Origin of the sequence: Terrabacter sp. 2RAF25 (assembly GCF_052115265.1) — a bacterium.
GTDB lineage: Bacteria > Actinomycetota > Actinomycetes > Actinomycetales > Dermatophilaceae > Terrabacter.
On sequence record NZ_JBFRGJ010000003.1, the window covers coordinates 399,349 to 456,161 of the forward strand.

The 56,813-nt window shown below is 70.7% G+C and carries 52 protein-coding genes (2 of these 52 only partly in view); 19 read left to right on the forward strand and 33 right to left on the reverse strand.

What is annotated here, in order from left to right; translation table 11 throughout:
* The 7 genes from AB4091_RS10825 to ligA form a co-directional block, all read right to left on the reverse strand.
* A protein-coding gene (locus AB4091_RS10825; RefSeq protein WP_442291750.1) for a branched-chain amino acid ABC transporter permease crosses the window boundary here: on the reverse strand, positions 1–513 show its 5' portion. 507 nt of this gene lie to the left of the window's left edge; the window shows 513 of its 1,020 coding nt (coding positions 1–513); it begins with the start codon at positions 511–513; the stop codon falls past the left edge of the window.
* Positions 510–1,379: a branched-chain amino acid ABC transporter permease gene (locus tag AB4091_RS10830; RefSeq protein WP_442291751.1), complete on the reverse strand. Its 870-nt coding sequence runs from the start codon at positions 1,377–1,379 to the stop codon at positions 510–512. The genes AB4091_RS10825 and AB4091_RS10830 overlap by 4 nt, the downstream gene beginning before the upstream one ends.
* Before the next feature lie 117 nt (positions 1,380–1,496).
* A complete protein-coding gene (locus tag AB4091_RS10835) occupies positions 1,497–2,744 on the reverse strand; it encodes an ABC transporter substrate-binding protein (RefSeq protein ID WP_442291752.1) in 1,248 nt (415 codons plus the stop codon).
* A 145-nt stretch (positions 2,745–2,889) separates the two neighbouring features.
* The gene (locus tag AB4091_RS10840) at positions 2,890–3,687 is read right to left on the reverse strand and encodes an ABC transporter ATP-binding protein (RefSeq protein WP_442291753.1); all 798 of its coding nucleotides are present in this window, start codon (positions 3,685–3,687) and stop codon (positions 2,890–2,892) included.
* Positions 3,680–4,435, reverse strand: coding sequence for an ABC transporter ATP-binding protein (locus tag AB4091_RS10845; RefSeq protein WP_442291754.1), 756 nt, complete (start codon positions 4,433–4,435; stop codon positions 3,680–3,682). Before AB4091_RS10845 ends, AB4091_RS10840 begins: the two co-directional genes overlap by 8 nt.
* 329 nt (positions 4,436–4,764) lie before the next feature.
* Positions 4,765–5,319, reverse strand: a complete 555-nt coding sequence (locus AB4091_RS10850) for a hypothetical protein (RefSeq protein WP_442291755.1) — start codon at positions 5,317–5,319, stop codon at positions 4,765–4,767.
* Between the two features lie 255 nt (positions 5,320–5,574).
* Positions 5,575–7,722 (reverse strand): NAD-dependent DNA ligase LigA, encoded by a 2,148-nt coding sequence (gene ligA / locus AB4091_RS10855; protein WP_442291756.1) that lies wholly within the window; start codon positions 7,720–7,722, stop codon positions 5,575–5,577.
* 136 nt (positions 7,723–7,858) lie between these two features.
* Here ligA and AB4091_RS10860 point away from each other — a divergent pair, with 136 nt between their 5' ends.
* On the forward strand, positions 7,859–9,370 hold the full coding sequence (locus AB4091_RS10860) for a long-chain-fatty-acid--CoA ligase (protein ID WP_442291757.1): 1,512 nt from the start codon (positions 7,859–7,861) through the stop codon (positions 9,368–9,370).
* Between the two features lie 202 nt (positions 9,371–9,572).
* Positions 9,573–10,811 carry an Ig-like domain-containing protein gene (locus tag AB4091_RS10865; protein ID WP_442291758.1) on the forward strand — a complete coding sequence of 413 codons (1,239 nt, stop codon included), beginning with the start codon at positions 9,573–9,575 and terminating at the stop codon, positions 10,809–10,811.
* Positions 10,812–10,923: 112 nt separating this feature from the next.
* Here the strand turns inward: AB4091_RS10865 and AB4091_RS10870 are convergent, their stop codons facing one another.
* A complete protein-coding gene (locus AB4091_RS10870) occupies positions 10,924–11,904 on the reverse strand; it encodes a methionine synthase (RefSeq protein WP_442291759.1) in 981 nt (326 codons plus the stop codon).
* 75 nt (positions 11,905–11,979) lie between these two features.
* Between AB4091_RS10870 and AB4091_RS10875 the strand changes: the two genes are divergently transcribed.
* Positions 11,980–12,873, forward strand: a complete 894-nt coding sequence (locus AB4091_RS10875; RefSeq protein ID WP_442291760.1) for a GNAT family N-acetyltransferase — start codon at positions 11,980–11,982, stop codon at positions 12,871–12,873.
* 16 nt (positions 12,874–12,889) lie between these two features.
* On the opposite strand, the gene mnmA is transcribed toward AB4091_RS10875, so the two are convergent.
* Together mnmA and AB4091_RS10885 are read right to left on the reverse strand one after the other, a co-directional pair.
* Positions 12,890–13,996: a tRNA 2-thiouridine(34) synthase MnmA gene (gene mnmA / locus AB4091_RS10880; RefSeq protein WP_442291761.1), complete on the reverse strand. Its 1,107-nt coding sequence runs from the start codon at positions 13,994–13,996 to the stop codon at positions 12,890–12,892.
* Positions 13,993–15,183, reverse strand: a complete 1,191-nt coding sequence (locus AB4091_RS10885) for a cysteine desulfurase family protein (RefSeq protein ID WP_442291762.1) — start codon at positions 15,181–15,183, stop codon at positions 13,993–13,995. The genes mnmA and AB4091_RS10885 overlap by 4 nt, the downstream gene beginning before the upstream one ends.
* 144 nt (positions 15,184–15,327) lie before the next feature.
* On the opposite strand from AB4091_RS10885, the gene AB4091_RS10890 reads away from it, so the two are divergent.
* On the forward strand, positions 15,328–16,830 hold the full coding sequence (locus AB4091_RS10890) for a S8 family serine peptidase (RefSeq protein WP_442291763.1): 1,503 nt from the start codon (positions 15,328–15,330) through the stop codon (positions 16,828–16,830).
* 85 nt (positions 16,831–16,915) lie between these two features.
* The gene (locus AB4091_RS10895; RefSeq protein ID WP_442291764.1) at positions 16,916–17,422 is read left to right on the forward strand and encodes a hypothetical protein; all 507 of its coding nucleotides are present in this window, start codon (positions 16,916–16,918) and stop codon (positions 17,420–17,422) included.
* Between the two features lie 80 nt (positions 17,423–17,502).
* Here AB4091_RS10895 and AB4091_RS10900 read toward each other — a convergent pair whose 3' ends face one another.
* The 3 genes from AB4091_RS10900 to AB4091_RS10910 all read right to left on the reverse strand — a co-directional run bounded on the left by AB4091_RS10900 (position 17,503) and on the right by AB4091_RS10910 (position 19,659).
* On the reverse strand, positions 17,503–18,459 hold the full coding sequence (locus tag AB4091_RS10900) for an electron transfer flavoprotein subunit alpha/FixB family protein (RefSeq protein ID WP_442291765.1): 957 nt from the start codon (positions 18,457–18,459) through the stop codon (positions 17,503–17,505).
* A gap of 59 nt (positions 18,460–18,518) precedes the next feature.
* On the reverse strand, positions 18,519–19,301 hold the full coding sequence (locus AB4091_RS10905) for an electron transfer flavoprotein subunit beta/FixA family protein (protein ID WP_442291766.1): 783 nt from the start codon (positions 19,299–19,301) through the stop codon (positions 18,519–18,521).
* 196 nt (positions 19,302–19,497) lie between these two features.
* Entirely contained in the window at positions 19,498–19,659 is a 162-nt protein-coding gene (locus AB4091_RS10910; protein WP_442291949.1) for a hypothetical protein, read from the reverse strand.
* On the opposite strand from AB4091_RS10910, the gene AB4091_RS10915 reads away from it, so the two are divergent.
* Complete coding sequence (locus AB4091_RS10915; RefSeq protein WP_442291767.1) at positions 19,622–20,098, forward strand: SDR family oxidoreductase; 477 nt, start codon at positions 19,622–19,624, stop codon at positions 20,096–20,098. The genes AB4091_RS10910 and AB4091_RS10915 overlap by 38 nt on opposite strands.
* Positions 20,099–20,253: 155 nt before the next feature.
* Here AB4091_RS10915 and AB4091_RS10920 read toward each other — a convergent pair whose 3' ends face one another.
* Genes AB4091_RS10920 through AB4091_RS10930 form a run of 3 tightly spaced genes read right to left on the reverse strand, consistent with a single transcriptional unit; the run spans position 20,254 to position 21,877 of the window.
* Complete coding sequence (locus tag AB4091_RS10920) at positions 20,254–20,586, reverse strand: hypothetical protein (protein WP_442291768.1); 333 nt, start codon at positions 20,584–20,586, stop codon at positions 20,254–20,256.
* On the reverse strand, positions 20,583–21,362 hold the full coding sequence (locus AB4091_RS10925) for an enoyl-CoA hydratase/isomerase family protein (protein WP_442291769.1): 780 nt from the start codon (positions 21,360–21,362) through the stop codon (positions 20,583–20,585). Before AB4091_RS10925 ends, AB4091_RS10920 begins: the two co-directional genes overlap by 4 nt.
* Positions 21,362–21,877 carry a hypothetical protein gene (locus AB4091_RS10930; RefSeq protein ID WP_442291770.1) on the reverse strand — a complete coding sequence of 172 codons (516 nt, stop codon included), beginning with the start codon at positions 21,875–21,877 and terminating at the stop codon, positions 21,362–21,364. Before AB4091_RS10930 ends, AB4091_RS10925 begins: the two co-directional genes overlap by 1 nt.
* A 118-nt stretch (positions 21,878–21,995) precedes the next feature.
* On the opposite strand from AB4091_RS10930, the gene glgX reads away from it, so the two are divergent.
* Positions 21,996–24,146: a glycogen debranching protein GlgX gene (gene glgX, locus AB4091_RS10935; protein WP_442291771.1), complete on the forward strand. Its 2,151-nt coding sequence runs from the start codon at positions 21,996–21,998 to the stop codon at positions 24,144–24,146.
* Between the two features lie 100 nt (positions 24,147–24,246).
* Here the strand turns inward: glgX and glgP are convergent, their stop codons facing one another.
* Positions 24,247–26,835 carry an alpha-glucan family phosphorylase gene (glgP, locus tag AB4091_RS10940; RefSeq protein WP_442291772.1) on the reverse strand — a complete coding sequence of 863 codons (2,589 nt, stop codon included), beginning with the start codon at positions 26,833–26,835 and terminating at the stop codon, positions 24,247–24,249.
* A gap of 218 nt (positions 26,836–27,053) precedes the next feature.
* Here glgP and AB4091_RS10945 point away from each other — a divergent pair, with 218 nt between their 5' ends.
* Genes AB4091_RS10945 through AB4091_RS10970 form a run of 6 tightly spaced genes read left to right on the forward strand, consistent with a single transcriptional unit; the run spans position 27,054 to position 36,920 of the window.
* Positions 27,054–29,285 carry an alpha-1,4-glucan--maltose-1-phosphate maltosyltransferase gene (locus tag AB4091_RS10945; protein ID WP_442291773.1) on the forward strand — a complete coding sequence of 744 codons (2,232 nt, stop codon included), beginning with the start codon at positions 27,054–27,056 and terminating at the stop codon, positions 29,283–29,285.
* A 4-nt stretch (positions 29,286–29,289) separates the two neighbouring features.
* Positions 29,290–30,996 (forward strand): maltose alpha-D-glucosyltransferase, encoded by a 1,707-nt coding sequence (gene treS, locus AB4091_RS10950; protein ID WP_442291774.1) that lies wholly within the window; start codon positions 29,290–29,292, stop codon positions 30,994–30,996.
* Positions 30,996–32,423, forward strand: a complete 1,428-nt coding sequence (locus AB4091_RS10955; protein WP_442291775.1) for a maltokinase N-terminal cap-like domain-containing protein — start codon at positions 30,996–30,998, stop codon at positions 32,421–32,423. Before treS ends, AB4091_RS10955 begins: the two co-directional genes overlap by 1 nt.
* Positions 32,420–34,723 carry a 1,4-alpha-glucan branching protein GlgB gene (gene glgB, locus AB4091_RS10960; RefSeq protein WP_442291776.1) on the forward strand — a complete coding sequence of 768 codons (2,304 nt, stop codon included), beginning with the start codon at positions 32,420–32,422 and terminating at the stop codon, positions 34,721–34,723. Before AB4091_RS10955 ends, glgB begins: the two co-directional genes overlap by 4 nt.
* On the forward strand, positions 34,720–36,366 hold the full coding sequence (gene pgm / locus AB4091_RS10965; protein ID WP_442291777.1) for a phosphoglucomutase (alpha-D-glucose-1,6-bisphosphate-dependent): 1,647 nt from the start codon (positions 34,720–34,722) through the stop codon (positions 36,364–36,366). Before glgB ends, pgm begins: the two co-directional genes overlap by 4 nt.
* Positions 36,363–36,920, forward strand: coding sequence for a hypothetical protein (locus tag AB4091_RS10970; protein WP_442291778.1), 558 nt, complete (start codon positions 36,363–36,365; stop codon positions 36,918–36,920). The genes pgm and AB4091_RS10970 overlap by 4 nt, the downstream gene beginning before the upstream one ends.
* 133 nt (positions 36,921–37,053) lie before the next feature.
* Here the strand turns inward: AB4091_RS10970 and AB4091_RS10975 are convergent, their stop codons facing one another.
* From AB4091_RS10975 to AB4091_RS10995, 5 genes are all read right to left on the reverse strand, one after another.
* Positions 37,054–38,001 (reverse strand): co-chaperone YbbN, encoded by a 948-nt coding sequence (locus AB4091_RS10975; protein ID WP_442291779.1) that lies wholly within the window; start codon positions 37,999–38,001, stop codon positions 37,054–37,056.
* A gap of 14 nt (positions 38,002–38,015) precedes the next feature.
* On the reverse strand, positions 38,016–39,002 hold the full coding sequence (locus AB4091_RS10980; protein WP_442291780.1) for a hypothetical protein: 987 nt from the start codon (positions 39,000–39,002) through the stop codon (positions 38,016–38,018).
* A 167-nt stretch (positions 39,003–39,169) separates the two neighbouring features.
* Positions 39,170–39,427 (reverse strand): ATP-binding cassette domain-containing protein, encoded by a 258-nt coding sequence (locus tag AB4091_RS10985; protein WP_442291781.1) that lies wholly within the window; start codon positions 39,425–39,427, stop codon positions 39,170–39,172.
* Between the two features lie 56 nt (positions 39,428–39,483).
* Positions 39,484–39,798 carry a thiamine-binding protein gene (locus tag AB4091_RS10990; protein ID WP_442291782.1) on the reverse strand — a complete coding sequence of 105 codons (315 nt, stop codon included), beginning with the start codon at positions 39,796–39,798 and terminating at the stop codon, positions 39,484–39,486.
* 75 nt (positions 39,799–39,873) lie between these two features.
* Positions 39,874–40,881 (reverse strand): GNAT family N-acetyltransferase, encoded by a 1,008-nt coding sequence (locus AB4091_RS10995; protein ID WP_442291783.1) that lies wholly within the window; start codon positions 40,879–40,881, stop codon positions 39,874–39,876.
* Between the two features lie 591 nt (positions 40,882–41,472).
* On the opposite strand from AB4091_RS10995, the gene AB4091_RS11000 reads away from it, so the two are divergent.
* Entirely contained in the window at positions 41,473–41,850 is a 378-nt protein-coding gene (locus tag AB4091_RS11000) for a hypothetical protein (protein ID WP_442291784.1), read from the forward strand.
* Positions 41,851–41,925: 75 nt separating this feature from the next.
* On the opposite strand, the gene meaB is transcribed toward AB4091_RS11000, so the two are convergent.
* Both meaB and AB4091_RS11010 read right to left on the reverse strand, forming a co-directional pair.
* Positions 41,926–42,891: a methylmalonyl Co-A mutase-associated GTPase MeaB gene (gene meaB, locus AB4091_RS11005; RefSeq protein ID WP_442291785.1), complete on the reverse strand. Its 966-nt coding sequence runs from the start codon at positions 42,889–42,891 to the stop codon at positions 41,926–41,928.
* Positions 42,892–42,912: 21 nt separating this feature from the next.
* Positions 42,913–44,118, reverse strand: a complete 1,206-nt coding sequence (locus AB4091_RS11010) for an acetyl-CoA C-acetyltransferase (protein WP_442291786.1) — start codon at positions 44,116–44,118, stop codon at positions 42,913–42,915.
* A gap of 137 nt (positions 44,119–44,255) precedes the next feature.
* Here AB4091_RS11010 and mce point away from each other — a divergent pair, with 137 nt between their 5' ends.
* Positions 44,256–44,699 carry a methylmalonyl-CoA epimerase gene (gene mce, locus AB4091_RS11015; protein ID WP_442291787.1) on the forward strand — a complete coding sequence of 148 codons (444 nt, stop codon included), beginning with the start codon at positions 44,256–44,258 and terminating at the stop codon, positions 44,697–44,699.
* Between the two features lie 10 nt (positions 44,700–44,709).
* On the opposite strand, the gene AB4091_RS11020 is transcribed toward mce, so the two are convergent.
* Positions 44,710–45,513 carry a polysaccharide deacetylase family protein gene (locus AB4091_RS11020; RefSeq protein WP_442291788.1) on the reverse strand — a complete coding sequence of 268 codons (804 nt, stop codon included), beginning with the start codon at positions 45,511–45,513 and terminating at the stop codon, positions 44,710–44,712.
* Between the two features lie 45 nt (positions 45,514–45,558).
* The gene (locus tag AB4091_RS11025) at positions 45,559–46,218 is read right to left on the reverse strand and encodes a DUF998 domain-containing protein (protein ID WP_442291789.1); all 660 of its coding nucleotides are present in this window, start codon (positions 46,216–46,218) and stop codon (positions 45,559–45,561) included.
* Positions 46,219–46,368: 150 nt separating this feature from the next.
* On the opposite strand from AB4091_RS11025, the gene ccrA reads away from it, so the two are divergent.
* The 3 genes from ccrA to AB4091_RS11040 are packed head-to-tail and all read left to right on the forward strand — an operon-like array spanning position 46,369 to position 49,687.
* On the forward strand, positions 46,369–47,709 hold the full coding sequence (gene ccrA, locus AB4091_RS11030; protein WP_442291790.1) for a crotonyl-CoA carboxylase/reductase: 1,341 nt from the start codon (positions 46,369–46,371) through the stop codon (positions 47,707–47,709).
* 52 nt (positions 47,710–47,761) lie between these two features.
* Positions 47,762–49,168 (forward strand): AI-2E family transporter, encoded by a 1,407-nt coding sequence (locus AB4091_RS11035; protein WP_442291791.1) that lies wholly within the window; start codon positions 47,762–47,764, stop codon positions 49,166–49,168.
* Positions 49,169–49,186: 18 nt separating this feature from the next.
* Positions 49,187–49,687 carry a DinB family protein gene (locus AB4091_RS11040; RefSeq protein WP_442291792.1) on the forward strand — a complete coding sequence of 167 codons (501 nt, stop codon included), beginning with the start codon at positions 49,187–49,189 and terminating at the stop codon, positions 49,685–49,687.
* 58 nt (positions 49,688–49,745) lie between these two features.
* On the opposite strand, the gene AB4091_RS11045 is transcribed toward AB4091_RS11040, so the two are convergent.
* Complete coding sequence (locus AB4091_RS11045) at positions 49,746–50,054, reverse strand: hypothetical protein (protein WP_442291793.1); 309 nt, start codon at positions 50,052–50,054, stop codon at positions 49,746–49,748.
* A gap of 16 nt (positions 50,055–50,070) precedes the next feature.
* Positions 50,071–51,849 carry a 3-hydroxyacyl-CoA dehydrogenase family protein gene (locus AB4091_RS11050; protein WP_442291794.1) on the reverse strand — a complete coding sequence of 593 codons (1,779 nt, stop codon included), beginning with the start codon at positions 51,847–51,849 and terminating at the stop codon, positions 50,071–50,073.
* A 106-nt stretch (positions 51,850–51,955) separates the two neighbouring features.
* Here AB4091_RS11050 and nucS point away from each other — a divergent pair, with 106 nt between their 5' ends.
* Complete coding sequence (gene nucS / locus AB4091_RS11055) at positions 51,956–52,651, forward strand: endonuclease NucS (protein WP_442291795.1); 696 nt, start codon at positions 51,956–51,958, stop codon at positions 52,649–52,651.
* A gap of 37 nt (positions 52,652–52,688) precedes the next feature.
* On the opposite strand, the gene AB4091_RS11060 is transcribed toward nucS, so the two are convergent.
* From AB4091_RS11060 to murA, 5 genes are all read right to left on the reverse strand, one after another.
* The gene (locus AB4091_RS11060) at positions 52,689–53,408 is read right to left on the reverse strand and encodes a DNA alkylation repair protein (protein WP_442291796.1); all 720 of its coding nucleotides are present in this window, start codon (positions 53,406–53,408) and stop codon (positions 52,689–52,691) included.
* Positions 53,408–53,755: a hypothetical protein gene (locus AB4091_RS11065; protein ID WP_442291797.1), complete on the reverse strand. Its 348-nt coding sequence runs from the start codon at positions 53,753–53,755 to the stop codon at positions 53,408–53,410. Before AB4091_RS11065 ends, AB4091_RS11060 begins: the two co-directional genes overlap by 1 nt.
* A gap of 18 nt (positions 53,756–53,773) precedes the next feature.
* A complete protein-coding gene (locus AB4091_RS11070; protein ID WP_442291944.1) occupies positions 53,774–55,792 on the reverse strand; it encodes a protein meaA in 2,019 nt (672 codons plus the stop codon).
* Positions 55,793–55,895: 103 nt separating this feature from the next.
* Positions 55,896–56,252, reverse strand: a complete 357-nt coding sequence (locus AB4091_RS11075) for an STAS domain-containing protein (RefSeq protein WP_442291798.1) — start codon at positions 56,250–56,252, stop codon at positions 55,896–55,898.
* A 198-nt stretch (positions 56,253–56,450) separates the two neighbouring features.
* A protein-coding gene (murA, locus tag AB4091_RS11080; RefSeq protein ID WP_442291799.1) for a UDP-N-acetylglucosamine 1-carboxyvinyltransferase crosses the window boundary here: on the reverse strand, positions 56,451–56,813 show its 3' end. The gene runs 921 nt beyond the window's last position; 363 of the gene's 1,284 nt are visible here — the last part of the coding sequence; the start codon falls outside the window, past its right edge; it ends in the stop codon at positions 56,451–56,453.

Here is a 56,813-nt window from a genome sequence, read left to right on the forward strand (position 1 = left end):
GGTCTCGACGAGCTCGACGCCGAAGAAGCTGCGCGGGATGCCCTGCAGGCCGTTCTCGCCACCGGTGAGGTCGCGGGCCTGGTTGGCGATGAAGTAGAGCATCTGGGCGAAGGCCAGCGTGACCATGGCGAAGTAGATGCCGGTGCGGCGCACCGACAGGTAGCCGATCGGCCAGGCGATGAGCATCGCGAACACGGAGCCGCCGATGACCGCGACGGGGAACGGGACGCCCCAGTGCGTCGCGATGAGGCCGGTGCAGTAGGCCGAGCCGCCCCAGAACGCCGCATGACCGAAGCTCAGCAACCCGGTGAACCCGAGCAGCAAGTCGACGCTGATCGCGAAGAGACCCCAGCACAGGATGTCCATCGCGACGGGCGGGTAGATCCAGTAGGGCAGCAGCACGAGGACCGCGAGGCCCCCGAGCAGCATGAGGTAGCGCACTGGTCCCCGCCGCGACAGGATCGAGGGCTGGGCCAGGTCGACGTCGACCTTGGCGGTCATCTGCTCACTCATGCGACCTCCTCCCGTCCGAAGAGCCCGGAGGGCCGGACGAGGACCACGAGCGCCATCAGGACGAAGATGACGATCTGGGCGTACGTGGGGGCGTAGGCGATGCCGTAGGCCTCGACGAGTCCGACGAGGAACCCTGCGACCACCGCACCGAGGATGCTGCCGAGGCCGCCGATGACGACGACCGCGAACAGGATGATGATGAAGTTGCTGCCCATCTCGGCCGTGATCGCCCGGGTGGGTGCGGCCAGCACGCCGGCGAGGCCCGCGAGCGCGATACCGAAGCCGAACACCGGCGTGACCCAGCGGCCGACGTTGATGCCGAGGGCGCGGGTGCGCTCCGGCGCCTCGGTCGAGGCCCGCACGATCATGCCGATGCGGGTCTTCGTCAGCAGCAGCCCGACCCCGACGCAGACGACGAGGGAGAAGAGGCACGCGAAGATCGCGTAGACCGACAGGTTGACGCTGCCGACGCTCACCTGCCCGCCGAGCCCGGCCGGCACCTCGTAGGGCAGCCCGGAGACGCCGTACCTCTGCTTGACCGCCTCGACGAGGATCAGGGTCAGGCCGAAGGTGAGCAGGAAGTTGTAGAGCGGGTCGAGGGCGAGGAGCCACCGCACGAGCAGCCGCTCCATGAGCACCCCGAAGCCGAACATCAGGATCGGCACGACGAGGAGTGCGACCCAGAAGCCCACGTGCAGCTCGGCGAGCAGCACCGCGGAGATGACGGCGCCGAGCATGTAGCAGGCGCCGTGGGAGAAGTTGACGACCCCGAGGACGCCGAAGATGACGGCCAGGCCCAGGGCCGACAGCGCGTAGAAGCCGCCGGCGGCCAAACCTTGGAGGGTGTACTGGAGGAATGCGCTCATGTCTCTCGCTCGCTCGCGGTCGGTCGGGCGCGATGGCCCGGTCGGGAGCCGGACCCCGGCCGTATGCCGTCCGGCGCGGCCTCGTGGGCGCGGCCGGACGGCATACGTGCTCGGGGGTCAGCCCATCTTGCAGGCGGGGTTGGCCTCGCCGTACGCCTCGGCCGCCGGGATGGTCTTCTCGATGTCCTCGTAGTCCCACTCCTCGGGAGCGGAGCTCTTGACCTTGGCCAGGTAGACGTCGTGGATGACGGCGTGGTCGGCCTTGCGGACCTCGCCGTTGCGCAGGAACACGTCGTTGATCTTCTTGCCCTCGAGCTTGCCGACGATCGCATCGGCGTCGTCGGTGCCCGCCTCCTGGACGGCCTCGAGGTAGTTCATCGCGGCCGAGTAGTTGGCAGCGTGGGCGAAGGACGGACGCGTGTTCGTCTTCTCCTTGAACCGGTCGGCCCACTTCTTGTTCTGGTCGTCGAAGTTCCAGTACCACGCGTCGGTGAACTGCGTGCCGGCGAACTGGTCGACACCGAGCGAGTGGATGTCGGTGATGAACATGAGGCCGACCGCCAGCTGCGCCTTGCCCTTGAGCGAGCTCTGGTTGAACTGCTTGACGAAGTTGATGAGGTCGCCGCCGGCGTGCATGGAGCCGATGACCTTGGGGCTGCCCTCACCGGCCTTGGTGATGAAGGTGGCGAAGTTGTCGCTCGGGAACGGCGAGGCGATCGACTGGCCCACGGTGCCACCGGCCGCCGCGACCTCCTTCGAGAAGGACTTGTTCATGTCCTGGCCGAAGGCGTAGTCGGGGTAGACGATGTTCCAGCTCGTGCCGCCCTCCTTCGTGATGGTGCCGGCCGTGCCGCGCGCGAGAATCGCGGTGTTGTACGCCCAGTGGAAGGTGTACTTGTTGCAGCTCTCGCCCGTGAGCTTCGTCGTGCCGGCGCCGATGTTGATGTAGAGCTTCTTCTTGTTCTTCGCCTGCGTGGCGACGGCGAGGGCCGCAGCCGAGTTCGGCACGTCGAGGATGATGTCGGCCTTCTGCCGGTCGTACATCTCCTGGGCCTTGGAGTTGGCGACGTCGGCCTTGTTCTGGTGGTCGGCCGTGACGATCTCGATGTCCTTCGCGACCGCCTTGTCGCCGTACTTGGCCTTGTAGTCCGCGATGGCGAGCTCGATGGCCGCCTTCGAGTTCGGCCCGGAGAGGTCCTTGTAGACGCCCGACTGGTCGTTGAGCAGGCCGATGACGATCTTGTCGTCGGTGAGCTTGCCCGCGCCGCCCGACTGCGGGCCGCCGGAGCCGCTGCCGCACGCGGCGAGCGCGAGGGAGGCAGTCGCCGCGATGGCGACGGTGCCCTGAACTGTCCTGCTACGCATGTCCCCTCCTGGGGTGTGACGAGATGTGACGTGGTTCGGTGACGTGGTTCGGTGACGTGGTTCGGTGACGTTGAGCGGTGACGCGGACGTCGATGACGTGCTTGGTGGACATGCCCGTGCGACCCGGGCGCGGGCCGGCCGGCGGCTACATCCCGAGATAGGTGAGCAGATCGCTCTCGCGAGCCCGGAAGTCGTCGTTGCTCAGGTGCTCGACGACCTTTCCCTGCGCCAGCAGGTAGTGCCGGTCGGCGACCGTCGAGGCGAACTTGACGTTCTGCTCGACGAGAAGCACGCCCACTCCCTGGCCCTTGATCTCGCGGATGATCTCGCCGATGCGCTGGACGATCACGGGGGCCAGGCCCTCGCTGGGCTCGTCGAGCAGCAGCAGTCGCGAGCCCATCCGCAGGACCCTGGCCATGGCGAGCATCTGCTGCTCGCCTCCCGACAGCTTCGTGCCGGGGAAGTCGCGTCGTTCGTGGAGCACCGGGAAGAACTCGTAGACCCGCTCGATCGGCCAGGCGTCGGCGTGGACGACAGGCGGCAGCAGCAGGTTCTCGGCGACGGTGAGGCTCGCGTAGATGCCGCGGTCGTCGGGCACCCAGCCGATGCCGGCCCGGGCTCGGGCGTCGGCCGACTTCTTCGCGAGGTCGGTGCCGTCGAGGGCGATGACGCCCTCCATCTGGCGGTGCAGTCCCATGACCGACCGCAGGAGCGTCGTCTTGCCGGCGCCGTTGCGACCGACGAGGGTGACGACCTCGCCGGGCGCGACGTCGATCGCGACGTCGGTGAGCACCCGCGCCTCACCGTACCACGCGGAGAGTCCGGAGACCTCGAGCATGCGCGAAGGCTGTTGTGCTGCAGAGGATCTCGCAGCCGGGTCGGCTTGCTCGGCGTTGCTGTCGGCCGCCGTGGTCGGCTCGGTGGTCGTCGTGTCGTCACTCATGGGTGGCTCCGAGGTAGGCCGTGATGACGCGCTCGTCGGCGCGCACCTGGTCGTAGGGGCCCTCCGCGAGGACCTGCCCCGACTGGAGCACGGTCACCTGGTCGGCCAGCGAGCCGACGACGTGCATGTTGTGGTCGACGAACACGACGGTGCGTCCGACGGAGAGCTGCTTGACGAGGGCGATCGTGCGGTCGACGTCCTCGATGCCCATACCTGCGGTGGGCTCGTCGAGCAGGAGCAGCTTTGGGTCGAGTGCCATGGCGATGGCGAGCTCGAGTGCCCGCTTCTGGCCGTACGCGAGCGACGAGGCGGGCGCGCCCGCGCGGTCGGCGAGGCCGACCTGCTCGAGCAGCTCCATGGCGCGGTCCTTGAAGATCGCCATCCGGGTGACCGAGCGCCACCACTGCTTGCCCATGCCGGTGGGGCTCGCGAGGGCGAGCTCGAGGTGCTCGCGCAGCGTCATCGCCTCGAAGAGGCTCGTGATCTGGAACGAACGGGCGATGCCGAGCGGGGCGATCTGCTCGGGGGCGCGGCCGGTGATGTCCTGGCCGTCGAACGTGACGCTGCCCGAGGTCGGGGTGAGGAAGCCGGTCAGCAGGTTGAACAGCGTCGTCTTGCCGGCACCGTTGGGCCCGACGAGGGCGTGGACGGTGCCGTGCGCGACCGTGAGGTCGACGTCCGAGACGGCCCGGAAGCCCCGGAACTCCTTGGTCAGGGCCCTGGTCTCGAGCAACGGGATACCCGTCAAGACCTGCACCTCCTCGTGCGTCGCGCTGCGTCAGCGGTGTCGACCGGGCGGCCGACGGCGTGAGTCCCCTGCGGCTCCGGATGGCAGAACCGGGAGACTTCGGGAAAGCCTAGGAGGACCGACTTCCGAAATGACGGTGGGGACCCACACACCTGCCCCGGTTCTGTGGTGTGGGCACACATGAGAGCGTGGGCACCTTGCGGGGGTGTGGTGGCCCTTCCGGGTCGGGAGTTAGGCAGTCGCCAGCGCCCTCCGGAGCGAACTCCTTGCCGGGACGGGCCCGCCATCACCACGCTCCGGCGCCGGGCCCCTCGCATCGGAGCCCGAGCTCACCGGCGAACAGCGGCGCTCGTGTGGCCCCAGATAACCGGCGTGTCTGCGAAGACGACGCGGTAGTCGCGGATGCTCGACGTCGAGTAGGTGAAGCTGTACCGACCATTGGACCCCGGGTAGACGTACTTCAAGCCGGTCCACGTCTTTGCCGTCGGTGCCTTGTACTGGAGGGTGCCCCGCACATTGACCCACGGCACGAACTTGTCGAGTGAGTAGGCGTAGCGAGCGGCGGAAACCGTCAAGGTGAGGCGGGTCCCCAACCGTGTGGCTGTCAGGCCGGACCAGCCACCGAGGCGAACGTCCATCGTTCGGGTGTTCTGCGTGCAGTCCGTGAAATCTGGGAGGAAGCACGATGACGGTCGCCAGGTCCATCGGCCCAGGGTCGCGAAGTCGTACACGTCGAGATAGGCGGTCCGAGCGTTGTTGAAGATCAGGATGTCCTCGAAGCCCCTGCTCGAGTAGGCGTCCCAGCTGGCGTACACCCCGGGTGCACAGTCACCGGCGAGGCTGACGACGGCGCTCTTGAAGGGGCTGGAGATGGTCCAACGCACCGGGGTGTTCACTGAACAGGAGCCCAACGCCTGGGCGGGAGTAACCGCGGTCGAGAACAGGGCGGCGGCACAAGCTGCACTGGCGACTATCGCCACGAAACGGCGGAGGATGGATGCAGACATTGCGGCACTTCCCTGGTTGCACGAGGTTCTGGCCTCTCGAGCGTAGGCACCACGAGTTCGGCCCCGCTCGTCCTTGCCACTTCACGGGCTGTCTGCTGCATCACGTGGCAAGCACGTCCCGGGCGGCGAGGGTCAGTCCGGTGAACCGGTCTCGAGGAGCCGGCGGAAGCCGTCCTCGTCGAGGATGTTGAGGCCGAGCTCCTCGGCCTTCGCTGCCTTGGACCCTGCGTTGGCGCCGATGACGACGAAGTCGGTCTTCTTCGACACCGAGCCCGACGCCTTGCCACCCCGGCTGATGATCGCCTCCTTGGTCTCGTCGCGCGAGAAGCCCTCGAGCGACCCGGTGACCACCACCGTGCGCCCCTCGAGGGTGCGCTCGACGGATGCGTCGACCTCGTCGGCCATGCGCACGCCGGCGTCGGCCCACTTGCGCACGATCTGCTGGTGCCAGTCGACCTCGAACCACGCGGTGACGGCCTCGGCGATGACGCCGCCGACGCCCTCGGCCTGCGCGAGCTCCTCGGTCGACGCCGCGCGGATGGCGTCCAAGGACCGGAAGTGGGTCGCGAGCGCCCTTGCCGCAGTGGGCCCGACGTGCCGGATCGACAACGCCACGAGAACCCGCCAGAGCGGCTGGGTCTTCGCCTTCTCCAGCTCGGCCAGCAGCTTCTCGCCGCCGGCGGAGAGCACCCTCCCGTCGACGACGCGGTCGTCGGGGTCGGTCTTCTTGGCCGCACGTGTGTAGAGCGGGACCTGCGCCAGCGTCTCGCGGGTGATGCCGTGGTCGCCGGCGTGCGGGCCGTCGGCGGCCGGCGCGAAGAGGTCGCCCTCGTCGGTGATGATGCCGGAGTCGAGCAGGGCGTTCGAGCCCTCCCACCCGAGGGCCTCGATGTCGAGGCCACTGCGGGAGGCGAGGGCGAAGACGCGCTCGCGCAGCTGGCTCGGGCACGACCGCGTGTTGGGACAGCGGATGTCCTTGTCACCCTCCTTCTCGGGGGCGAGGGTCGTGCCGCACGCAGGGCACTCGGTCGGCATGACAAAGGCACGCTCGCTGCCGTCGCGCAGGTCGACGACGGGCCCGACGATCTCGGGGACGACGTCACCGGCCTTGCGCAGCACGACGGTGTCGCCGATGAGCACGCCCTTGCGCTCGACCTCGTACGCGTTGTGCAGGGTCGCCTGCTCGACCGTCGAACCAGCCACGACCACGGGCTGCATGACGCCGTAGGGCGTGACGCGGCCGGTGCGCCCGACGTTCACCCGGATGTCGAGCAGCTTCGTGTTGACCTCTTCGGGTGGGTACTTGAACGCGATGGCCCACCGGGGCGCGCGCGAGGTCGCGCCGAGCTGGCGCTGCAGAGGCACCTCGTCGACCTTGACGACGATGCCGTCGATCTCGTGTGCCCGGTCGTGCCGGTGCTCGCCGTGGTAGGTGACGAACTCCTGCACGGCCGCGATGTCGTCGAGGACCCGCACCTCGTCGGACGTCGGAAGCCCCCAGCCGCGGAGCCGGTCGTAGGCCTCGCTCTGGCGCTCGATGTCGAACCCGCGGCGGGCGCCGATGCCGTGCACGAGCATGCGCAGCCGCCGGGTGGCGGTGACCTTGGGGTCCTTCTGCCGCAGCGAGCCCGCGGCCGCGTTGCGCGGGTTGGCAAACGGCGCCTTGCCCGCCTCGACGAGGCCGGCGTTGAGGTCGGCGAACGCCGCGGTCGGGAAGAACACCTCGCCACGGATCTCGACGAGGTCGGGCACGTCGTCACCGGAGAGCCGCTCGGGGATGCCGTCGATGGTGCGGACGTTGTTGGTGACGTCCTCGCCGGTGCGCCCGTCTCCACGCGTGAGGGCCCGCACGAGGCGACCCTTCTCGTAGAGCAGGTTGATCGCCAGCCCGTCGATCTTCAGCTCGGTGAGGAAGTGCGCACCAGTGCCGACCTCGCGCTCGACCCGCTCGGCCCAGGTCTGCAGCTCCTCGAAGGAGAACGCGTTGTCGAGGCTCAGCATCCGCTCGACGTGGTCGACGGTCTCGAAGCCCGTCGCGAACGACGCACCTCCGACGTTCTGCGTCGGGCTCTCCGGGGTGCGCAGCGACGGGTGCTCGTCCTCGATCGCGTTGAGCCGCCGGATGAGCCCGTCGTACTCGCCGTCGCTGATCGTCGGCGAATCCTTGACGTGGTAGGCGAACTGGGCCGCCGCAGCCTGCTCGGCGAGCTCGGCCCACTCCTGGTGGACCTCGGTCGGGACGTCGTCGGTGACGGGCGTTGGGCCGCTGGTCTCGCTCACGCGCCCATCCTGCCAGCCACCCCCGACGCAGCCCGGACCGTGAGCCTCGGCACGTCGTGAGGAAGGTCTGTTCACGACGCGACCGAGCAGTAACAATGAACCCGAGCCCGCGCCCACCCCCTGCGAAGGAGAAGAGATGACCAACCTCGCCGCCAACCTCGTCGCGACAGCCGGGCGCGTCCCCGACAAGGTCGGGATCAAGCTCGACCAGGCCGAGGTCAGCTGGTCGGCCCTCCACCGGGCGGCCGCGGCGGTGGCAGGTCAGCTCCGCGCAGCGGGACTCGAGCCGGGCGACCGCGTGTCGCTCATCCTGCCCAACGTGCCGGCATACCCCGTCACCTTCTACGGCACCCTGCTGGCCGGCGGCGTCGTCGTGCCGATGAACCCGCTCCTCAAGTCCGGCGAGATCCAGTACTTCTACGAGGACAGCGGCGCCAGGTTCAGCTTCGTGTGGCCCGACTTCGCCGAGGAGGCCGGCAAGGCCGCTGCCGAGACCGGCACCCGCCTCGTCGTCTGCGGTCCGATGGGCCCGGCCGACGGCCAGTTCGACGCATCCGAGACGGCGGCCGAGCCGGTGACGGAGCCGGTCGACCGCGCCGGCGACGACACGGCCGTGATCCTCTACACGAGCGGCACGACGGGCAAGCCCAAGGGTGCCGAGCTCACGCACTTCAACCTGCACCGCAATGCGGAGCGGTCGGCGAGCGACATCATGCAGATCACCGAGGACGACGTGATCATGGGCTGCCTGCCCCTCTTCCACGTCTTCGGGCTCACCTGCGGGCTCAACACCTCGGTCCAGCGCGGCGCCACCCTGACGCTCATCCCCCGGTTCGACCCCGCGAAGGCCATCGAGGTGCTGGGCCGCGACCACGTGACGATCTTCCAGGGCGTGCCGACCATGTATGCCGCGATCCTCAACCACCCGAACGCCGACCAGGCCGACACGAGCAGCCTGCGCACCTGCGCGTCCGGCGGCTCGGCCATGCCCGAGGCGGTCATGAAGGCGTTCGAGGCGAAGTTCGGCTGCCAGATCCTCGAGGGCTACGGACTCTCCGAGACCTCGCCGGTGGCCTCCTTCAACATGCCCGACAAGCCGACCAAGCCCGGCACCATCGGCCGTGCCATCCCCGGCTGCGAGATGAAGCTCGTCGACATCGAGGGCAACGACACCCCCGCAGGCGAGATCGGCGAGATCGCGATCCGTGGCGAGAACATCATGAAGGGCTACTGGAACCGACCCGAGGCCACCCAGGAGGCGATCCCCGACGGCTGGTTCCGCTCCGGCGACCTCGCGACCGTCGACGACGAGGGCTACTTCACGATCGTCGACCGCAAGAAGGACATGATCATCCGCGGCGGCCTCAACGTGTACCCCCGCGAGGTCGAGGAGGTGCTCTACACCCACCCCGACGTGCTCGAGGCGGCGGTCGTCGGCGTGCCCGACGACCTCATGGGCGAGGAGGTCGGCGCGGCCGTCGTCTTCCGGCCGGGCTCGAGCGCGACGCTCGACGACGTCCAGGCGTACGTCAAGGAGCGGCTGGCGGCGTACAAGTACCCCCGCCGTCTGTGGACGCTCGACGAGCTGCCCAAGGGCCCGACCGGCAAGATCCTGCGTCGCGAGGTGCGCCCGGTCGACGCGTCCTGAACCCTCGCCCCCGGCCGAAGGCATACCTGCGGGTTGTGAGTCGGGCGCGCCCTGCGTGGCGCGACACGCGGGAGTTTGGACGCGCCGTTCGTTTTGGAGTATCGGGTCGCCATCGGTGACACTGGAGCAGGGTCTATCGACGCGACGCACCACGCTCCGCCCTGGAGCGCCCGGCGTCGCGTCCGTGAAGGGTTTACAAAGCGTGAAGTCGAGCATCCGTACCGCCGCAGTCTCGGGGATGGCCGTCTTGGCCATGCTGGGCGTGACCGCCTGCAACGCAACCGCCACGGCCGAGAACGGCAAGCCCGCGAGCTCGTCGTCGACCGCATCCGGAAGCTCCGAGACGACCACGTCCACGCCCACGCCCACCACGGACCCGGTGGTCTACACGACCACCCCCGCGGCCGACGCGGCAGACGTCCCGGTCGACACCCGCGTCACGGTGTCCGCGCAGCAGGGCACCCTCAAGAAGGCGACGCTGTCCTACATGAGCAAGAAGGGCAACCGCGTCACGGTCGACGGCGCGCTCAAGGACGGCACGTGGACCGCCGGCGACCTGCTCGAGCCCGGCGTCAAGTACACCCTGGCCCTCGAGGCCGAGAACTCCGACGGCGGCACCGACGAGACCACCCGTACCTTCCGTACCGCCAACCTGACGCTCGACGACCAGGTCTACACCTCGGTGTCGCCGCGCGACGGCGGCACAGTCGGCATCGGCATGCCGGTCGTCATGCGCTTCGACCTTCCGGTCAAGGACAAGGCGAACTTCGAGAAGCACATGAAGGTCACCTCCTCGCCCGCCCAGGCCGGCTCCTGGTACTGGCTGTCGTCCCAGGAGGCCCACTGGCGGCCCAAGGCGTACTGGCAGCCCGGCACCAAGGTCCACGTCGAGGCGACGCTCAACGGCGTCTCCGCCGGCGGCGGCCGTTGGGGTGAGCAGTCGCGCACGTCCGACTTCACGATCGGCCGCTCCGTCATCGCCAAGGTCAACCTCCAGACGCACCAGATGGACGTCATCATCAACGGCAAGCTCGCGAGGCGCATCCCCGTCACGGGCGGCCGTCCCGGCTTCGTCACCCGCTCCGGCGTCAAGGTGATCATGGACAAGGTCACCAACATCACGATGCGTGCCGAGACCATCGGCCTCAAGAAGGGTGACACCGGCTACTACCCCGACACCCCCGTCAAGTTCGCCATGCGCGTCACGAACTCCGGTGAGTTCCTCCACACGGCCCCGTGGTCGGTCGCCGACCAGGGCCACCGCAACGTCAGCCACGGCTGCACCGGCATGAGCGACGCCAACGGCGCGTGGCTCTACGGCCAGACCCGCATCGGCGACGTCGTCGAGACGGTGGGCACGCCCCGCCCGATGACGATGGGCAACGGCTACGCCGACTGGAACCTCAGTTGGTCCAAGTGGACCTCGGGCTCGGCTCTCTGAGCTCGCCTCCCGGCACACTGCAGTCGGCGAAGGCCGGTCACCCTCGAGGTGACCGGCCTTCGCCGTCTGCACCGTCTGCCGAGCGATGGTGCCGTGACGTCGCAGTGCGCGCTCAGGCGACGCTGCGCTCGTCCAGCTCTCGGGCGGTTTCGACGGCGGCACGCTGGATCGTGCGGGCGAGGTCGGGCGCCGCGCCTGCCAGCCCGCAGGCGGGGGTCACCACGACGTCGACGAGGGAAGCCAGCGGCATCCCGATCTGTCGCCACGCGTCGACGAAGCGGTCGGCGAGCGCCTGCGGCCGGGTGACGCTGCCGTCTGTCGGGATCGCTCCCGCGTGCAGCCGTATGCCGTCCTCGACCGCCACGGCGACTCCCTCCCACCCCCGCGGTCGCAGCAGCGAGGTGTCCACCGAGAGCGCCGACGGGCCTGCCGCGCGCAGCAGGGGCAGCGGCGGCTCCGCGGCGCAGCAGTGCAGGACCGTCTCGCCGTCGTGCGCGGCCAGCACGGTCTTCAGCCCGGCCGCGGCCACCTGCGGGTCGAGACTCGGCAGCCGGCCGAAGCCCGACGAGGTCGGCAACCTGCCGGCGAGGATGGTCGGAAGCGACGGCTCGTCGACCTGGAGCACGATCTCGGCGTCGGGCACGAGCCGCCGCACGGCGCGCACGTGCTCGCGGATGCCCTCGGCGAGCGACTCGACCAGGTCGCGGCTCGCGCCCTCGTCGACGACCATCCGCTCACCCCTGCTGAGCCAGACGTTCGCGGCGAGCGTCCACGGCCCGACGACCTGCAGCTTGAGGCGGCCGTTGTGGCCGTCGAAGGCCTCGGCGAGCTCGTCCAGGTCCTCGCGCAGCAGGGCTGCGGTGCGCGTCGCGTCACGCCCCGGGCGGTCGACGAGCCGCCAACCCACCGGCTGGAGGTCGACCGGCATCTCGACGAGCAGACCCGCCGTGCGGCCGATCATGTCGGCTCCGGGGCCGCGGGCCGGCAGCTCGGGCAGGTAGGGCAGGTGCCCGTCGAGGATCTCGCGCACCTGCGCGAGCGCGTCACGCACGGAGGTTCCGGGCCAGGAGCCGATGCCGGTTGCCAAGGTCACCGCGCCAGCCTAGGGGCCAGCGGCGAGAACGCTCGCAGTGGGCGGGCCGCGCCGGGTCCCGTCTACGCTGGCGCGATGCCGACCGCACGTCGTGACTTCGCCGGACCCGACGACCTGCGGGCCATGCAGGCCATGGCGTCGCGGCAGTGGTCCCCCACGAGCCGCTTCCACCCCGGCCAGCTGGCGTGGAGCCGCTACTACCGTCCGGTCGACCCCGACCTGCTCGACGAGGGCGAGTCCATCGCCGTCTGGGCCGACGAGGGGCAGGTCGTGGGGTTCGGCTGGGCCGAGGCGCCCGACTGGCTGGAGCTGCAGGTGGCACCCGACCGGCCCGACGTCGCCGAGGAGCTCGTCGAGTGGTTCGAGGAGATCAGCGACGCAGACACCCAGTCGGCACTCGTCATGGAGCACGACGTCGCCGAACCGGCCCTGGCCGCAGCGGGTTTCGTGGCTCAGCCCGATGTCCCGTGGTTCACGCACCACACCCTGGCCCTCGCCGACCTCACCTCCGTTGGTCCCGTGGACGGCTACCGCTTCCGGCACGTCGAGCCGCACGAGGCCCGCGAGCGCGCCGCCGTGCACGCGGCGGCATGGTCGGACTTCGGACCGTCGAAGGTCGACGAGGGCGCCTACCGACAGCTGATGACCGCGTGGCCCTACCGGCACGACCTCGACTGGGTGGCCGTCGACGACCAGGGCCGCATGGTGGCGTCCGTGATCGTCTGGCTCGACGAGGCGACTGGGGTCGGGCTCGTCGAGCCGGTCGGCTGCGTGCCCGAGCACCGCGGTCGTGGCCTCGCGGGCGCCGTGACCGTCGCCGCACTGCTCCACCTCCGTGCGGTCGGTGGGTCGCACGCACAGGTCAGCCCCCGTGGAGACGACGACTACCCCGGCCCGCAGCGCCTCTACCGGTCGCTCGGCTTCCGACCGACGGCCCGCACCGTCACCTGGACGCGGTCCCTCGAGTGACGAGGCGTGGTCGAGCTCAGGCGACGGGCGTGCGCTCGAGACTCGCGGCCGCGATCGTCGCCGAGCCCACGACCCGCGTGCGGTCGTAGAGGACGACCGACTGCCCCGGGGCGACACCGCGGACGCGCTCGTCGAGCCGCACGTGGACCCTCTCGCCCTCGGCCCACGCCCGTGCGGCGTACTCCGCGCCGTGCGCGCGCACCTGCGCACCCACGGAGACGACGCCCTCGGGCGCCGGGCCGCACCAGCGAGCGTGGTCGGCGGTCAGCGCGTTGACGCCGAGCAGGTCGGCCGTGCCGACGACCACCTGGTTGGTGTCGGGGCGCACCTCGACGACGTAGCGGGGCTGCCCGTCGGGCGCCGGCCTGGACAGCCCGAGGCCCCGACGCTGACCGACGGTGTAGGCGAACGCACCGTCGTGGCTTCCGACGACGGCACCCTCGGTGTCGACGATGTCGCCCGGGGCCGCTCCGAGCTCGCGGCCCAGCCAGCCGCGGGTGTCGCCGTCGGCGATGAAGCAGATGTCGTGGCTGTCGGGCTTGGCCGCGACGTAGAACCCCCGCTCGGCCGCCTCACGGCGGATCTGTGGCTTCGTCGTGTCGCCGAGCGGGAAGAACGAGCGGGCGAGCTGGTCGGCGTCGAGCACGCCGAGCACGTAGCTCTGGTCCTTGGCGGGGTCGACGGCCCGATGCAGCTCCCGGCGCACGGCGCCATCGGGCTCGCGTGCCTCCACGACCTGGGCGTAGTGACCGGTCGCGACCGCGTCGAAACCCAAGGCGACCGCCTTGTCGAGCAGGGCGGCGAACTTGATCTTCTCGTTGCACCGCAGGCACGGGTTGGGGGTGCGGCCCGCGGCGTACTCGGTCCTGAAGTCGTCGACGACGTCGCGCTTGAAGCGCGCCGCCATGTCCCACACGTAGAACGGGATGCCAAGCACGTCGGCGACCCGGCGAGCGTCGCCGGCGTCCTCGATGGTGCAGCAGCCGCGCGCCGACTCTCGCAGGGTCGCGGCGCTCTGGGACAGCGCGAGGTGCACCCCGACGACCTCGTGCCCGGCGTCGAGCATCCGGGCGGCGGCGACGGCCGAGTCGACGCCGCCGCTCATCGCTGCGACGACCCTCACGACGCCGTCGCCTCCCTGGCGCGACGCGCACGCTCGATGGCGGCGGGCAGCGCCTCGACGAAGGCGTCGACGTCGGCCTGGCCGGACGTGTGGCCCAGGGTCACCCGCAGGGCGCCTCGGGCGTCGGTCTCGGGCACACCCATGGCCAGCAGGACGTGGCTCGGCTGGGGCACGCCGGCCTGGCAGGCCGAGCCGGTCGAGCACGAGACGCCGGCCGCGTCGAGCAGGTAGAGCAGGGAGTCGCCGTCACAGCCCGGCACGAGCAGGTGTGCGTTGCCGGGTAGACGCGACGTGCTGTCACCCGGGGTCCAGGCGCCGGTCGGGCGGATGTCGGGTGAGAGCGCCATGGCGCGCTGGATGAGGTCGTCGCGCAGGGCGACGAGCCGGGCCGACTCGGACTCGATGGCGGCAGTGGCCTCGACCAGTGCGGTCGCGAAGCCGACGACGGCCGGGGTGTCGAGCGTGCCGGAGCGGACCTGGCGCTCCTGGCCGCCGCCGTGGCTGAGCGGCACGAGTGTGGCGTCGCGCCTGACGACCAGGGCACCCACGCCGATCGGGCCGCCCAGCTTGTGGGCGGTCACCGACATGAGATCGGCACCGCTGGCGGCGAAGTCGACGGGCAGGTGCCCGACGGCCTGGACCGCATCGGTGTGGAACGGGATGCCGAACTCGTGCGCGACCTCGGCGATGGCCCGGACGTCCTGCACCGTGCCGACCTCGTTGTTGGCCCACATGACCGACACGAGCGCGACCGACGCCGGGTCGGCCTCGATGGCCGCACGCACCGTGGACGGCTCGACGACGCCCTCCGCGGTGCACTCGAGCCAGGTGACCTTCGCTCCTTCGTGCGCGACGAGGAAGTCGACGCAGTCGAGCACCGCATGGTGCTCGGTGACCCCGACGAGCAGCCGCACCCGCGCCGGGTCACGGTCGCGTCGGGCCCAGAAGGTGCCCTTGACAGCGAGGTTGTCGGACTCGGTGCCACCGGACGTGAAGACGATCTCCGACGGACGCGCGCCCAGGCAGCGGGCGATCTTCTCGCGGGACTCCTCGACGGCGCGGCGGGCCGCCCGACCGGTGCGGTGCAGCGACGACGCGTTGCCCACGATGCCGAGCTGCTGGGTCATCGCCGTGATGGCGGCGGGCAGCATCGGCGTGGTCGCCGCATGGTCGAGGTAGGCAGTCACCCATCGATTCTAGGACGGCCTCGCCGATCCCCTGACCGGCCGGCGAGACCACTACCGGCGCGTAACCTCCGCGCGCTCCGCCTCGTTGGCCCTGCACGTCGCCGTCCTCCACTGCAGCAGGGCGGCCCTGCAGAGAGGCAACTCATGCGCTCCACCCCATCTCGTCGTCTCCGTCTCGGAGCCGTGACCCTGGCGGCGGCCGCCGCACTGGCCTCGGGCACCGTCGCAGCGGCGTCCCCCGCTCCCCAGTCCGGGCCCGCCGCCGGCCTCGGCCTGCTCGGCCCGGCCTCGGCCAAGGCACCCCTCTCGCCATGGCTCTCGGCGCACTGGACGACGCTGTCCGCGGTCGCCCCGACGACGGTCCTGGTCCACGCCAGCGACGTCGCCACCGCACGCCAGGCCGCGACGGCATCCGGCCTCGTGGTGCGCGAGAGCTTCGACAAGATCGGCGTCGTCGTCGCTGCGGGCCTCCCCCGGCAGATCGACGCGGTGCGTTCGCGGGCCGGCGTCAGCTACGTCGAGGGCAATGCCCCCATCGACATGTTCCTCTCGACCTCCAACACGGCGACGCGCGGCTCCGAGGCCCGGGCCACGCTCACGGGCGCCAACGGCAAGGCCCTCGACGGTTCAGGCGTCAGCGTCGCCGTCATCGACTCCGGCGTCGACCCGACACACCCGTTCCTCCAGAACGCCGACGGCACGTCGGCCGTCGTGAAGAACCTCAAGATGGTCTGCGACCCGCTCGAGCTGCTCCCCTGCCAGCCCGTCGACGCCGGCAGCCTCAACACCGACCTGCTCGCGGCGGGCGGCCATGGCATGCACGTCTCGGGCATCGTCGCCGGTCGTGACGTGACCCTCTCCGACGGCACGAAGATGCACGGTGCGGCCCCCGGCGCGAGCATCGTGAGCCTCGGCACCGGCGCCGTCCTGTTCATCGTGGGCGCGGACTCCGCCCTCAACTGGGTGCTCGAGAACCACGCTGCACCGTGCGGCGCCGGCGTCCCGGCCAGCACCTGCCCGCCCATCAAGGTCACGAGCAACTCCTACGGTCCCACCGGCGGTGGCGAGTTCGACCCCAGCTCGGCGACCGTCAAGCTCCAGCGCGAGCTCGTCAAGGAGGGCGTCGTCAGCGTCTGGGCCAACGGCAACGACGGCGGCGACGGGTCGGCCAACTTGTCGAACCCGCCCGGCCAGGACCCGACCGGCGGCATCATCTCCGTCGCGTCCTACAACGACCAGGACACCGGCACCCGCAACGGCACCGTCAGCGACTTCAGCTCGCGAGGCCGCTCCGGCCAGTTCGCCACCTACCCCGACATCTCGGCGCCGGGTGAAGGCATCACGAGCTCGTGCCGCATCTACCTGCCGATCTGCACGACCGGCGGCGACCCGCGCAACAACGGCGACTACAACACGATCAGCGGCACCTCGATGGCCACACCGCACATCTCGGGCATCGTCGCGCAGCTGTTCCAGGCGAACCCGAACGCCACCCCGGCCCAGGTGGAGGCCGCCATCAAGGCGACCGCGTACAAGTACGCCGACGGCGCCGCCTACGTCAGCGACCCGGGCGGCAACGGCACGACGTCGTTCGACAAGGGCCACGGCCTCGTCGACGTCGTGGCGGCCGCGGCAGCCGTCCGCTGAGCGACGGGCGGCCCGGCTGAGGACCTGACGCACGTCTGACCCGCGAGACCCCACCCATGGGGCCGATCGACCTATGATCGGCCCCATGGGTGACGCGCACGTGGGCACCGGGCGCAGCCGCCTGCGCGCCCCTGCCGCGCATCGGGCCGTCTCGGCCCTCGCCTCGCCGGTCATCGGCTACTTCGTGGCACGGCTGGTGCTGCACCTCCTGCCCGGCGTCCCCAGTGCAGCCGTGTATGCCGTCTGCCTCGCCCTCGCGCTCGCCCTCGGCTGGCGCGCGTGGTCGGCCCGCATCGAGCTCGGGCCGACCAGCCTGCGGGTGCACAACACCCTGGCCTCGACCACGGCCGCACGCCGCGACGTCCGGCGCGTCTCGGCGGGAGGCCGACTCGAGTGGAACCGCGGCGGTGGACGCCCGGTGCGCCTGCCGTCGGAGGCCCTCCGGGGCGCCTGGTGGACGCTCGGCACCGGCAGGGCGGCATACGTCCTCAACCGGCAGCGGCTCGAGAGCTGGGCACGCGTCGGGCGCAACGACCTCGGCGCCGAGTCGCCGGTCGACTCTCATGTCGACCCGGACCTCGACCCGGCCTGAATTTCGCTCCGCCCCCGAACGCACGACTGAGGCCCCCGACTTCGTGGTCGGGGGCCGCAGTCACGTGCGTGGGCCGGCGCTCAGTCCTTCGTGGCCTTGATCGCCTCGGTGGCCTGGGGCAGCACGTTGAACAGGTCGCCCACGACGCCGAAGTCGACGAGCTCGAAGATCGGGGCCTCGTTGTCCTTGTTGACGGCCACGATCGTCTTGGAGGTCTGCATGCCGGCCCGGTGCTGGATCGCGCCGGAGATGCCGCACGCGACGTAGAGCTGCGGGCTGACCTGCTTGCCGGTCTGGCCGACCTGGCTGGTGTGCGGGTACCAGCCGGCGTCGACAGCCGCGCGGCTCGCGCCCACGGCGGCGCCGAGGCTGTCGGCGAAGTCCTCGACCTTCGAGAAGTCACCGCCGGTGCCACGACCACCGGAGACGACGATGGCCGCCTCGGTGAGCTCGGGACGCCCGGTGGCCTGCTTCGGCTTGGACTCGGTGATCTTCGCGCCCTTGGCTGCGTCGGACGGGGTGAAGTCGACGACCTCGTCGGCAGCCGCACCCGCGACCTCCTCGGGGGTGGCCGAGTTCGGCTTGACGGCGACGATGGGCGTGCCCTTCGTGACCGTGGCGGCGACCGTGTAGGAGCCGGCGAAGACCGACTGGGTCGTGGCCACGCCACCGTCGGCAGCCTGGACGTCGACGGCGTCGGTGATCAGGCCCGACTCCGTCTTGACGGCGAGGCGGGCGGCGATCTCCTTGCCCTCCGGCGATGCCGGCACGAGCACGGCGGCCGGGGACGTCGAGGCGACGAGCTGCGCGAGCAGCTCGGCCTGCGGCACCACGAGGTGCTCGAGCACCTCGGGCGACTCGACGCGGTAGACCTTCTCGGCGCCGAAGCGGGCGAGCGACTCCTTCGCGGCGTCGAAGCCGGCACCGACGAACACGGCCGACGGCTCGCCGAGGCGGCGGGCGATCGTCAGCAGCTCGGCGGTGGTCTTGCGGACCTTGCCCTCGACGTGGTCGACGAGCACGAGTACTTCAGCCATGGTGTGGATCTCCTTTGCTGGCTGGGAAAGTCAGTGACGGGTCAGCGGAGCGCGGCAGCTCAGACGAACTTGCGCTCGGACAGGAAGGCGGCGAGCTTGCTGCCACCGTCACCCTCGTCGGTGACGATCTCGCCCTGCGTGCGCGGCGGGCGGGCGTCGAACGAGGCGACCTTCGTCCAGGCGGCGTCGAGGCCCACCTGACCGGCGTCGACGCCGAGATCGGCCAGGGCCCACTGCTCGACCGGCTTCTTCTTCGCGGCCATGATCCCCTTGAACGAGGGGTAGCGCGGCTCGTTGATCTGGTCGGTCACCGACACCAGCGCCGGCAGCGTGGCCGTGATCGTCTGGGTCGAGGCGTCACCGTCACGGCGGATGGTGGCGCTGCCACCGTCGACGGTCAGCTCCGACGCGAAGGTCACCGCCGGCAGGCCGAGGCGCTCGGCGAGCATCGTCGGGACGACCCCCATCGTGCCGTCGGTGCTGGCCATGCCGGTGATGACGAGGTCGACGTCACCGAGCTTCTTGATCGCCTCGGCGAGCACGAGCGAGGTCGCGACGGCGTCGGAGCCGTGGATCGCTGCGTCGTTGACGTGGACACCCTTGTCGGCGCCCATCTGCAGCGCCTTCTTGATGGCGTCGGCAGCCTGGTCGGGACCGACGGTCAGGACCGTGACCTCGCCCTCGCCGGCCTCGACGATCTTCAGGGCCTCCTCGACCGCGTACTCGTCGAGCTCGGACAGCAGGCCGTCGACGTTCTCGCGGTCGGTCGTGTTGTCAGATGCGTTGAACGTGCGCTCGGCCTGGGCGTCCGGCACGTACTTGACACAGACGACGATGTTCATGGGTGAACGTCCTCTTCCGTTTGCGGATGGTGGTGCTCATGGAGCTGCCGGAGGTCGCTCCGGCACTGCCAGCCATCCTCTCACCGAGCCCCCGCACAGTCCGCACGCCGCAGGCGTGACGCTCACCACCAGCCGTCCACCGCGCCGGACCATGCGGTTGTCCGGCGCGCGTCCGGCCCGGAGGATGTCCGGCATGTCACACGACGTCACCGCCCGCGCGCCCTTCGACCGAGCCGACGCACACGGACCGCGTCGCGTGGCGCTCGTCACGGGCGTCGGCCGCCGCGACGGACCGGCTCGGACCGGTCACCGGGCTGGTCATGTCGCACTGCGAGTCGGTGGGCAGCTCGGTGCTCACGACCTCCCTCGAGTCGTGGCAGCGGCACTTCGATGTCAACGCCCGCGCGGCGTGGCTGCTCATCCGGGCCGTGGCCGGGCGCCTGCCGGTGCTCGAGGCCCCGGCACCGCCGGTGGCACGCATCGTCGCGCTCACGAGCGACCACACGGCGAACAACCTGCCCTACGCCGCGAGCAAGGGCGCCCTCGACCGCATCGTCATCGCGTCGGCGGTCGAGCTCGCCGATCGCGGCGTGCGGGCCAACGTGGTCAACCCGGGACCGATCGACACGGGCTGGATGACCGACGACATCCGGGCGACGGGGGTCGCGGCCACCCCGGCGGGTCGTCTCGGCACGGGCCGCGACACCGCCGACCTCGTCCGGTTCCTCTTCTCGGACGCCGGCAGCTGGGTCAACGCCCAGCTGCTGCACAGCAGCGGGGGGTTCCACACGTCCTGACCCGCGGCGCCCCCGCACCAGAACCGCGCCACGGCGCACTTTCGGGCACGCGTCCGCCGACCCCCGCACCAGAACCGCGCCACGGCGCACTTTCGTGCACGCCTACGCCGACCCCCCGCTCCGGAACTGCGCCACGGCGCACCTCGGGTGCGCGGTCAGGCGGGGTCGACGAAAGCCGTCTCGATGACGTGGAAGGCGGGCTCCTCGTACGGGTGCGCGGCGCGCAGGGCCGCCACGACAGCGCCGCGCAACGACCGGTCGAGCACCACCTCGACGCGGTCCTCGGCGAGCCGCTCGAGGTCGCCGACCGAGCCGATGGACGGCGTGGCCCCGGCCAGCGGGCGGAACTGTCCGGTGCCGCGGGCCACGAACGCGCACTCGCGGTAGTCGCCGATCGCACCGGCGCCGGCGGCGTGCACCGCCGCGAGGACGCCCTCGGTCGACTCGACGGGCGAGTAGAACACGAGGACGTCCAGCGGTGGTGTCATCGACCCTCGAACTGCGCCTTGCCCGGACCGTGCTCGACGAACGAGCTCATGCCGATCTCGCGGTCCTTCGTGGCGAACAGTGAGGCGAAGAGCATCCGCTCGATCTCGAGACCGCTCTCGAGATCGACCTCGAGACCGCGGTCGATGGCCTCCTTGGCGGCGCGGACGGCATACGAGGCGGCTCCGACGAACGAGCCGGCCCACTCGCGGGCGGCCGTGTAGACGTCGGCCGCGGGGACCACCTTGTCGGCGAGCCCGATCGCGAGCGCCTCCTGGGCGTCGACGAAGCGGCCGCTGAAGATGATCTCCTTGGCGCGCGAGGCGCCGACGAGACGCGAGAGGCGCTGCGTGCCGCCGGCCCCCGGGATGATGCCCAGCAGGATCTCGGGCTGGCCGAGCTTGGCGTCGTCGGCGACGAGGCGGAAGTCGCAGGCGAGGGCGAGCTCGCAGCCGCCCCCGAGGGCATAGCCCGTGATGGCCGCGATGACCGGCTTCGGGATGCGCGCCACCGACGTGATCGAGCTCATGAGCGGGGCTGAGCGCTCGACCATGTCGGTGTACGACATCGTCTGCATCTCCTTGATGTCGGCACCTGCGGCGAAGACGCGCTCGCCGCCGTAGACGATGACGGCCTTGACGTCGGTGCGCGACGTCGCCTCGGCGGCGGCCTCGCGGATCTCCTCCTGGACCTGGACGTTGAGCGCGTTCATCTTCGGCCGGTCGAGGCGGATCGTGCCGACTCCGTCCTCGACCTCGAGCCGGACGAACTCGCCCATCAGGCGGTCGGGCCGGCGGGCGCGTCGTCGACGGGCAGCCAGGACTGGAAGAAGAAGCCGACGCTCTGGAGGATGTGGTTCACCGAGAGCGGCACGAGGATCTCGAGGTCGGCGTTCGGCGTGATGACGTGCTCCGCGGAGACGACGAGGCTCTCCTGCACGAGCGAGAGCTTGACGATGTTGAGCTGCATCGTGAGGTCGTTGCAGCGGGCGATGCGCTCGTTGCGGTCGGGCGAGACGGGCTCGGCGAGCTGCCACTGGCCGAAGAAGCGGACCAGCGCGAGGTCACCCTCGGCCACTCGGGCGAAAAGCGTCGTGCTGGCGCCCTCGTCGTCGACGATGGCGAACTCGAGGTCACCGTCACCGTCGATGGACGCCTCGATGCCGAGACCCTTCAGCACCTCGAGGATGCGGTCGCGCACGGGGGCGTCGCTGGTGGGGGCCTGCGGGCCGCCGTCGGGCCCGGCGTCGGGGGCGCTCGGCATGAAGTTGGGCAGCGAAGTCGGATCGGTCATGCGCCAACCGTAACGAGACGTCGCGGCGAGGTCGATCCGGCCCGGACGTCGACACCCCGCCTGGGCGGGCGGGGCGTCGCGTCTGCCCCACTTCCTCCGGCCCCCTACGCTCAGACGCATGCGCCCGTCCCCCGCCGCGACGCCCGATCTCCCGCCGGAGCTCGGGGCGCGCCTCACAGACGAGGGCGCCCAGTTCTCGGTGTACGCCGGCCACGCCCGCTCGGTGGAGGTGTGCCTCTTCGACGGGCCGGACGGGCCCGACGGACGGGCGACCGAGCGGCGGGTGCCGCTGCGGCACCGCGCCCACGGAACGTGGTTCGACACCGTGCCCGGCGTCGGGGCCGGCCAGCGCTACGCCTTCCGCGTGGACGGTGAGTGGAACCCGGACCAGTCGCTGCTGCACAACCCCGCCAAGCTGCTGCTCGACCCCTACGCGCGAGCCATCGAGGGGGAGGTCGGTCTCGACCCGGCCGTCTACGGGCACCGGGTCGGTCCCGACCTGCGGGGCGACCTCTGGGTGCGCGACGACCGCGACTCGGCACCCCACGTGCCGCGCTGCGTCATCGTCGAAGACGAGTTCGACTGGGGCACAGATGATTTCCCGCGTCGGTCGATGACCGAGTCGCTCATCTACGAGGTCCACGTCAAGAATGCCACCATGCTCCACCCCGGCGTCCCCGACGAGCTCAGGGGAACGTATGCCGGCCTGGCCCACCCCGCGTTCGTCGACCACCTGCTCGGGCTGGGAGTCACCGCCGTCGAGCTGCTTCCCGTGCACACGTTCACCCACGAGCCCGACCTCGTCCTGCGCGGCCTGAGCAACCACTGGGGCTACAACACCCTCGGGTTCTTCGCCCCGCACGCGCCCTACGCCGCGGCGACCGACCCGCAGGGGGTCCTCGACGAGTTCAAGGGCATGGTCAAGATCCTCCACGCGGCCGGCATCGAGGTGCTGCTCGACGTCGTCTACAACCACACCGCCGAGAACTCCCGCGAGGGCATGACGCTGTCGTGGCGCGGCCTCGACCAGCGCGCGTACTACCGCGTCGACGCACGCGGGCGCGACATCGACGTCACCGGCTGCGGCAACACCCTCGACCTCACTCACCCGGTCGTGGCGCGCATGGTGCTCGACTCCCTGCGCTACTGGGTGCAGGAGTGCCACGTCGACGGCTTCCGCTTCGACCTCGCCGTCGCGCTCGGCCGGGGCAAGGACGACGGCTACGACCGCGACCACCCGTTCCTCGTGGCCCTGCGCACCGACCCCGTGCTCTCGCGCGCCAAGCTCGTCGCGGAGCCCTGGGACCTCGGCATCCACGGCTGGCGCACCGGACAGTTCCCGCCACCGTTCTCCGAGTGGAACGACCGCTATCGCGACACGGCCCGCACCTTCTGGCTGCGAGACCTCGCCGCCTCGGCCTCGGGTGGCGTCGGCCACGGCGTGCGCGAGCTCGCCACCCGGCTGGCCGGCTCGCAGGACCTCTTCGACAGCCATGACCGAGGCACCATCGCGTCGGTCAACTTCGTCACGGCGCACGACGGCTTCACCCTGGCCGACCTCACGGCCTACGACACGAAGCACAACGGCGCGAACGGCCACGGGGGCACCGACGGCTCCAACGACAACCGGTCGTGGAACCACGGCGTCGAGGGCCGCACCGACGACCCCGACGTCATCGCGGCGCGGCGTCGCTCGATCCGCAATCTCCTCGGCACGCTGCTGCTCTCGACCGGTGTCCCGATGCTCAACGCCGGCGACGAGCTGGGCCGCAGCCAGCGCGGCAACAACAACCCGTACTCCCAGGACAACGAGATCAGCTGGATGAGCTGGGACCTCGAGCCCTGGCAGGACGACCTGCTCGAGACGACCCGTCACCTCGTGCGGCTCCGGCGTGACCACCCGGTGCTGCGCCAGCGGGAGTTCTTCTCCGGCAGGCCGACCCACGAGGGTGGCTCGACCGACCTGGCCTGGTTCGCGGCCGACGGGGAGATCATGGGCCATCGCTGGGATGGTCCCGCGGTCGACGTGCTCCAAGCCCTCTACAACGGCGCCTGGTTCTCGCAGCAGTCGGTGCTGATCGCCGTGAACGGGTCGGCGCGCAAGACCGAGGTGACCCTGCCTGACGCCCCCGGCGTGACGGCATACCAGCTGCTCTGGGACAGCTCCGACGACCGGCCGGCCGCGCCGGGCGAGCCCGTGCTGGCACGCACCGCCGTCACCATGGACGCCGCCTCGATGCGCGTGTGGTGCTCGGTCGCGCCGTCCTGACCCACCGGCGTCTCTGCACCCGGCGGCATACGCCGGGAGCCCGGACCCACACGGGTCCGGGCTCCTCGATGCTGGAGACTGCCCGACGCGGGCGGCGCCGTCAGGCGTTGCGCGCGAGGCCCAGCTCGGCGGCGCTGGCGAGCCCCGGGTGCTTCGGCACGACTCGGACGCTGTAGCCGAACGACCCGGTGCGACGTAGCGGCTGCGAGCCGGCGAACTGGTGGCGACCGTCGTCGTAGGACTCGACCAGCTGGAGCGGGGCGACCTCCATGCCCCAGAGCTCGTCGACGTCGTTGACGTGGCCGTGGACCAGCTGCACGTCGACGTCGTCGGGCGTCAGGCCGTCGAGCGCGACGTAGGCGCGCAGGTCGAGGACGTCGCCGATCTGCGGGGAGTCCGACAGGCCCGAGGGCTCGACGTGCTCGACCTTGACCTTTGGCCACGACGCGCGGATCTTCGCCTTGAAGGCGGCGAGGTCCTTGGCACCGGCGAACTCGGAGGCGACGACCGAACGGCCTGCTCCGGCGGCCGGGCTGTAGAGCTGACCGGTGTAGTCCTGCACCATGCGGCTCGCGAGCACCTTCGGGCCGAGGGTCTTGAGGGTGTGGGTCATCATCGCGATCCACCCCTGCGGAAGCCCGGCGGCGTCGCGGTCGTAGAACTTCGCGGCGACGTCGTTCTCGATGAGGTCGTAGAGCGCGGCAGCCTCGATGTCGTCACGACGCTCCGCGTCCTCGACACCGTCGGCCGTCGGGATCGCCCAGCCGTTGCGGCCGTCGAACCACTCGTCCCACCAGCCGTCGAGGATGGAGAGGTTGAGGCCGCCGTTGAGGGCGGCCTTCATGCCCGAGGTGCCGCACGCCTCGAACGGGCGCAACGGGTTGTTGAGCCAGACGTCGCAGCCCGGGTAGAGGTGCTGGGCCATCGCGATGTCGTAGTTCGGCAGGAAGACGATGCGGTGGCGCACCTCGGGGTCGTCGGCGAACCGGACCATCTCCTGGATGAGGCGCTTGCCGGTCTCGTCGGCCGGGTGCGACTTGCCGGCGATGACGAGCTGGACCGGCCGCTCCGGGTGGAGCAGCAGCGCCTTGAGGCGGGCCGGGTCGCGCAGCATGAGCGTGAGGCGCTTGTAGGTCGGCACGCGGCGGGCGAAGCCGATCGTCAGCACGTCGGGGTCGAGCACGTCGTCGACCCAGCCGAGCTCGGCGTCCGTCGCCCCGCGCTTCTGCCACGACGAGCGGACGCGGCGGCGGGCGTCGGCGACGAGCTTCTCGCGCATCTCGCGCTTCGCCGACCAGACGGCGTCGGCGGGCACTTCGTCGATGCGGCCCCAGGCGTCGGTGCCGGCGATGTCGGCCGTGCCGAGATGCTTGCGGGCGACGTCGTAGACCACGCGGTCGACCCACGTCGGGGCGTGGACTCCGTTGGTGATGCTGGAGATCGGCACCTCGACGTCGTCGAAGCCCGGCCACAGCCCGTCGAACATGCCGCGGCTGACGACCCCGTGCAGCTGGGAGACACCGTTGGCGCGCTGCGCGAGCCGCAGGCCCATGACGGCCATGTTGAAGATGCCGGGCTGGCCGCCCTCGTAGTCCTCGGCGCCGAGGGTGAGCAGGCGCTCGACCGGCACGCCCTCGATGGCGTTGGAGCCGCCGAAGAAGAGGTTGATCTTCGCCGCGTCGAACCGGTCGATCCCGGCGGGGACCGGCGTGTGCGTCGTGAACACGGTCGCCGCGCGCACGGTCTCGAGCGCCTCGTCGAAGGTGAGGCCGTGGTCGCGCACCAGCTCGGTGATGCGCTCGACGCCGAGGAAGCCGGCGTGGCCCTCGTTGGTGTGGTAGACCTCCGGCGTCGGCGCACCGGACAGGCGCGACCAGAGGCGCAGGGCGCGCACGCCACCGATGCCGAGCAGCAGCTCCTGCTCGAGGCGCGTGTCACCGCCGCCGCCGTAGAGCGACTCGGTGACCTTGCGCGTCTGCTCGTCGTTGCCCGGCACGTCGGAGTCGAGCAGCAGCAGCGGAACTCGTCCGACCTGCGCCTTCCACACGTGGGCGTTGAGGACGCGACCGGCCGGGAGGTCGATGGTGACGACGGCGGGCGTGCCGTCGTCCTCGCGGAGCAGCGCCAGCGGCAGGCCGTCGGGGTCGAGGACGGGATAGGTCTCGACCTGCCAGCCATCGCGGTTGAGCGACTGCTTGAAGTAGCCGGTCTTGTAGAAGAGGCCGACGCCGACGATCGGCACACCGAGGTCGGAGGCGGACTTCAGGTGGTCGCCGGCGAGGATGCCCAGGCCGCCGGAGTACTGCGGCAGCACCGCGGTGATGCCGAACTCGGGGCTGAAGTAGGCGATCGCGGCGGGGGCGGCCTTGCCGGCGCTCTCCTGTTCGCGGCTCCACGACTGGTACCAGCGCTCGTCGGTGAGGTAGTGGTGCAGGTCCTCGTTGGCCGTCACCACGCTGTTGACGAAATCGTCGTCGGCGGCCAGCGCGGCCAGCTCGTCGGCCGACAGGCGCGAGAGCAGCTTGACCGGGTCCTCACCCGCCTCGGCCCACTTGCGCGGACTGATGCTCTCGAACAGGTCACGGGTCGGCGGGTGCCACGACCAGCGGAGGTTGCTCGCGAGGACGCCGAGACCCTCGATGCGGCTCGGCAGGACGGTGCGGACGCTGAAGCGACGGATGGCCTTCACAAGGGGACAGCATAGGGGGCGTCGTGACGGGTTCTTGCAACACTTGCAGCCGCGTTTCACCCAACGGACGGACCCGCGGTGCGTCATGGGCCTGACGCCCCAACTTCGATACGGTCGATCTCGTGACTGGCTCAGCGAAGAAGTCCCGTTCCAGCAAGCCAACCCCCGCGCGCACCACCGCCCAACCCGCGACACCCGCGACACCAGCGACACCAGCGATGTCGACGCCTCCGCCCGAACCCGCGACGGCCGCCTCTCTCGACGCGCCGGCCCAGGCGTCCGCGACGGCGGCCTCCCTCGACGCGTCCGCACCGGTGAAGCGCGTCGACGCGACCCCGAGCGCCGACGAGGCGTTCGTCGACGACACGGAGGCCGGCGCGGTCCACCTCGCCCCCGAGCACCCGGTGAGCATCCCGCCGACCGTCGAGGGCATGCCCGGAGGTGCGCTCCCGATCGGCCGCATCCCGGTCAGCGACGTGCGCCCGCTCGTCGACGGTGGCACCCGCCCGGCGAAGTCGGTCGTGGGCGAGGAGTTCACGGTGCGCGCCAAGGTGTTCCGTGAGGGGCACGACGCCGTCAACGCGACCGCGGTGCTCACCGACCCCGACGGCGGCGAACACTACTTCGCGATGCACAGCGACAACCCCGGGCTCTCCGAGTGGTCCACGACCGTCGTCGCCGACCGCGAGGGCTGGTGGACCTTCCGCGTCGAGGGCTGGTCCGACCCGTACGCGACGTGGGTCCACGACGCCGGCATCAAGATCGCTGCGGGCGTCGACGAGGACCTCATGTGCGCCGAGGGCGTACGCGTGCTCGAGCGTTTCGCTGCCGCCGTGCGTGGACTCGGCCTCGACGCCGCCGAGATCGACAAGGGCATCGTCGCGCTCGGCGACAACAGGGCACCCGCAGCCCACCGGTTCGGCGCCGCGACGTCCCCCGAGATCACCGGCCTGCACTCGCTCGTGCCGCTGCGCGAGTTCCTGTCGCCCTCTCCCGCCTACTCACTGCTCGTCGAGCGTGAGCGCGCCCTCTACGGCGCGTGGTACGAGATCTTCCCGCGGTCGGAGGGCGCGCACCGCGACGAGAAGACGGGCGAGTGGGTCTCCGGCACCTTCCGCTCGGCGGCCAAGCGCCTGCCGGCGATCGCCGAGATGGGCTTCGACGTGGTCTACCTGACCCCGATCCACCCCATCGGCACGACGGCGCGCAAGGGACGCAACAACAGCCTGACCGCGCAGCCCGGCGACCCCGGGTCCCCCTACGCCATCGGCTCGCCCGACGGCGGGCACGACGCCATCCACCCCGACCTGGGCACCTTCGACGACTTCGACGCGTTCGTCGCCGAGGCGCAGCGGGTCGGCATGGAGGTCGCGCTCGACATCGCGCTGCAGGCCTCCCCCGACCACCCGTGGGTGCAGACCCACCCCCACCTGTTCACGACGCGGGCCGACGGCACCATCGCGTACGCCGAGAACCCGCCCAAGAAGTACCAGGACATCTACCCGCTCAACTTCGACAACGACCCGGCGGACGCCTACGCCGAGGTGCGTCGCGTCATCCAGGTGTGGCTCGACCACGGAGTCCGCATCTTCCGCGTCGACAACCCGCACACCAAGCCGGTCGCCTTCTGGCAGTGGCTGATCGCCGACGTCGCCAAGGACCACCCCGACACGATCTGGCTGTCGGAGGCGTTCACCAAGCCGGCCATGATGCACCAGCTCGCCAAGGCCGGCTTCCAGCAGAGCTACACCTACTACGCGTGGCGCAACGCGAAGTGGGAGCTCGAGGAGTACGGCCGCGAGCTCGCCGGCGAGACGAGCGGGGCGGCATACATGCGCCCGGCCTTCTGGCCGACGACGCACGACATCCTCACGCCCTACATGCAGTACGGCGGCCCCACGGCGTGGAAGCTCCGGGCGGCCGTCGCCGCGACGATGTCGCCGACCTACGGCATCTACGCCGGCTACGAGCTGATGGAGCACGTCGCCCGGCCCGGCGCCGAGGAGCAGATCGACAACGAGAAGTACGAGTACAAGGACCGTCAGTGGTACCTCTACGAGCCCGGCGGCCCGCTCGAGAGCCGTTCGCTGACGTGGTATCTCAAGCGGCTCAACGACATTCGCGAATGGCACCCAGCCCTCCGGTGGCTGCGCAACCTGCGCTTCCACGCCGCCGACGACGAGAACGTCCTCGTCTTCAGCAAGTCGCGCATCGTCGACCGCGCCACTGGCGAGCGCGACACAGTGCTCGTCATCGCCAACCTCGACCCGCACGCGACCCGTGAGACGTGGGTGCACCTCGACATGGAGGCGCTGGGTATGGCGACATGGTCGAGCTTCGACGCGCACGACCACATCACCAACCAGACCTGGGAGTGGCGTCAGGACAACTTCGTGCGCCTGGGGCCCGACTCCGAGCCCGTCCACATCATCCACGTGAGGAGCCACTGACCGCATGCAGGGACTCAACCTCTCCCAGCCGGGGCTGAAGCACGACCCGCAGTGGTTCAAGAAGGCGGTCTTCTACGAGGTGCTCGTGCGCGCCTTCGCCGACAGCAAGGGCGTCGGCGCCGGCGACTTCACCGGCCTGATCCAGCGGCTGGACTACCTGCAGTGGCTGGGCGTCGACTGCCTCTGGCTGCCGCCGTTCTACGCGTCCCCGCTCCGTGACGGCGGCTACGACATCTCCGACTACAAGGCGGTCCTGCCCGAGTTCGGCACCCTGCCCGAGTTCACCGAGCTGGTCTCGCAGGCGCACGCCCGCGGCATCCGCATCGTCACCGACCTCGTGATGAACCACACGAGTGACCAGCACCCGTGGTTCCAGGCGAGCCGCGCCGAGCCCGACGGGCCCTACGGCGACTTCTACGTCTGGTCCGACTCCGACGACGGCTACGACGACGCGCGCATCATCTTCGTCGACACCGAGGTGTCCAACTGGACGTTCGACCCGGTGCGCCGGCAGTTCTTCTGGCACCGCTTCTTCAGCCATCAGCCCGACCTCAACTTCGAGAACGAGGCCGTGCAGGAGGCGATGTTCGACATCGTGCGCTTCTGGATGGACCTCGGCATCGACGGCTTCCGCCTCGACGCCGTGCCCTACCTCTTCGAGGAGGAGGGCACCAACTGCGAGAACCTCCCGCGCACGCACGAGTTCCTGGCCCAGCTGCGCGCGATGGTCGACAAGGAGTACCCCGGTCGCATCCTGCTTGCCGAGGCCAACCAGCCGCCGGCCGAGGTCGTCGACTACTTCGGCAACGACGAAGCGCCCGAGTGCCAGATGTGCTTCCACTTCCCGGTCATGCCCCGCCTCTACTACTCGCTCCGTGAGGAGAAGGCCCAGCCGATCATCGACGTCCTCGCCGAGACCCCTGCCATCCCGAACGGCACGCAGTGGGGGACGTTCCTGCGCAACCACGACGAGCTCACGCTGGAGATGGTGACGCCCGAGGAGCGAGCCGCGATGTACGGCTGGTACGCCCCGGACCCCCGCATGCGTGCCAACGTCGGCATCCGCCGGCGCCTCGCCCCGCTGCTCGACAACAGCCGGCCGGAGATCGAGCTCATCCACGCGCTGGTGCTCTCGCTGCCGGGCTCGCCGTGCCTCTACTACGGCGACGAGATCGGGATGGGCGACAACATCTGGCTCACCGACCGCGATGCCGTGCGGACACCGATGCAGTGGACGCCCGACCGCAACGCGGGCTTCTCGAGCGTCGACCCCGGCAAGCTCTACCTCCCGGTCATCAGCAGCCTCGTCTACCACTACAACAACGTGAACGTCGAGGCCCAGATGGCGTCGTCGGCGTCACTGCTGCACTGGGTGCGCGGCATGCTCCAGGTGCGCGGTCGCCACCCGGTGTTCGGGCTCGGCGCGTTCGAGGTGGTGGAAGCCGACAACGACGCGATCCTCGCCTTCACCCGCGTGCTCGGCGGCGACGCCGACCACCCTGACGAGGCGGTGCTCTGCGTCAACAACCTCTCGAGCCGCCCGCAGGCCGCGACGATCCAGCTGCCCGACCACCTGTCGGGCCGCCAGCTCATCGACCTCTTCGGCGGCCAGGGCTTCCCCTGGGTGGCCAACGACGGCCGCGTCACGCTGACCCTGGGCTCGCGAGACTTCTTCTGGCTGCAACTGCGCGGCGGAGAGGACAACCGCTGATGGCAATCATCCACAAGGGCGCGACGATCGTGCCGACCAAGACCGAGATGGTCACCAGCTGGATGCCGCAGCAGCGGTGGTACCACGGCAAGGGCCACGTGCCCGAGCTGCGCCGGGTCGGCGGCTTCCGGCTCGAGGACCCCGACGGCGAAGTCGGTTGCGAGACACTGCTGCTCGCCGACGAGGCCGTGACACCGGCCGTCGTCTACCAGGTGCCCCTCACCTACCGTGGCGCCCCTCTCGAGGGGGCCGAGCACGCCCTGATCGGCACCATGGAGCACAGCGTCCTCGGCACGCGGTGGGTCTACGACGCACCGCACGACCCCGTCTACGTCTCGCAGCTCATGGCGGTGATCCTAGGGTCCGGCCTGTCCGACGAGGCCCAGGCCTCGGTCGGCAGCAACGAACGGGCCAGCGGCTCCAGCACGGGGCACGCCGCGGGGTCGGTCGCCTCGTCGTCGGTCCTCAGCGGCGAGCAGTCCAACACGTCGATCATCTGTCGCATGTCGGCTCCTGACGGTGGCCCGGCCGAGCCGCTCATCGTCAAGGTGTTCCGCACCGTCCAGGACGGCGACAACCCCGACGTCGTCGTGCAGTCGGCCCTGACCCGCGAGGGCTCCGACCGCGTACCCATGGCGGTCGGGCACCTGGACGGCGCGTGGGATTCCCCCGTCGACGGCGCACCCCAGCACGGGCACCTCGCCTTCGCGCAGGAGTTCATCCCCGGCGTCGAGGACGCCTGGCGCGTGGCGCTCGTCGCCGCGGCCTCGGGCACGGACTTCACCGCCCGCGCCCGCGACCTCGGGGTCGTCACGGCGCAGATCCACACGGCCCTCGCGCACGCGCTGGGCACCTCCGAGGTCACGCCCGAGTCGCGCGACGCCCTCGTCACGTCGATGCGCCAGCGGTATGCCGCCGCTGCCGCCCTGGTGCCCGAGCTCTCCGCGCACTCGGCTGCCGTCGAACGCATCGCGCAGTCGGTCCGCGACGTCCACTGGCCGCCGCTCCAGCGCATCCACGGCGACTACCACCTCGGGCAGGTCCTCGACGTCCCCGAACGGGGATGGGTCGCGCTCGACTTCGAGGGCGAGCCACTGCGCCCGCTCGCCGAACGCACCCAGCCCGACCTCACGGCTCGCGATGTGGCCGGCATGCTCCGTTCGTTCGACTACGCGGCCGGCTCCGTCGCGCTCGCCCAGTCACCGGTCGACGCGACAGCGTGGGCGGCTGCCTGCCGCGAGGCATTCCTCGACGGATACGCCTCTGTCGCAGGCACTCCCGATGTCGACGCCGTCGCCCTCACTCGCGCCCTCGAGCTCGACAAGGCGCTGTACGAGGTGGTCTACGAAGCCCGAAACCGCCCGTCGTGGCTGCCGATCCCGCTCGGCGCCGTCGAGCGGCTCATCACTCCGGAAGGCACGCCATGAGCAGCGACACCACCCACGGACCCTCGCTCGACGACGCCGCCATCACGGCATTCCTCCACGGTCGCAACGGTCAGCCCCACGACCTCCTGGGGCACCACGTCGGTCCGGGCGGACTGACCATCACGGCCTACCGCCCGTACGCGAGCCGGGTCTCGGCACGACTCGACTCGGGCGACCGCGTCGAGCTGCAGCACGTGCGCGACGGCATCTGGTCGATGACCTCGCCCGACTTCGGCTCGACGCACGACTACCGCCTGCTCGTCGAGTACGGCGACGGGGTCGAGCACGAGCAGGACGACCCCTACCGCTTCGCGCCGACGCTGGGCGAGATCGACCGGCACCTCATCAACGAAGGCCGGCACGAGCAGCTGTGGACCGTCCTCGGAGCCCATGTGCGCCACTACCCCGGGCCGCTCGGCGACGTCTGGGGCGTCTCGTTCGCCGTCTGGGCGCCGCGGGCCAAGGCGGTCCACGTCATCGGCGACTTCAACGACTGGGACCGGCGCACCCACCCGATGCGCGCCCTCGGCGAGAGCGGCATCTGGGAGCTGTTCCTCCCCGGCGCCAGTGAGGGCATGAACTACCAGTTCGCCGTGCGCGGACCCGACGAGCTGGTGCGCCTCAAGAGCGACCCGATGGCGCGGATGACCGAGGTCGCTCCCAAGCAGGCCGCCATCGTCACCGAGAGCCATTACCACTGGGGCGACGACGACTGGATGGAGCGGCGCCGTACGTCCAACGCCCACCAGGGCCCGATGAGCATCTATGAGGTGCATCTCGGCTCGTGGCGCCAGGACCTCGGCTACCGCGGCCTCGCCGAGCACCTCGTCAACTACGTGCGCGACCTCGGGTTCACGCACGTCGAGTTCCTGCCCGTCATGGAGCACCCGTACGTCCCGTCGTGGGGCTACCACGTCACGGGCTACTACGCGCCGAGCTCGCGCTGGGGCAACCCCGACGACTTCCGCCACCTCGTCGACGAGCTGCACCGGGCCGGCATCGGCGTGCTGCTCGACTGGGTGCCCGGCCACTTCGCCACCGACGAGTGGGCGCTCGCCCGCTTCGACGGGCTGCCGCTCTACGAGCACCCCGACCCCCGCAAGGGCTGGCACCCCGAGTGGGGCTCCAACATCTTCGACTACGGCCGTCCCGAGGTGCGCAACTTCCTCGTGGCCAACGCGATCTACTGGCTCGAGGAGTTCCACCTCGACGGTCTCCGTGTCGACGGCGTCGCCTCGATGCTCTACCTCGACTACGCCCGCGACGCCGGCGCCTGGGTGCCGAACAAGCACGGCGGACGCGAGAACCTCGAGGCCGTCGAGCTGCTCAAGGAGACCAACGCGACCGCCTACAAGCGCGTCGGCGGCATCGTCACCATCGCCGAGGAGTCGACGACGTGGCCCGGCGTCACGAAGCCGACCAACCAGGGCGGGCTCGGCTTCGGCTTCAAGTGGAACATGGGCTGGATGAACGACTCGCTCAAGTACCTCGGCGAGGAGCCCATCTACCGCAAGTACCACCACGGCAAGCTGACCTTCTCCCTGATGTACGCCTTCGACGAGAACTTCGTGCTGCCGATCAGCCACGACGAGGTCGTCCACGGCAAGGGCTCCCTGCTGCGCAAGACGCGCGGACCGCGCGAGGAGCAGGTGGCGACGCTGCGGGCCTTCCTCGCCTACCTGTGGTGCCACCCCGGCAAGCAGCTGCTCTTCATGGGCTGCGAGTTCGGCCAGGAGTCGGAGTGGTCCGAAGGCCGCAGCCTCGACTGGTGGCTGCTCGAGCAGCCGCTGCACTACCGCGTGCACAACCTCGTCAAGGACCTCAACGGCATCTACCGCGGCAACCGCGCGCTGTGGGAGCTCGACGCCGACCCGTCCGGCTTCGAGTGGCTCGAGGCCGACGACGCCGACCACAACACCTTCTCGTGGCTGCGCCTCGGCCGGGGCGACCGCACGACCGACGCCCCGGTCGTCGCCTGCGTCATGAACTTCAGCGGGCAGACGCAGGAGTCGTACCGCATCGGCCTGCCACGCGGTGGGCGCTGGACGGTCGTGCTCGACACGGCGGGCTACCACCCCGACGCCCCCAGCAGCGCCGGCATCGTCGTGGAGGCCCGTGAGGAGGCGTGGCACCAGCAGCCGTATGCCGCCGACGTGACGGTCCCGCGGCTCTCCACCGTGTGGCTCGTGCCTGTCGACGAGCCCGGCCCCGCGTCGAATGCCACGGTGCACGCAGTGGCCGCGAGCAGTACCACCGAGGCCAACCCCCACGAGCACGCGACGAACGGAGACCCCTCATGACCCACCCACGCGCCGGCCAGCCGGCCCAGGCCGAGGACCTCGTCGACGTCGACGCCCTCATCGGCGCGTACTACGACCTGCACCCCGACGTCGACGACCCCGACCAGCAGGTCGCCTTCGGCACGTCGGGGCACCGTGGGTCGAGCCTGCGCACGGCCTTCAACGAGGACCACATCCTCGCGACGACGCAGGCGATCGTCGACTACCGGGTGTCACAGGGTTTCGACGGACCTCTCTTCATCGGGCGAGACACGCACGGCCTGTCCGAACCGGCTTGGCGCTCGGCCCTCGAGGTGCTCGTGGCCAACGGCGTGCAGGTGCTCGTCAACGACCGTGACGGCTACACGCCGACGCCGGCCGTCTCGCACGCCATCCTCCGCGCCAACCACGGAAAGACCTCTGGCGCAAGGGGTCTCGCCGATGGCATCGTCGTCACACCCTCGCACAACCCGCCGGCCGACGGCGGCTTCAAGTACAACCCACCCCACGGTGGCCCCGCCGACACCGACGCCACGTCCGTCATCGCGGCCCGCGCCAACGACCTCGTCCGCGGCGGGCTCAAGGACGTCAAGCGGGTCGCGTTCGACCGGGCGCGGGGCGAGGCCGGCGCGTACGACTTCATGGGCACGTACGTCGACGACCTGCCCAACGTCGTCGACCTCGCCCGCATCCGCGAGGCGGGCGTGCGCATCGGCGCCGACCCGCTCGGCGGCGCCTCCGTCGACTACTGGGGCGAGATCGGCGAGCGCCACGGCCTCGACCTCACCGTCGTCAACCCGAGGGTCGACCCCCAGTGGGCGTTCATGACGCTCGACTGGGACGGCAAGATCCGCATGGACTGCTCCTCCCCCTCGGCGATGGCCTCGCTCATCGGCAACAAGGATGCCTACGACCTCTCCACGGGCAACGACGCCGACGCCGACCGCCATGGCATCGTCACGCCCGACGCCGGCCTGATGAACCCCAACCACTACCTCGCCGTGGCGATCCAGTACCTCTACGGCGGTGCCCGGCCCGGCTGGGGCCCCGACACGGCCATCGGCAAGACGCTCGTGTCGAGCTCGATGATCGACCGCGTCGCCTCCGACCTCGGGCGCACCCTGCTCGAGGTGCCGGTGGGGTTCAAGTGGTTCGTGCCCGGACTGCTCGACGGCTCCGTCGGCTTCGGTGGCGAGGAGTCGGCGGGCGCCAGCTTCCTGCGCTTCGACGGCACGGTCTGGTCGACCGACAAGGACGGGATCCTGCTCGCGCTGCTCGCGTCGGAGATCCTCGCTGCCACCGGCAAGACCCCCAGCCAGCACTATGCCGAGCTGACCGCCCGACACGGCGACCCGGCATACGCCCGCATCGACGCAGCAGCGTCCCGTGAGGAGAAGACCAAGCTCGGCGCCCTCTCCCCTGACGACGTGAGCGCGGAGTCCCTTGCCGGAGAGTCGATCACGGGCAAGCTCACTACGGCACCGGGCAACGGCGCGAAGATCGGCGGGCTCAAGGTCACCACCGAGAGCGCGTGGTTCGCTGCGCGCCCCTCGGGCACCGAGGACGTCTACAAGATCTACGCCGAGTCGTTCCAGGGCGCCGACCACCTCGCACGGGTGCAGGCCGAGGCGAAGGACGTCGTGTCGGCCGCTCTCGGCGGATGAGCACGCCCGAGCCGGAACAGCCGGGCTCGTCCGGCCTCGTCGGTGGTTCCGACGCGCCTGACGCTCGCGGACGGCTCTTCCTGCTCACCGGGGCCGATGCCTCCAGCCTGGGACAGCTGGCCCGGGCCATCGGCGGGCGGCTCGGTGCCTCGGTCGTGGTCGACGGCCCGGTGCTCGACGGGATGCTCGTGGCCCCGGCCGGGGACGGTGAACATCCTCTCTTGGAGGACACGGGAGTCCGCCTGGTGCGCCGCCAGCTGCTGCGCTGGTCGGCCGGGCTCGCCCTCGCCGAGACCTACCTCATCGAGGGGTACGACGTCGTCGTGGCCGACCGCGTCGAGGGCGACCGCCTCGAGGACTACCTCGACCTGGCCGCCCCCGAGCCGGTGCACCTCGTCGTCGTCGGTACCGGCATCGATCCCTCCACCCCCGGGTGGGGTCTGTGGGTGACGACGCCACCCGTGACGGGTGACCCGGAGTCGCTCGCCGGCACCGCGGCCGAGGTCGTCGAGCGCCTCGCCGAGTCGGTCGTGCCCACCGCCACGACCGGCTGACGACCAGCACCCCGCCGCACCCGGGCAATCGAGAGATCGCTTCGTCACCACACCATCGAAGGAGCAGTCCGTCACTCGAGTGACGGACTGCTCGATCGATCGTGTGACGAGGGCGGCTGACCCGCCTGGCGGCTCAGAACAGGGCGCTCATGAGCGACTTGCGGGCCTTGGCCACGCGGTCGTCGCCCGTGCCGACGACCTCGAACAGCTCGACGAGGTGCTCGCGGGCCTTGTTGCGGTCGGCGTCGGCCGTGACGCGCACGGTGTCGATGAGCCGCACGAAGGCGTCCTCGACGTGCCCTCCGAGCAGGTCGAGGTCGGCAACCAGGATCTGGGCGTCGACGTCGGTCGGGGCCTCGGCCGCGGCAGCCCGGGCCGCCTGCAGGTCGACGCCCTGGGTGCGCTGCAGGAGACCGACCTGCGCCAGCCCGATCTTCGCGTCGGCGTCGGCGGGACTCTCGAGGAGCGCCTCCCGGTAGGCGGCGGCCGCACCCTCCAGGTCGCCCTCCTCGATGGCGTCGAAGGCCTGCTGGTGCAGGGGCGGCAGGGGCTGCTCCTGCTCGTCGTCGGCGTTGTCGCTCGGCTGCTCGCCATCGACGGCCACCGTGCCGGTGACGCCGTGCTGCGCTGCGAGTGCAAGCACCTGGTCGATGACCGCCGTGACCTGGTCCTCGGGCTGCACGCCCTCGAAGAGCGGCACCGGCTGGCCCTGCACGAAGGCGAAGGAGACGGGCACGGCCTGGACCTGGAACGCCTGCAGGATGGTCGGGTTCGCGTCGACGTCGACGGTCACGAGCTGGAAGCGACCGGCATAGCGCCGCGCGAGGTCTGCGAACGTCGAGACGAAGTCGGCCGACTCCTGCAACCGTGGCGACCACAGCACCATGACGACCGGGTGGGTCGCCGACGCCGCGAGGACGTCGCGGATCGAGGCGTCAGTGCCCTCGACGACGAGGGAAGCACCGTCCGCGGAGGTGCCGGCCGCGCCTGATGCGGGGCCACCCTGCGGGGCCGGACGCTTGAGCGAGGACAGGTCGACGGCACCGCGCAGTGCTGCTGCGGTGAATGGCTGGTGACTCATAGATCAATCCTGCCTCACCGACCCGAGCCGGCGACGAGCTGGTCCGAGGCCGCGACGACGCGGGCCTGTCCAGACGCGGGGATGACGATGGCGACGACCTCGTTCGAGGTGAGGTCGGCCTCGGTGGTGATCTGCTTGATGCCGGTCAGGAGGGTGAGGTCCTTGGCCGGGGTGAGCTTGAGTGGCGTGCGCATGGCGATGGCGTCGTGACGCACGAGGTGGGCGAAGACGATCGCGCCGTTGCCGTCCTTGAGACGGAGGCCGCCGATGACGCCCTTGGGGTCGTGCTCCTGGGTGAAGGCACCCTGGTTCTTGAGGGCCTGCGACTGGGCCAGCGCCGACTGGCGCAGCTGCTCCGAGAGCGGATCTGCCGCCAGCACCTTGCTCGCGGTGGGCTTCGGGAACTTCACGGATGCTGCGAACGCGGCGAGCACGTCGTCGGGCGTGGCAACGAGGCCCTTGCCCTCCGCGAGCGCGGGCGAGCCGTTGGTCGTCGGGTCGAGCGCCTCGAGCTTGGCGTCGGGCAGCATCGGCGTGACCGCGGCCGCCTTGAACGCGCCACTCGCGTCCGCGACGAGCAGCACGAGCACCGCGGCGCCGGTCTTCTTGAGGGTCGTCTGGGCCAGGATCTGGCGCGGGTTGTCGCCACCGCGGGAGATCGCGAGCACCTTCACGCCCGTCGTGGCCAGCTCGGCCTCGGCCCTCTCCGCCGCGGTGCGGCCCGGGAGCGTCTTCGCGTACGCGTTCGCCGACTCGAGCGCGACACCGGCGAACGCCTTGGCGCGCGCGGCGGCCCCGGCGGCCGAGGCGTCGAGCGACGACGAGGCGACGGCCGACACAGCCGTGGACGCCGTCGACGCGGCCGCCTCGGGCGCGACCGCCGGGGTCGCCGACACGCCGGTGCCGTCGGTGCCGTCGTCGGAGTTGCCGGTGCAGGCCGAGAGCATCGCGGCGGAGGCGAGCGCGGCGGCCAGGGCACGTCGGATCGCGGGGCGGGGCATGGATGGGCCTTTCGATGGTGCAGGGGGAGGTGGCCGAGTGGGCTCGACCGCGCCCACGATACGGCGCGGGGTGCCCCCAGCCCCAATCCGCCGAAAGGCGCGTCTCGTGACAAACCAGTGCATTCGCGGCTCCGTCGGTGCTCGCGAGAGGCCAGAAGTCGGGCAGGTCACGTCCGGGCGAAGCGTATTTTGCCCCCGTCGAGGCCCACCTCGCGCCCGGTCTCGGCCGCGGCTTCGGGGTCGTGGGTTGCCATGACCACCGTGGAGCCCGCGGCCGCCAGGTCGTGCAGCAGCCCCAGCACCCGCTCACGGTTCGCGTGGTCCAGCTCCGAGGTGGGCTCGTCGGCCAGCAGGACGCGCGGCCGGGACGCGAGCGCCCTCGCCACGGCGACCCGCTGCTGCTGCCCGCCCGAGAGCTCCTCCACCAGGTGGTTTCCGGAGTCCTGGAGGCGGCCTCAGCTGCCAGCCGGATTCGGACGTCTCACTCATCTCGCTGACGGTCGAGCGCATCCTCGAGCCGCTCGAGCTTGCCGTCGAGCTCGCCCGCGAAGCCCGGCCGGATGTCCGCCTTCAGCACGAGCCCGACACGCGGGGAGGTCTGCGCCAGCACGTCGCAGCACGACTTCACGACAGCCATGCACTCGTCCCACTCCCCTTCGATCGTCGTGAACATGGCGTCGGTGCGGTGCGGGAGACCGGAGTCACGCACGACGCGGATGGCACGGGCGACGGCATCGCTCACCGAGCCGGTGTCATCGGCCGCGACGGTGGGGGCGACGGAGAAGGCGATCAGCATGGCCCCAACCGTATGCCGCGCACTCCGTGCCTCGGCCGTCGCCCCGCGCCCTGTCGCCCGCCGGGCCGCCTGCCGTCAGAACGCCTTCTTCATCGAGAGCGCCTCTTCGATGATCTCGAAGCCCAGGTCCTTGTTGATCTGGACCATCCACGGGTTCTGCTCGTCGTTCATGGTCTGGACCGACCGGCGTTCGGGAGCGACGCGTGCGAGCCCGTCGAGGTTCGCGACCTTGACCGCCATGCCGAGCCGGTGGCCGCGGAACTCGGGCAGCACGAGCGTGCCCCACTGGAAGACGATGTCGGGATCGCCGGAAGGCACCGACAGGTCGGTGTAGGCGGCCACGACTCCGCTGTCGCGGTGCACCGCGACAGCGGTGATGATGGTGCGGCCCGTGTCCCGCAGGTGCTCGAGCATCGTCTCGTAGTCCTCGACCGTCTGGGACTCCGGCTCGAACTCGACGTCGCCGGTGGGCGCGTCGAGGATGAGCCGGTTCGACGCGTCGCACACGCCCTGGCGCAGCTCCGCGGGCACGCCCCCGACGTGGACGCTCAGCTCGAACGCGTCGCCCATCGCGTCGGCGGAGCGCTGCCGGTGGTCGTCGAGGACGTCGGCTGCGACCGGGAGCGGGAGGGAGCGCACGATCTCGACGCTCGAGACGGCATACCCACGCTGCAGCGCGAACTCACGGTCGGCGTGGGACTCGCGGTCGCCGACGGGGACGAAGACCTCGCTCAGGAGCATGTCCCGGCCGCCGGCGCGGGCGCGCTCCTCCGACCACTCGAGCAGGGCCGAGCCGACGCCGCGACCGCGGTGCTCCGGGTCGACCTCGAGGTGGTTCCAGCACTTGTCGAGGTTGTCGCGCTCCGGGAAGAAGACCCGCGACCAGCCCACCGGAGAGCCGTCGACGACCGCGACCGCCCCCTCCTCGCGCTCGCCCGGGAACGAGAAGCGCACCATCTTGAGGAACTCGTCCTCGGTGCGCTGGATCGGCTGCACGCGCGAGGTCGCCTCGCTGCGGGTGGCCACGCCGAAGAGCCCTTTGAGCATGACGTCGTCGTCACGGTCGAGCGGGATGATGTCCATGCCTCGACGGTGACACCAGCGCCGTCCGCCCGACAACAGGTTTACGAATGCCGCCCCGCCCCCCGCCGCGTCCGCGGGCCGTCGCGACGTCCCTCGCGACATGCGAAACCCCGTTGCCGCCCCGGCCCTCAGCACCCAACCCGCATCAGACCCGGACTTCCTGTGTTCTCGTGGCCCTGTGGACGGGGGGCACGGGAGCGCCCCCTGCTTGTCGAGAGGCCGCTCGGATGGAGCCCGTCGACGCGGTCCGGAGACTGGGTGGCGCTGCGACCCCAGCCGAGCTGCGGCAGCTCGTCACCAAACGTCACCTGGGACAGGCGGTCGAGCAGGGACGCGTGCTGCGACCTCGTGTCCGGCGCTATGTCCTGCCCGAGGTCGACCGGGCGCGGGCCGTCGCCCATGGGCTCACAGCGGTCTTCTCGTTCTCGCGGGAGTCACGTCACCGATCCGCACGGTCGTCGACTGCGCCCGGCATCTCCCCTTCGACGAGGCCCTCGCCATCGCCGACTCGGCCCGCCGCTGACGCGCAGTTCGGCCCGGCGACCTCGCGCAGGCCGAGGTTCGTGGCCCTGGCGCCCGCGCGTCGTCCGCGTGCTGACAGCCGCGTCGGGCAAGGCGGCCAACCCCTTCGAGTCGGTGCTGAGGGCCATCGCCCTCGACGTGCCAGGGCTCGACGTGCGCCCGCAGATCGGCATAGCGGTGTCCGGCGGCGCGCGTGTCGTGCCCGACCTCGTCGACGCGTCACTCGGAATCGTCCTCGAGGCCGACAGCCACGAGTTCCACACCGGCAGAAAGCAACTGGTGACCGACTGCTGGCGCTACGACGAACTGGTCCTGGGTTCGTGGGACGTCTACCGGTTCGCCTACGAACAGGTCATGTTCCAGCAGGAGTGGGTCCGCTTCGTGCTCGTGCGCGCCGGGGCAAAGGCCCGCGCGACACAGCAACTGCGGGGCGCAACCGCCACGTGAGCACGAAGCCGACCGAAGCCGCTCAGTTCACGTGTCAGGCGGACCGCGCGGACCGAGTCGACCGGACCCTCCCGCTCAGGAACCGAGCTGGTCGACGAGACGGTCGGCGGCGGCATACGGGTCGGTGGTGCCGGCGAGCACCTCGCCAGCCAGGGCCAGAACGCTCTCGCGCCCGCCGAGGTCGCCGAGCCGCGAGCGGAGCGTGGCCAGAGCGATGGTCTCGATCTCGTCGGCCGCGCGACGCTCTCGGCGCCGGGCCAACTCGCCGGTCTCCTCGACGTGGGCCCGGTGCTTGTCGAGCGCCTCCATGACCTCGTCGATGCCGACCTTCTGTGCCGCAACGGTTTTCACCACCGGCGGCCGCCACAGGCCGGGCTCGGTGCGGTCGCCGAGCGAGATCATGTGCCGCAGGTCGCGCACCGTGGCGTCGGCACCGTCGCGGTCGGCCTTGTTGACGACGAAGACGTCGCCGATCTCGAGGATTCCGGCCTTGGCCGCCTGGATGCCGTCGCCCATGCCCGGCGCGAGCAGCACCACCGAGGTGTCGGCGAGCCCTGCGATCTCGACCTCGGACTGTCCGACCCCGACGGTCTCGACGAGCACGACCTGGCAGCCGGCCGCGTCGAGCACGCGGATGGCTTGCGGAGTGGTCCAGGACAGGCCACCGAGGTGTCCGCGCGAGGCCATGGAGCGGATGTAGACCTCAGGGTCGAGGACATGGTCCTGCATGCGGATGCGGTCGCCGAGGAGGGCTCCTCCGGAGAAGGGTGACGACGGGTCGACGGCAAGGACGCCGACGCGCAGGCCTCGTTCACGGAAGGCACCGACAAGTGCCGTCGTCGTCGTCGACTTGCCGACGCCCGGCGAGCCCGTGAGACCGATGACCCACGCCGAACCGGCATGTGGCGCAAGGGCGGCCATCACCTCACGCAGCGCGGGGTGGCCGTCCTCGACGAGGGAGATGAGACGCGCCACGGCGCGCGGCGAACCCGCCCTGGCCGACTCGACCAGGGCGGGGACGTCGACGGATCGGCGTGCCACGCGGCTGTGGAGAGGTGCGCGTCAGGCGGACGCAGGCACGCGGACGATGAGGGCGTCGCCCTGGCCACCGCCGCCACAGAGGGCGGCCGCGCCGACACCGCCACCTCGGCGCTTGAGCTCGAGGGCGAGGTGGAGCGCGATGCGCGCGCCGGACATGCCGATCGGGTGGCCGAGCGCGATGGCCCCACCGTTGACGTTGACCTTCTCGACGTCGATGCCGAGCTCCTTGGCGGACGCGAGACCGACGGCCGCGAACGCCTCGTTGATCTCGACGAGGTCGAGGTCTGCGGGCGTGATGCCCTCCTTCTCGCATGCCCGCGCGATCGCCCGTGCCGGCTGCTGCTGCAGCGTGGAGTCGGGGCCGGCCACGACGCCGTGAGCGCCGATCTCGGCGATCCACGTCAGGCCGAGCTCCTCGGCCTTCGCCTTGCTCATGACGACGACCGCAGCGGCACCGTCGGAGATCTGCGAGGCCGACCCGGCCGTGATCGTGCCGTCCTTGCTGAACGCCGGGCGAAGCCCCGAGAGCGAGGCCGCCGTGGTGTCGGCCCGGATGCCCTCGTCGTTCTTGAACTCGATCGGGTCGCCCTTGCGCTGCGGGATCGAGACGGAGACGACCTCGTCGTCGAAGAGACCGTCCTTCCAGGCCTTGGCGGCGAGCTGGTGCGAGCGAGCGGAGAACTCGTCCTGCTCCTCGCGCGTGAACGCCTGCGAGCCGGTGTTGGCCTGCTCGGTGAGCAGCCCCATGGCCTGGTCGGTGAAGGCGTCCCAGAGACCGTCGAAGGCCATGTGGTCGCGCATCGTGACGTCGCCGTACTTGTAGCCCTCGCGCGACTTCGTCATCAGGTGCGGCGCGTTGGTCATCGACTCCTGCCCGCCGGCGACGACGACGTCGAACTCGCCGGCGCGGATGAGCTGGTCGGCCATCGCGATGGCGTTGATGCCGGAGAGGCAGACCTTGTTGATGGTCAGGGCCGGGACGGTCATCGGGATGCCGGCGGCGTGCGCTGCCTGGCGGGCTGGGATCTGGCCGGCGCCGGCCTGCAGCACCTGGCCCATGATGACGTACTCGACCTGCTCGGGGGCGACGCCCGCCTTCTCGAGAGCACCCTTGATGGCGACGCCACCGAGGTCCGATCCGGAGAAGTCCTTGAGCGAGCCGAGCAGCCGACCCATGGGGGTGCGGGCGCCCGCGACGATCACGGAGGTGGGACGGTCAGCAGTCATGGGTGAAGCCTCTTCCGACGTCATTGGGGATGTCGCCGTCAACTCTAGCCGCGCCCCGCGAGGCCCCCGGACCAGCATGACCAAGCGCACACGGCATACCCCGGCCGTATGCCGTGTGGCCGCCCTACGTTGGGAGCATGAGCGCCACTCCGGACCCCCTCTTCACCCACATCGACCACGTCGGCATCGCCGTGCCCGACCTCGACGCGGCCATCGCGTTCTACGAGGAGAAGTACGGCATGACGATGCTCCACGAGGAGACGAACGACGAGCAGGGCGTCCGCGAGGCGATGATGGGCGTCGGCGACTCCGGGTCGTGCATCCAGCTGCTCGCACCCCTTTCGCCCGAGTCGACGATCGCCAAGTTCCTCGACCGCAGCGGTCCGGGCATGCAGCAGCTCGCCTACCGCGTCAGCGACATCGACGACGTGTGCGCGACGCTGCGCGAGCGCGGCCTGCGGCTGCTCTATGACACCCCGAAGCGCGGCACGAGCAACAGCCGCGTCAACTTCATCCACCCGAAGGACGCCGGCGGCGTCCTCGTCGAGCTCGTCGAGCCCGCGGCGGCTGCCGGCCACTGACTCCGCGGGCTCAACGGGGTGTGCCGCCCGCGACGAGGTCCTGCACCGGCACGCCCACGAGCCGCCGGCGTCGCAGGCTCTCGAGCATCGTGGGCAGCGCCGCCAGGGTGCGCGACCGGTCGATGTCCTGGGGGTTGGGCCCGACCACGCGTCCACCGTCGTGCGCGAGCACGATGTCACCGGCCCGGAGGCGCGCACCCACCTCCTCGCCTGCGGCGACCGGACCGTCGTGCAGCGAGGACTCGAGGCAGGCCGTCCAGAAGACCGACCGCAGCCCGAGGTCGCTCGTGCAGCGGGCGACGGTGCGTGACGTCCAGCCGCGGGGTGGGCGCGCGAGCTGCCCGCCCTGGCGGTCGTACGCCGCCACCGCCTCTCGTCCTCGGGTGAGCTGGTCGGTCACTGTCGCAGCGTCGACCCGGTCGAGCCAGAGGTGGTCGTGCGTGTGGTTCGAGAGGCGGTGCCCCTCGGCGACGATGCGTCGCGCGAGGTCGGGGTGCGCCTCGACGTTGCTGCCGACTGCGAAGAACGTCGCCCGGCAGCCGTACGCGTGCAGCACGTCGAGCACGTCGGGCGTCCAGCGCGGGTCGGGCCCGTCGTCGAAGGTGAGCGCGACCCAGCGTCGCGTGGTGCTCACCCGCGTGATTCCCCGCGGGTCGACGTCGTGCCGGAGCGCTGGGCTGTCGGTCTCACGCCCGGGTCCGCCCGGGTGCAGGGCCTCGTCGACCCGTGGCCACGCGACGAGCGCACAGAGGCCCGCGACGCCGAGCACGACCGAGCGGCGCGACACCGCGGCGAAAGCATCCACCTGTGCCACGCCGCCAGTGTGGCCCAGAGTCGGCGCCACCGCGCCGGAACCGCGTCAGAACCCGCCGGGGTCGCTCGCGACGCGAGCCCGGCGGGACACGAGCACCCAGGCGGCCCCGGCCAGCCACGGGTAGGCGGGCCAGAGGGTGGCCCTCTCGAAGGCTCCCACCCACGAGCCCGCTCCGAGGCGCGCCCCGAACGCAGCCGCGGCACCGAGGGTCATCGCTCCGACGGAGACCCCGGACCCCGCCAGCCACCGACGGGGGGGCCTCGAACGCCCGAGAGCCACACCCGTGACGACCAGGGCGAGGGGTTGGAGCACGAAGACGGGGAGGGCCAGTGCTGCGTGCAGCCCGGGCACGACGTCGACCGGGGCCAGCCCGACGGCCGCCGCGGCGGTACCGGACACGACCCAGAGGCCGCACGCCGCCGTGCCCCAGCCGCCTCCACCGACCAGCGGACGCACCAGCACGGCCCCAACGGCGCGGAGCACACCGAAGACGACGAAGGCGGTGTCGAGCCCGACCGGAGCGGCGGAGCAGACCTCGACGAGTGAGCCCTCGTGGCCCGGCGCGCAGCCGAGCTGCCCGAGAGCGCTGATCGTGTCGTCGCGCAGGCTGTAGGAGGACGACGCGGCGGCGGCCACGACGAGCTCGATCACGAGGTAGAACGGCTGGACGAGCCAGCACGCCGCACCCACCGTCGTCCTTCGCACCGCCCGACCGTAGCCCGTGACTCACGTCACCTGTGGTGGGAGTCTCAGAAGTACTCATCGGTACGGGGGCCGTCGCTACGTTCGGCGGGAGGAGTCAATGCCTCGACACTGCCTCGAACCACCAATGACGCTGCGACGTAAGGACCTTCAATGCAGGCCATCCGCGACGCCATCCTCTCCGGCGACCGCACCCAGGAGACCTACGCGACCATCGAGATCCCGAAGACGTATCGGGGCGCCACCGTCCACAAGGACGAGGTCGGGATGTTCGAGGGGATCGCCACCCGCGACAAGGACCCACGCAAGTCGCTGCACATCGACGAGGTGCCGGTGCCCGAGCTCGCGCCCGGCGAGGCCCTCGTGGCCGTGATGGCGAGTGCCATCAACTACAACACCGTGTGGACCTCCATCTTCGAGCCGGTCTCGACGTTCGGCTTCCTCGAGCGCTACGGCCGCACGTCGGAGTTCGCCAAGCGCCACGACCTGCCCTACCACGTCGTCGGCTCGGACCTCGCCGGCGTCGTGCTCCGCACCGGCCCCGGCGTGACGAAGTGGAAGCCGGGCACCGAGGTCGTGGCCCACTGCCTCTCGGTCGAGCTCGAGGACGCCGAGGGCCACAACGACACGATGATGGACCCCCAGCAGCGCATCTGGGGCTTCGAGACGAACTTCGGCGGCCTGGCCGAGCTCGCGGTCGTCAAGGCCAACCAGCTCATGCCCAAGCCCGGCCACCTGTCGTGGGAGGAGGCGGCCTCGCCCGGCCTGGTGAACTCGACGGCCTACCGCCAGCTCATCAGCAAGAACGGCGCTGCCATGAAGCTCGGCGACCGCGTGCTCATCTGGGGCGCTTCGGGCGGCCTCGGGTCGTACGCCACGCAGATGGCCCTCGCCGGCGGCGCGACCCCGATCTGCGTCGTCTCCTCTCCGGAGAAGGCCGAGATCTGCCGCTCGATGGGAGCCGAGCTGATCATCGACCGCAACGCCGAGGGCTACCGGTTCTGGAACGCCGAGGGCACCGAGCAGGACCCCCGCGAGTGGCAGCGGCTCGGCAAGAAGATCCGAGAGCTGACCGGCGGCTACGACGTCGACATCGTCTTCGAGCACCCGGGCCGCGAGACCTTCGGTGCGAGCGTCTACGTCGCGCGCAAGGGCGGCACCATCGTCACCTGTGCCTCGACGTCGGGCTACATGCACGAGTACGACAACCGCTACCTCTGGATGAACCTCAAGCGCATCGTCAGCTCGCACTTCGCCAACTACCGCGAGGCGTGGGAGGCCAACGAGCTCGTCAACCGGGGCCTGATCCACCCGACCCTCTCACGGACGTACACCCTCGACGAGGTCGGCCAGGCCGCGCTCGACGTCCACCAGAACGCTCATCAGGGCAAGGTCGGCGTGCTCACCCTCGCCCCCGAGGCAGGGCTCGGCATCACCGACCCCGACAAGCGCGCCGGCTTCGAGAAGGCGATCAACCGTTTCGCGAACCAGTAGACGGGACCGCGCGTCCGGGCCGGCGTCACCAGCCTGACGTAGGCTCGCCGTCGTGAGCATCTGGGGACGCTGGGCGCGCTACCGGCGCGCCCAGCGTGCCCGGATGGACGGCTTCCTGGCCCGCGACCTCGGCTTCGACTCGCACGCCGACGAGCCGGCACACGACTCGCCACCGCGCGGGCAGGACGACCCGGCGCGGGGCGACCTCCTCGCCGAGACGCTGCCGCTCGGTCCGAAAGAGGGAGCAGCCGAAGCGGACGCATCCCGGACCAGCTCATCTGCGAGCTCGGAGGCCGGCTCAGAAGCCCGCTCGACGACAGGCTCGGAGGCGGACCGGGGCGCGGGCTCGAGCGCCGACGGGAGCCCCGAAAGCAGGCGACCCAAGGGCGCACGCCGCGACTTCGGCCCGAGCGGCATCCCCTTCAACCGGCAGTCGCCGTTCTACGTCGGCTTCGTCGGCGCCGTCGGCGTGCTCACCGCGTATGCCGTGGTGCAGGCGGTCGGGCGCCTCGGCACCGTCATCTCCCTGCTCGTCATCTCCTTCTTCCTCACCCTGTCGCTCAACCCGCTCGTCGAGGCCCTGACCCGGCGGCGGGTCTCGCGCGGGTGGGCCGTCACCATCGTCTTCCTCGGCGTGCTCGCGGTGTTCACGCTCGTCGGCTGGGTCGTCATCCCGCCGGTGGCCGAGCAGGGCAGCGAGCTGGCCACCAACGCGCCGCGAATGTTCGACAACCTGCTCGCCAACCCGTGGGTGCAGGAGGTCGACCACCGCTACCAGCTCGTCCAGCGCATCCAGGAGGAGGTCAACCGCCGCGTCGCCGACGGCAACCTGTGGGCCGGCATCTTCGGCGGCGTGCTCGACGCCGGCAAGCTCATCGCGTCGGGTGTCTTCAGCGTGCTGACGGTGCTCGTCCTCACCCTCTACTTCCTCGCCTCGCTCCCGGCGGTCAAGCACGCGGCATACGCCCTCGTCCCGGCGAGCCGTCGCCCGCGCACGGTCTCGCTCTCCGAGGAGGTCATGCGACGCGTCGGGTCGTACGCCATCGGGCAGGTCGTCGTCGCGGCGATCAACGCGTTCTGCGCCTGGATCATGATGAGCCTCATCGGCCTGAGGTTTGCCGCCGTCCTCGCCGTCGCGGTCGGCTTCCTCGGGCTCGTGCCCATGGTCGGTGCGACCCTGGGCGCGTCGGTCGTGGCGATCGTGGCCTTCTTCGACGAGCCGAAGAAGGCGCTCATCGTCATCATCTACTTCGTCGTCTACCAGCAGATCGAGAACTACGCCGTGATGCCGCGCATCATGCAGCGCACCGTGGCCGTCCCAGGCGCGGTCACGGTCGTCGCGGCCCTCGCCGGCGGCACGCTGCTCGGCATCCTCGGCGCGCTGCTCGCGATCCCGTTCGCGGCGGGGGCGCTGCTGCTCTACGAGGAGGTGCTGGTCCCCCGGCAGCGCCGGCACTGACGTGGCAGGCTCGACGGCATGACGTTCTCTACGACGTTCGCCCACGACGTCATCGCCCAACCGGCCAAGGCCCAGCTCGAGTCGTTCATCGACGAGCACCGCACGGCGCTCCGTGCGACCCTCGAGGGGCTGAGCGAGGAAGAGGTCAGGCGCTCCCTCGTGCCCTCGGCCACCACGCTGCTCGGACTCGTCAAGCACGCGACCTACGTCGAGAAGGTGTGGTTCGACCACGCGGTGACGGGCCGCAGCCGGGCCGAGATCGGCATCCCCGAGGACTCGAGCGAGTCGTTCCGACTCACCGAGTCCGACACGGTCGACTCGGTGTCACGCGCCCACCACGACGCGTGCGAGGCCTCACGACGGGCGACCGAGTCCCTCGCGCTCGAGGACGTCCTGCCGGGCCACCGGCTCGGCCCGCTGCCGTTGCGCTGGGTCTTCCTCCACCTGCTGCGCGAGCTCGCCCAGCATTGCGGACACGCGGACATCCTGCGCGAGCAGGTCCTCGCCGCGCGGCCCTGACGCGGGTCGGCGATCGACGACCACGGGCAGGTCGATGACATCGAACGAGTGAGGTCGCTCAGCGATACGCGTTGCCCGGGGGCCGGGCGTCGCGCTTCTGCCAGCATCCCGTGTGCCAGTGCCGCCGGTCGCCGAGCCCGCCGACGCCCTCGGCCGGCCACACGACGACGTGCGGCACGCCGGGGGTGACGTCCTGCTGGCACCCGGGGCAGAGGTACGCCCGGGTGGCGGACGCACCACTCACCGCGCGCACCGTCCAGCGCGTGCCGGCATACGTCTCCTCGCGCGTCGCCCCGCCCTGGATGCGCGTCACGTCGAGGGGGACGTGCTCGCGCGCGTGCTTGCTGGGTCGGCGTCGCGAGGGCATGGCTCCAGCGTAGGTGTCAGGCGTAGGTGCGGAACCCACGCCCCGTCTTGCGTCCGAGGTAGCCGGCGGTGACGAGGTGCTCGAGGAGCGGTGCGGGCGCGTAGCCGCGCTCACGGAACTCGAGGTAGAGCTCGCGCTCGATGGCGAGCGACACGTCGAGACCGACGACGTCGAGCAGCTCGAACGGTCCCATCGGCAGGCCGCAGCCGGTCTTCATCGCGGTGTCGATGTCGTCGGCCGTCGAGTAGTTGGCCTCGAGCATCTTCACGGCGTCGTTGAGGTAGGGGAAGAGCAGCGCGTTGACGATGAAGCCGGCCCGGTCACCGCACGTCACGGCGTGCTTGCCGATGGTCGAGCAGAGTGCCTGCACGGTGGCGACGACGTCGGGCGCGGTGGAGACCGTGTGCACGACCTCGACGAGCCTCATCACCTGGGCCGGGTTGAAGAAGTGCATGCCGATGACGTCCTGCGGCCGCTTCGTCGCGGCCGCGCACTCGACGACGGGCAGCGAGCTCGTCGTCGTCGCGAGGATCGCGCCCGGCCGGCAGATCTCGTCGAGGTTCTCGAAGAGCGCGCGCTTGACCGTGAGGTCCTCGACGACGGCCTCGACGACGAGGTCGACCTGGGCGAGGTCGTCGAGGCGCGTCGTGCCGGTCACGCGGGCCAGCGCCGCGTCGCGCTCCTCCTCGGTGGACTTGCCGCGCTGCACGGCCTTCTCGAGGCTCTTCGCGAGCGCCGCACGCACCGCCTCGACCTTGGCCTCGCTGCGGGCCACGAACGTCACATCGAGTCCGGCCTTGGCGAAGACCTCGACCATGCCGGTGGCCATGGTGCCGGAACCGACGACACCGACGGTGCGGATCGACCGGGTGCCCTCGGCGCCCACGTGGGCACCCGTCGGCGTCAGGGCGTCGTCGACGACCTGCGAGCTGCCGGGCTCGGCGTAGGTGTAGAAGCCGCGACCGCTCTTGCGGCCCTTGAGCCCGGCACTGACCATCTGCTTGATGATCGGGCTCGGGGCGTGCAGCCGGTCGCGCCCCTGCTTGTACATCGTGTCGAGGATCTCGTACGCGGTGTCGAGACCGATGAGGTCCATCAGCGCGAGCGGGCCCATCGGGTAGCCGCAGCCGAGCTTCATCGCGGCGTCGATGTCCTCGCGCGTCGCGTAGCGGCTCTCGTACATCGACACCGCGTGGTTGAGGTAGCCGAAGAGCAGGGCGTTGGCGATGAAGCCGGCCTTGTCGCCGACGATGACCGGCTTCTTGCCGAGGCGCTCGGCGAGCGCCTTGACGTCCTCGAAGATCTCGTCGCTGGTGATGACCGTCTTGATGACCTCGACGAACTGGAGCACCGGGGCGGGGTTGAAGAAGTGCATGCCGACGACGCGCTTGGGGTTGATCGTGGCGACGGCGATCTCGGTGACGGGCAGCGAGCTCGTGTTGGTCGCGAGGATCGCGTCGTCGCTGACGATCGTGTCGAGCCGGCCGAAGATGTCCTTCTTGAGGTCGAGGTGCTCGGGCACGGCCTCGACGACGAGCTGGCACTCCTTGAGGTCGGCCATGTCGCTCGTGAACTGCACGCGGTCGTGCAGCGCGGCCTGGTCGTCCGCGCTGAGCTTGCCGCGGGAGACCGCCCGGTCGGTCGAGTGCTGGAGCACCCCCTTGCCCTTCTCGACCGCCTCGTCGGTGACCTCGACCGCGACGACGTCGATGCCGTTGCGTGCGAAGACCTCGACGATGCCGGCACCCATGGTGCCGAGTCCGATGACGCCAACCTTGGTGAACTCACGAGCCATGGGCGAAAGTCTCCCAGAGGGCGTATGCCGCCCACACCCGTCCCCGGGGTGACGCTCCCCACGCCGGCTGCGCGCCACCCGTCGCCACCTCCTCTAGGGTGGTCCGGTGCGTCTCGTCATTGCCCGCTGCAGCGTCGACTACGACGGTCGGCTCACGGCCCATCTCCCGCTCGCGACACGGCTGCTCCTCGTCAAGTCCGACGGCTCGGTGCTCGTCCACAGCGACGGCGGCTCCTACAAGCCGCTCAACTGGATGTCACCCCCGTGCACCATGGCGGAGGTCGAGCCCGACGAGACCCAGGGCGGCGAGGGGGTCGTGGCGGTGTGGCGGGTGCAGCACGCAAAGAGCGAGGACCGCCTGACCGTGCTCATCCACGAGGTGCTGCACGACTCGGAGCACGAGCTCGGCGTCGACCCCGGTCTCGTCAAGGACGGCGTCGAGGCGCACCTGCAGAAGCTGCTCGCCGAGCACATCCACACCCTCGGCCACGGATACTCGCTCGTGCGCCGCGAGTACATGACGGCCATCGGCCCGGTCGACATCCTCGCCAAGGACTCGGCCGGCGTCAGCGTCGCGGTCGAGATCAAGCGCCGCGGCGAGATCGACGGCGTCGAGCAGCTGACCCGCTACCTCGAGCTGATGAACCGCGACCCGCACCTCGCGCCGGTGACGGGCGTCTTCGCCGCCCAGCAGATCAAGCCGCAGGCCCGCACCCTCGCCGAGGACCGCGGCATCCGCTGCGTCGTGCTCGACTACGACGCCCTCAAGGGCATCGACGACGCAGAGTCCCGCCTCTTCTGACAACCGCTGGCGTATGCCGCCTGGCCGGGCCGCGCCGTCAGCGACCGACCCAGCGGGACCGGATCTCGGGCGGCAGCTTCTCGACCGCGAGCCGCACGGCCGGCCTCGGCATGGCATCCGCGTGGCCCTCGAGGAAGGTGACCAGCCGATCGCGGTCTCGCTCGCCGGCGTGCTTGAGGAAGATGCCGACCGGCTTGTGCACCAACGGATCCGGGTCGGCGTGGAGCGTATCGGCGATCTCGTAGCCGGCCTCGACGTCGGGGCTGTCGAGGAAGCCGAGGGGCGCTGTCATCGCGGTGCGTCGTCGAAGCGGGTCGGCCGATCCGGCCAGGTCGCGCAGGAGCTGCTTGTCCTTGCCCACGAGCCACCCGCCGACGACCCGTGGCGCTGCGCGGTCGACCATGTCCCACGACGTGATCGCGTGGTGGTGGCCGAGGTAGGTGCGAGCCAGCGTGCCGCGTTCGTGCCCGCCCGTGCGCTTGCGTCGCGCCTTGAAGTCGAGGATGCAGAACGCCGCCAGACGGGCCTCGTACGCCGGGTGGGCGAGCAGCCGCTGGACCTCGGCCAGCGGCATCCCGGTGCTCGACTTCGCGATCGCGAACAGTGTGCCCATGCGCACGCCGATGGCCGTCTCACCGTCGGCGAGGCGCGACCGCACCTTGGCCAGGTCTGCCTCGGTGCGCTCCTGCTCGAGCTGCGCGACGACCGCCGCTGCCGTTGACGCGGAAGTTGACGCTGCCGTCGACGCAGCCGCCATCAGGTCAGTCCCTCGATGGGCACTCGGGTGGTGCCGTCGGCGTCGACGAGCAGCATCACGGGGTCAGTGTCGGCACCGCCCCGCACGACGACGATGCACTCGCCACGGTGCCGGTCGACGAGCTCGCCGAAGCCCTCGGAGCCGTCGTGGAGGTCACCGTGGCCGAGGTGCGAGGGCACCCCGAGGTCGTCGGCCAGGGTCTCGACCGGGCCGGTGTCGGGCACGTCGTCGGCGGCATACACCGCCTGGACCTTCTCGAGGTGGATCGCCGACGCGAGCCACGCGACGTCGGAGAGCCCCGGGGGGTTGACCACGACGATCCGTGCGGCGCACTGCAGGTCGCTCATGCCCCGACGCTACGCCAGTCAGGCCGGTGCGGTCTCGAGCGGCGCGAGTCCGCGGGCGGCCCGGATCACCCCGACCATCTCGCCCATGATGTCGTTGAGCCCGAAGTCCTTCGGGGTGAAGACCATCGCGACCCCGGCAGCCTTGAGGGCGGCTGCGTCGGACTCGGGGATGATGCCCCCGACGATGACGGGCAGGTCGGCCGCACCGGCCTCCGCGAGGCCTCTGAGCACCTCTGGCACGAGCTCCATGTGCGAGCCGCTGAGGATCGAGAGACCGACGAGGTGGACGTCCTCGGCGACCGCGGCGGAGACGATCTGCTCCGGAGTGAGGCGGATGCCCTGGTAGACGACCTCGAAGCCGGCGTCGCGGGCCCGCACCGCGACCTGCTCGGCGCCGTTGCTGTGGCCGTCGAGCCCCGGCTTGCCGACGAGGATGCGCAGCTTCTCGCCGAGGTCGTCGCCCGTGCGGGCGACGAGGTCGCGGACTCTGGCCAGGGCGTCACCGGGCTCGCTCGAGCCGACACCCACCGAGCCCGAAACGCCTGTGGGAGCGCGGTACTCACCGAACTGCTCGCGCAGGGCCCCGGCCCACTCCCCCGTCGTGACCTCTGCCCGAGCGCACTCGAGCGACGCTGCCATGAGGTTGGTGCCGGAGGCTGCGTCGGACCTCAGCCGGTCGAGCGCGACCGCTGCTCGGTCGCGTCGCGCAGGGTCGGCGTCACGCGACTCGCGCCACACGCGTACGGCCTCGGCGGCCGCTCGCTCGACGCCGGCGTCGACGGTCTGGATCGCGGTGTCGAGGTCGGCGGTCAGCGGGTTGGGCTCGGTCGTCTCGAACTTGTTGAGACCGACGATGACGGACTCACCGGCCTCGATGCGGCGGCGCCGCTCGGCGTGCGAGGCGACGAGCGCGGACTTCATGTAGCCCGACTCGACCGCCGCGACCGCGCCGCCCATCTCGTCGATGCGCGCCATCTCGGCCCTGGCCCCGGCCACCAGCTCGGCCACCTTGCCCTCGACCACGACGGAGCCCGCGAAGAGGTCGTCGTACTCGAGCAGGTCGGACTCGTAGGCGAGCACCTGCTGCATGCGCAGGCTCCACTGCTGGTCCCACGGCCGCGGCAGGCCGAGCGCCTCGTTCCACGCGGGCAGCTGGATGGCGCGGGCCCGCGCGTCCTTGGAGAGGGTCACGGCGAGCATCTCGAGGACGATGCGCTGGACGTTGTTCTCGGGCTGCGCCTCGGTGAGGCCGAGGCTGTTGACCTGCACGCCGTAGCGGAAGCGACGCGCCTTGGGGTCGGTCACGCCGTAGCGGTCACGGGTCAGCTCGTCCCACAGCTCGACGAAGGCGCGCATCTTGCACATCTCCTCGACGAACCGCACACCGGCGTTGACGAAGAAGGAGATCCGCGCGACGACGCTCGCGAACTCGTCGGCGGGCACCTGCCCCGAGTCGCGCACCGCGTCGAGCACCGCGACCGCGGTGGACATGGCGTACGCGATCTCCTGCACGGGGGTGGCACCCGCCTCCTGCAGGTGGTAGCTGCAGATGTTGATGGGATTCCACTTCGGGATCTCGCGCACCGTGTAGGCGACCATGTCGGTGATGAGCCGCAGCGAGGGAGCCGGCGGAAAGACGTAGGTGCCCCGCGAGAGGTACTCCTTGATGATGTCGTTCTGGGTGGTGCCGGCGAGGGCGTGCACCCACTCGGCCGGGTCGTCACCCGCGGCCTCGGCCTGGCGTTCGGCGGCCACCTGGTAGAGCGCGAGCAGCCACATCGCAGTCGCGTTGATCGTCATCGACGTGTTCATCTCGCGCAGCGGGATCGCGTCGAAGAGCGCCTCCATGTCGCCGATGTGGCTGACCGGCACGCCGACCTTGCCGACCTCTCCGCGCGAGAGCACGTGGTCGGGGTCGTAGCCGGTCTGGGTCGGCAGGTCGAAGGCGACAGACAGGCCGGTCTGGCCCTTGGCGAGGTTGCGGCGGTAGAGCGCGTTGCTGGCAGCGGCACTCGAGTGGCCGGCATACGTGCGCATCACCCACGGACGGTCGGGCGTCACCAGGGCGGTCGCGTGCGGTGTGCTCTCCGTCGAAGACATGGCTCGACGGTAGTGGCGGGCTGGTGCGGTGGGGAGGCGCTCAGGCGGTGAGAGGCGCCACAGTGACGGCGTGACGCGGCGCGATGATGCGCTCGAGCCGGCAGCCCCGCAGCAACCGGGTGGTGCGGTCGCTCGCGTCGACGAGCAGCAGCCGACGCTCGGCGCGCGTGGCGCGGCGATGCAGGTGGACGATGACGCCGAGCCCGGTGGCGTCGCCGATCTCGGCGCTGCCGAGGTGGAGACGGAGCTCACCCGGGCCGAGCACGATCACGGCGTGGATGGCGTCGCGGATGTCAGGAACGGTGTGGACATCGAGTCGACCCTCGATGATCACGTCGTGGCCATCAGGTGCGTCGAGCACCCTGACCGGTCCCCTGCTGTGGGAGTGCAGCGTCATGTAGACCCCTCTCAACGCTGTGCCGTCACCCATGATGACGCGTCAGCCTGCCGAAACGTTGCCCCTAGGAGTCAAGATGTGGTCAAGAAAATACGTACCTCGCGACAAAGTTCGGGGGCCCGCCGATGCACCATCCGAACGCTTGCGACAAAGCGGACACGCAGTCGCGGTCACGGTCGCCCGCGAGGAGGCTGCGGCCTACTCGAACGGCGCGTCGTCGGGCTCGCGCGTGACCTCGGCGCCGAGAGCCCGGAGGGCCTGCTCGAACCGGGGGTAGCCGCGGTCGATGTGGTGCACGCCGCTGACGAGCGTGTCGCCCTCGGCCACCAGGCCGGCGATGACGAGAGCCGCGCCCGACCGGATGTCGCTGCTCTCGACCGGCGCCCCCGAGAGGATCGGGACGCCGTGGGTCATGACGTGGTGCCCGTCCACCTGGGCGTCGGCCCCGAGCCGGGCCAGCTCCTGGACGGTGCGGAAGCGGGCCTCGAAGAGGTTCTCCGTCACCATCGCGGACCCCTCGGCCACCGCGTTGTAGGTCAGGGCGAAGGGCTGCAGGTCGGT

What these genes read in the sequence shown, in the direction of transcription:
- AB4091_RS10840 (WP_442291753.1), bottom strand. Translation starts at nt 3,687, where the DNA reads ATGAGTGACGACACGACGACCACCGAGCCGACCACGGCGGCCGACAGC.
- glgB (WP_442291776.1), top strand. Translation starts at nt 32,420, where the DNA reads ATGAGCAGCGACACCACCCACGGACCCTCGCTCGACGACGCCGCCATC.
- AB4091_RS10975 (WP_442291779.1), bottom strand. Translation starts at nt 38,001, where the DNA reads ATGAGTCACCAGCCATTCACCGCAGCAGCACTGCGCGGTGCCGTCGAC.
- AB4091_RS10955 (WP_442291775.1), top strand. Translation starts at nt 30,996, where the DNA reads ATGGCAATCATCCACAAGGGCGCGACGATCGTGCCGACCAAGACCGAG.
- AB4091_RS10945 (WP_442291773.1), top strand. Translation starts at nt 27,054, where the DNA reads ATGTCGACGCCTCCGCCCGAACCCGCGACGGCCGCCTCTCTCGACGCG.
- AB4091_RS10920 (WP_442291768.1), bottom strand. Translation starts at nt 20,586, where the DNA reads ATGACACCACCGCTGGACGTCCTCGTGTTCTACTCGCCCGTCGAGTCG.
- AB4091_RS10830 (WP_442291751.1), bottom strand. Translation starts at nt 1,379, where the DNA reads ATGAGCGCATTCCTCCAGTACACCCTCCAAGGTTTGGCCGCCGGCGGC.
- glgX (WP_442291771.1), top strand. Translation starts at nt 21,996, where the DNA reads ATGCGCCCGTCCCCCGCCGCGACGCCCGATCTCCCGCCGGAGCTCGGG.
- AB4091_RS10970 (WP_442291778.1), top strand. Translation starts at nt 36,363, where the DNA reads ATGAGCACGCCCGAGCCGGAACAGCCGGGCTCGTCCGGCCTCGTCGGT.
- mce (WP_442291787.1), top strand. Translation starts at nt 44,256, where the DNA reads ATGAGCGCCACTCCGGACCCCCTCTTCACCCACATCGACCACGTCGGC.
- AB4091_RS10895 (WP_442291764.1), top strand. Translation starts at nt 16,916, where the DNA reads ATGGGTGACGCGCACGTGGGCACCGGGCGCAGCCGCCTGCGCGCCCCT.
- AB4091_RS11010 (WP_442291786.1), bottom strand. Translation starts at nt 44,118, where the DNA reads ATGACTGCTGACCGTCCCACCTCCGTGATCGTCGCGGGCGCCCGCACC.
- AB4091_RS10980 (WP_442291780.1), bottom strand. Translation starts at nt 39,002, where the DNA reads ATGCCCCGCCCCGCGATCCGACGTGCCCTGGCCGCCGCGCTCGCCTCC.
- AB4091_RS10890 (WP_442291763.1), top strand. Translation starts at nt 15,328, where the DNA reads ATGCGCTCCACCCCATCTCGTCGTCTCCGTCTCGGAGCCGTGACCCTG.
- ccrA (WP_442291790.1), top strand. Translation starts at nt 46,369, where the DNA reads ATGCAGGCCATCCGCGACGCCATCCTCTCCGGCGACCGCACCCAGGAG.
- AB4091_RS10915 (WP_442291767.1), top strand. Translation starts at nt 19,622, where the DNA reads ATGTCGCACTGCGAGTCGGTGGGCAGCTCGGTGCTCACGACCTCCCTC.
- AB4091_RS11070 (WP_442291944.1), bottom strand. Translation starts at nt 55,792, where the DNA reads ATGCGCACGTATGCCGGCCACTCGAGTGCCGCTGCCAGCAACGCGCTC.
- AB4091_RS11050 (WP_442291794.1), bottom strand. Translation starts at nt 51,849, where the DNA reads ATGGCTCGTGAGTTCACCAAGGTTGGCGTCATCGGACTCGGCACCATG.
- AB4091_RS11075 (WP_442291798.1), bottom strand. Translation starts at nt 56,252, where the DNA reads ATGACGCTGCACTCCCACAGCAGGGGACCGGTCAGGGTGCTCGACGCA.
- AB4091_RS11040 (WP_442291792.1), top strand. Translation starts at nt 49,187, where the DNA reads ATGACGTTCTCTACGACGTTCGCCCACGACGTCATCGCCCAACCGGCC.
- AB4091_RS10860 (WP_442291757.1), top strand. Translation starts at nt 7,859, where the DNA reads ATGACCAACCTCGCCGCCAACCTCGTCGCGACAGCCGGGCGCGTCCCC.
- AB4091_RS10995 (WP_442291783.1), bottom strand. Translation starts at nt 40,881, where the DNA reads ATGGACATCATCCCGCTCGACCGTGACGACGACGTCATGCTCAAAGGG.
- AB4091_RS10990 (WP_442291782.1), bottom strand. Translation starts at nt 39,798, where the DNA reads ATGCTGATCGCCTTCTCCGTCGCCCCCACCGTCGCGGCCGATGACACC.
- AB4091_RS10875 (WP_442291760.1), top strand. Translation starts at nt 11,980, where the DNA reads ATGCCGACCGCACGTCGTGACTTCGCCGGACCCGACGACCTGCGGGCC.
- AB4091_RS11045 (WP_442291793.1), bottom strand. Translation starts at nt 50,054, where the DNA reads ATGCCCTCGCGACGCCGACCCAGCAAGCACGCGCGCGAGCACGTCCCC.
- treS (WP_442291774.1), top strand. Translation starts at nt 29,290, where the DNA reads ATGCAGGGACTCAACCTCTCCCAGCCGGGGCTGAAGCACGACCCGCAG.
- AB4091_RS10835 (WP_442291752.1), bottom strand. Translation starts at nt 2,744, where the DNA reads ATGCGTAGCAGGACAGTTCAGGGCACCGTCGCCATCGCGGCGACTGCC.
- AB4091_RS10905 (WP_442291766.1), bottom strand. Translation starts at nt 19,301, where the DNA reads ATGAACATCGTCGTCTGTGTCAAGTACGTGCCGGACGCCCAGGCCGAG.
- AB4091_RS10930 (WP_442291770.1), bottom strand. Translation starts at nt 21,877, where the DNA reads ATGACCGATCCGACTTCGCTGCCCAACTTCATGCCGAGCGCCCCCGAC.
- AB4091_RS11065 (WP_442291797.1), bottom strand. Translation starts at nt 53,755, where the DNA reads ATGAGCGACCTGCAGTGCGCCGCACGGATCGTCGTGGTCAACCCCCCG.
- AB4091_RS10900 (WP_442291765.1), bottom strand. Translation starts at nt 18,459, where the DNA reads ATGGCTGAAGTACTCGTGCTCGTCGACCACGTCGAGGGCAAGGTCCGC.
- AB4091_RS11060 (WP_442291796.1), bottom strand. Translation starts at nt 53,408, where the DNA reads ATGGCGGCTGCGTCGACGGCAGCGTCAACTTCCGCGTCAACGGCAGCG.
- pgm (WP_442291777.1), top strand. Translation starts at nt 34,720, where the DNA reads ATGACCCACCCACGCGCCGGCCAGCCGGCCCAGGCCGAGGACCTCGTC.
- AB4091_RS10925 (WP_442291769.1), bottom strand. Translation starts at nt 21,362, where the DNA reads ATGGGCGAGTTCGTCCGGCTCGAGGTCGAGGACGGAGTCGGCACGATC.